The sequence below is a fragment of the Mycobacterium sp. ST-F2 genome (assembly GCF_001905655.1).
Classification (GTDB): Bacteria; Actinomycetota; Actinomycetes; order Mycobacteriales; family Mycobacteriaceae; genus Mycobacterium.
This window is the reverse complement of record NZ_JMHT01000013.1, coordinates 1-57,671: the sequence shown is the minus strand read 5'-3', so window position 1 is coordinate 57,671 and position 57,671 is coordinate 1. Positions and strand designations below refer to the sequence as shown.

The window sequence follows — 57,671 nt, the reverse complement described above, 5'->3', positions numbered from 1 at the left end:
CACCACCAGCACCACGTCGGCGAGGAAAGCCTGTGTGGCGCTGCGGGTTCCGGTGTCCTGCTCAGTTGTCATACGTCATCACGTCCAGGTTCAGTGGGCTGACATTGTCTTCGTCGCGCGCGGTGAAGCCTGGTTGCATCCGGGCCGGGCCACCGGTGTCGAGCGCGTCGGCCGCGGCCAGGTTGGCCAGTCGGCCGGTGAGCTTGAACGACCGGAAGACGAACGGCAGGCCGTCCGCGCGCAGCGGGTCAGCTGTGCTCATCACATGGAAATGCAGGTGCGGCGCAGTGGAATTGCCGGTGTTGCCGACGTTGCCCAGCACCTGTCCGGTACTCAGTTGGTCACCCGGCTTGACCTTGACGGTGCCGGTCTTCAGGTGCGCATAGAACGCGAAGTTGCCGTTCCCGATGTCCTGGACGACGTGGTTGCCGCCGTACTGCGCCAGCGTCAGACCGGTCGGGTCGACGCCGGGAACCTGCTCGGGCAGCCCGTCGAGGACCGCCACCACCGGGCCGTCGGCCACCGCGTGCACGTCGGACCCGAAGTAGGCATAGCTGTCGATCTTCGCGCGGTCCCCGCTGAACAGCTGCCCGTCGGCCAGTAGCTGCTCGTAGTCGATGGCGAATCGCTCTGCGCCCCAGAGCTTTCCGTCGATCGGGTTGAGTGCCATCCGGTGCGGCGTCATGTCACAGCAGCTGTTGGCGTCGACCCAGCCGGAGCCACGCAGCGGCGGTTCGATGACAACGGGCTTGCGGTCGGACACCGTCACCGGTGCGACGGTCTCGGTCACCACCGGCGGCACGAGCGGCGGTATGGGCTTGGGGACCTTGACCGCCACGCGGTGCGAAAGCTGCTGGGGGACAGCGCTTCCGGAGTTCAGGCTGACGTCCAGCCACACGATGGACCGCTGGCCGGGGCCCAGGTCGTTGGTGCTGATCCGGGTACCCATGGTCCGGGTCCAGTAGGCGAGGCCGGCCCCGGACAGTTGCAGCAGTGGCCCGGCCGGGCCCATGACCGCGATCGAGTCGACCGTCACGGGTTCGGGTGAGGTGTTGGTGAGCAGCAGCTCGTAGGCCAGTTGCACGCGGCCGTCCGTGGTGGGAACCGGGACGGGTGCGGCGACGACGTCGGCCAGTACGGGGGTGACGATCGGCGCGGCGGCATCCGCGGAAGTGGCTGGGGGAGTGGAAGATTGTCCAGTTTTTGGTACTGCGGTACAGGAAGTGAGTGCGGCGGCGAGCAGCACCACCGCCGCCAGCCGGCTACCCCTGGTCATGTGACGAATCCGGGGCGTCGGGATCGAAGTCCTTCTCGGTGCGGAACAGGAAGAAGAACACCACCCAGCCGATGGCCGAGATGAAGATCCAGCTGACCAGCCGATAGATCAGCATGGTCGAGATGGCCGCCGCCAACGTCATGCCACTCGACACCAGGCCGGGCACCAGCACCGCCTCGACCACCAGCAGCCCGCCGGGCATCAGCGGAATGGCCCCGACCGCGCGGGCCGCGGCGTACGCGACCGTCAGCCCGGCCAGCGACGGGTGCCCGCCGGTGGCATAGGCCGCGCAGGCCAGGCACGCGACGTCGGCGACCCAGTTGAACAGTGACCAGCTGAACGCCACGGTCAGGGTCCGGCGACTCAGGCTCACCGACTCGAGCTGGCGCAGCGTTCGGCGCCAGCCCTCGAGCCCGGTTTCGGCGGGCTTGCCGCGCAGCGAGTTGACCCACGACAGCAGCCGCACCCCGATGCCGTCGATCTGCTGCGGGTTGGCGGCGACGGTCTGGGCCAGCAGCAGCAGCGCCACGAAGCCACCGATGGTGAAGATCAGCGACAGCGGGTTCTTGCTGGCGCCGAGCATGAACGCGCCGCCCAGGCCCAACAGCGCCAGCCCGACCACCTGCAGGGCCCCGGACATCACCAGCTGCCACGACGCCACCAGCGGCGAGGCGCCCCACAGCCGCTGCTGGCGGTAGACGAAAGTCGCCGAGAGCACGGGGCCGCCGGGCAGCGTGGTGGACAGCGCGTTGCCGGCGTAGAACGCGGCCTCGGACCGCCACTGTTTGACCTGGACGCCGGCCGATCGGAGCAGGGTGCGCTGAATCTGCGCGAAGCTGTGCATGGAGGCGAGGGCCGCGATGGCCGCCGCGGCGACCCACCACCACGTCGCCGACAGCAGGCTGCGCCACGCCTTGGCGAGCTGTTCCCACACCATGACGATCTCGATGGTCAGCACGGCGACGGCGATGCCGATGAGGACCCAGCGCAGCCACCAGTACTTACCGCGCGTCCGGCCCGGGTGCGCGCGGCCGTCACGAGCCGTCAGCAGGCCGCGACGGCGAGCCGTCACCGGTCCCTGCGTAGCCTCGTTCGACATCCGCTTAGCGTATCCGGCGTGTCGCCGTCGGCGCGCCGTGTGCGGCACGCAACGCGCAACGACCCCGCGGGCTCATACGCGATCCGCCTCCGGCTTCTCGCCGGGCGGCATCCCGCGGCGCTACGCTGGCGCCCATGTCACACGCCGACGAAGCGGTCGATCCGGTAGTACGTAAGGCCGCGGCCTGGTCATGGCGGTTGCTGGCGATCTTCGGCGCGGTGCTCGCCCTGCTGTGGCTGGTCATCAAGCTCGAGGTCATCGTCGTGCCGGTGCTGCTGGCCACGCTGGCCGCGGCGTTCCTGCTGCCGGCCGTCGACCTGCTGACGCGGTGGGGTCTGCCGCGCGGTGCGGCGGTCGCGGCGATGCTGTTGAGCTCCATCGTGGTGATGGGCGGCATCCTGACGTTCGTCGTCTCCCAGTTCATCGAGGGCGCGCCGGCGCTGGTGGAACAGGTCACCAGGAGCATCGACGGCGCCCGCAAATGGCTGACCGAAGGCCCGGTCCTGCATCTGAGCGCCGATCAGATCAACAGCGTCGGCCAGACCGCCATCGATGCGCTGAAGAACAATCAGGCCAAGCTGACCAGCGGCGTCTTCTCCACCGCCGGCGCCCTGACCGAGATCATCACCGGCATGCTGCTGGTCCTGTTCACCCTGATCTTCCTGCTGCACGGCGGCCGCGACATCTACGCATTCGTCACCAAGATCTTCCCGGCCACGGTGCGGGACCGGGTGCGCGACGCCGGCCGGGCCGGCTTCGGCTCACTGATCGGCTACGTCCGCGCGACGTTCGTGGTGGCGCTCGTCGACGCCGTCGGTATCGGCACCGGGCTGGCGATCATGGGGATTCCGCTGGCGCTGCCACTGGCCTCGCTGGTGTTCCTGGGTGCGTTCGTCCCGCTCGTCGGTGCGGTGGTGACCGGTTTCGTGGCCGTGGTGGTGGCGTTGATCGCGAAGGGCTGGATCTACGCGCTGATCGCCCTCGGCCTGATCATCGCGGTGCAGCAGCTGGAGGCCCACGTGCTGCAGCCCATCGTCATGGGCCGCGCGGTATCGGTGCACCCGCTCGCCGTCGTCCTCGCGATCGCCGGCGGCAGTGTCACCGCCGGCATCATCGGCGCGCTGATCGCGGTGCCGATCGTCGCTTTCCTCAACAGCGCCATCCGCGTGCTGATCGCCGACGATCCGGCGGCCGTGGAAGCAGACCTGCTGGCGAAGGCCGGGTCGGTCGCCGCAGCCGCGGTGACGCCCGACTCGCCAGCTACAGACGGCCCTCCCGGCGCAGCAGATCCTGGGCGCTGACGCCGCCGCCGCTACCGCGGCGCTGGGTTTCCGCGGTGTCGATCTTCTCGGTGGCATCGGGCGTCTCGGCCGGCTGCGCGCGGAACGCGGTGGTCGGCTCGTTGCCCTGATCACCCGGTGCGTCTGACGGGGTCTGGATCTGCGGCCCGGAGGCGCTGAGGTTGCCCCGCAGCTGGCCGAGCCACGATTCGATCTCCCGGTTGCCGCTGGCGCCCTGGCCCGGGCTCGGGTCGGCGGGCCGAGCAGCACCTGGCGCGCGCAACGCGGTGGTGGCGGGATCAGAGGTCTGACCCATCGCGGTGGTCGCCGGGTCGTTCTGCGGGGTGACGGCGCGGGTCACGTTCGACACCACGTTGCGGAACGCCTTGGCGGCGCTGAACCGCGTGGTCGCGGGCTCGGACTCGGGTGCCTGGACCGGCGGCGCCGGCGGTGCGGGTGGCGCCTGCGGGGCCGGAGCCGGCGCCTGCGGGGCCGACGGCATCCGGTTGGTCGGGGCCTGGCTCGGCGGCTGCGGCTGACCGGGGTTGATCCGGGTCGGGACGGCGCGCTGGCCGGCGGCCGGATGGGTCGGATCGTGCGGGGCGCGCGCGGGCGCACCGGAACCGACGAGGGCACGCGGCTCCTCGGGGTCGCGGACCGCGGGACGCTTGCGCTCGTCGGGCAGCTCGGTCTCGCCGAGGCCGAGCTTCTGCTGGATGCGCTTCATCCACAGCGGCGCCCACCAGCAGTCGTCGCCCAGGAGCTTCATGACGGCCGGCACCAGGAACATCCGGATGACGGTGGCGTCGAGCAGCAGCGCCATCAGCAGACCGAACGCCAGGTACTTCATCATCACCAGGTCTGAGAACGCGAACGCGCCGACGACGACGGCCAGCACCAGCGCCGCGCCGGTGATCAGGCGTCCGGTGGTCGCGGTACCGATCCGGATGGCCTCGGCGGTGGACATGCCGCGTTCGCGGGCCTCCACCATGCGGGACACCAGGAAGACCTCGTAGTCGGTCGACAGACCCCAGATCACCGCGATGATCAGGCCGATCATCGGGGCCATCAGCGGCTGCGCGGTGTAGTTCATCAGTCCGGACCCGTGCCCGTTCTCGACGAACATCCAGGTCAGGATGCCCATGGTCGAGCCAAGGGTGAGCGCGCTCATCAGCGCGGCCTTGATGGGCAGCACCAGCGAACCGAACGCCAGGAACATCAGGATGGTCGTGGTGATGACCAGGATCACGCCCATCAGCGGGAGCTTCTCGTACAGCGTGCTGATGCTGTCCTGCTCCAGCGCCGGGGTGCCGCCGACCATGACCTTGACGCCGTGCGGTTCCTGCAGGGCGCGCAGTTCGTTGATCTTCTCGGACGCGTCACCACTGTTGACCAGACCGTTGGACAGCACCCGGACCGACGGGGTCTTGGTGCCACCCTCCTGGTAGGTCCGCTCGGCCCACATCTTCGACTTGTCGTTGTCGTCCGGCATCACGAACCCGCTGATGGTGGCGGCGTTGGCCCGCACCTGAGCGATCTGCTGGTCGGTGACGGGCTGGCCGTTGTCGCTCTTGATCACCAGGGTCAGGGCGTTGGTGCGGAAGCCGGGGAAGATCTTGTCGAACTCTTCCTGCGCCACGCGAACCGAGTTGTCCGGCGGCAGGTACTTCTCGCTCATGCCGGCCAGGGCCAGCTGACCCAGCGGGATCACCAGCAGGATCATCCCGATGGTGATCGGCACGGCAAAGGCCAGCGGCCGCTTCATGACGACGTTGACCAACTTGCCCCAGAAGCCCTTCTCGACCTCTTCGCGGGTCTTGGTCTTCTGTGTCTTCTCGGCGAACCAGTCGATGATCTTGCGCGAGAACGGCCAGTTGGCCAGGAACGGCACCTTCAGCAGGGTGCGGACACCGAGCGCGTCGACGTTGGTACCCAGGATGCCGAGGACGGCGGGCAGCACCGTATTCGACAGGAAGGCGGCCAGCAGCACCGACGCGATGATGGCGTAGGTGATGGACCGCAAGAAGCCCAGCGGGATCAGCAGCAGCGGCAGGGACGACGCGACGATGATCACCGCGGAGAACGCGACGGTGCGGCCCGAGGTCATGACGGATCTTCGAACCGCGGCCTCGACGTCGTAGCCCTCGGCCAGTTCTTCTCGGAACCGGCTCACGATGAACAGGCCGTAGTCGATGGCGATACCGAAGCCCATCATGGTCACGACGGGCTGGGCGAAGAAGTGCACCGGACCGAATTCGGCGGTGAACCGCAGGATGCCGAGTGCGCCACCGATGGTCAGGCCGCCGATGATCGCGGGGAGTGCGGCGGCGACCGCTCCGCCGAACACGAAGAACAGCACGACCGCGACGAGCGGCACGATGGCGAGCTCGGCGCGCTTCTGGTCGGTGCCGATGGTGCCGGTCAGCTCGCTGGCCAGCGGTTCCAGGCCGGCCAGTTTGATGTTGCCGCCGTTGACCTTGTACAGGTCGGGGGCGACGGCCTGGTAGTTCTTCAGGATCGCGTCGTCGTTGTCGCCCTTGAGCGGGACGGTGATGAAGGTGTGCCGCAGGTCCTGCGTCGTCATCTTCTTCAGGCCGTCGCTGGGCGCCTTGAGCCAGCCGACCCAGGCCACGACCTTGTCCTTGTGGTCGCTCACGAAGGTGTCCAGCTCGGCGCTGACCTTCTTCTGCCACGCCGGATCGGTGATCTTCTTGTTGTCGGGCGGGGTCAGGATCGCCACGACCAGGCTGGTCCGGTCGCGGCCGTACACCTCATCACCGAGGACCGACGCGGCGACGGACTCGCTGCCTTCGTTGTAGAAGCCACTTTGTGTGACATGCTCGCCAAGGCTGGACCCGTATACGGCGCCACCAAGGCACAGTGCGACCATGACACCGATCACTATGTATCGGAATCGGTACACCGTTCGACCCCACCAGGCGAACACGTCAGCTCCTCACGATTATCTGCATAAAGTCCTGCTCAAAGGCACTCTCTAAGAGGTTGCCATTTTTGGCCACCGCACACGTCATCTGTAGTTATTCCTAAGCGCGCGAGCTCAGCAGCGCGGACAACGGCCGGAACGGCTGCAGCCACGCGCCCTGATCAGGCAGCGAATCCAGGCCGATTCGCGGCAGCGGCTCCCTGAAGACACCAGGGATGTCTTCCAGGTCGACGAAGTCCAAGGTATCCGACGCTAACGCCCAACTGGCATGTTCGCGAAATCCGACCACGGTCGCGGGGGTGCCGTCGTGGGCGATCTCTTCGAGCGGCTGACGGAACGCCTGACCGTCGGCCGAAGCCACATAGATGCCGGCCAGGCCCTCGCTGCGGCGCAGCGCGATGTGGGCCAGCATGTCGCTGTCCACGTCGCTGTCTTCGTCGAGTTTCGGCTTGGCGAACACCGCGAAACCGACGTTCCGCAGTGCCTCGACCCACGGCCGCACGACGTCGGCGCTGCCAGGGGCGATGTTGGTGAAGACGGTCGCCTCGGGCTCGAGGGACACCGGTGCCTGGTCCGGCCTGCGGCCGTTGGCGATCTCATTCGTGCGCGCCAGCAGCCAGCGGCCCAGCGCATCGAATCGGGGCCGGTGCGCGGCCGTCGGCCGTCCGCCGAGGATCGACCCGAGGCCCATGTCCAGGTTCGGCGCGTCCCACACCAGCAGCACCCGGTGTGGCCGGGGCCCCGGCGGCGGGGTCGGCGGGTAGGGCTTGACCTGTGGGATGGCCTGCGGAAAGGCCTCAGTGGTGGTCGTCACCTAGAGCCTTTCCCAGATGAGCTCGGTGATGGGGCTGCCCATCCGCATGCCCCGCGCCTCGTATTTGGTCGTGGGCCGCTGCACCGAGATCGGCAGGTCGGCGTCGACCGAGGTGCGCTTCAGCGTCGGCTCGGCGTCGCCCACTTCGGCGATCTGCACCGCGTAGTCGGCGTGGTCGGTGGCCGCGTGCAGGATGCCGCCGGGCTTGAGGCGGCTGGAGATCAGCGCGACCGTCTCGGCCTGCAGCAGCCGGCGCTTGTGGTGGCGGGCCTTGGGCCACGGGTCCGGGAAGAACACCCGCACGGCGGTCAAGGTGCCCGGGGCGATCATGTGTTCCAGCACATCGACGCCGTCGCCGCGGACAAATCTCACATTCGTCAGGCCGGCCCGGTCGACGCCGCCGAGCAGCTGGGCCAGGCCCTTGCGGTAGACCTCGACCGCGATGACGTCGAGGTGCGGTTCCTCCTGCGCCATGGCCAGCGTCGAGATGCCGGTGCCGCTGCCGATCTCCAGCACGACGGGCGCGGTGCGGCCGAACCAGGCCGCGGTGTCGATCAGCGGGGCCGGTTCGCCGTCATCCGAGCGGGCGACTTTGCCCAGCTCAGGCCACCGTCGGTCCCAGGTGCTCTGCTGTTTGGTGGACAGGCTCGACCGGCGGGACCGGAAGCTGGTGACGCGGCGGTGCTGATGGGTGGGCGCGGCGGTGGTTTCGGCGGCAGGCTCGATTTCGGCCGACGGGGCGCCGGCCGACGAGGCAGCGTCGTCTTCCCCCGTCGCTTCGCTCGCCCCGGTGTCCTCGCGCTGGGCATACATCCGTCCATCGTCTCTCATCAGGCGGTGAGAGCCCGCATCGTGGTGCAGATTGATACCCAACAGTTGCCTGGAAAACGGCGTCGGCCACACCTGCCCGGAGGTGCGACGATGGCATCCGGGGGGCGTGGTGTCGGAGGAGAATTGGCAGCGGTTCACCGCTGCGCTGGACGCGTTGGCGGCGGAGGTTCCGGGCCTGGCTCACGTCGTCGCCGGACCTGATGCCGGTGACGCTGCGGGCCGATACCGCGCGATGCGTGCAGCGCTGAGTGAAATTGCCTGGGCAGCAACAGAATTGGATGACGACCGGGTGCAGCGCTGGTTGGTGTCCGATGCGACGGCCGCTCTGGTGACAGCAGCCGCCACTGCCGTGCTGGAAGCCGACGGCCTCGTCGTCGACCGCGGTATGGACGCCGATGCGCATCTGCGGCGGGCCCTGCGCTGGCGCCGCCACGGCCGCCACACCACCGACGACGTGCGTCGCCGCTGTGCCGCAGACCTCAGTCGCGGCTCGCTGCGCTTGCTCGCGCAGTGCGGTACGGCGCCCACAATGTCCCGGCTGGAACTGCAGCGGATCAAGCTGGACCTGCTCCGGGACGCCCGCAGGCTGTTCGGTGACCTGCGTGCCGACCTGCTCGCCGAGGTGCCGTCGGGCCGGCATGCGGCCGCGCGTTTCGAGGTCGGCGCCCGCCACCGATTGGCCGAGGTGGCCGGGCGGGTTCGGGAAGCGACCGGTGTCGCGCTGGGCGTCTCAGGCCATGCCGCGCGTCGGCCGCCCGACCTGCCCGCCCCGGTGCTGACCCAACGGCCTGACGAGATGTGGTTGGGCGCTCTGCTGGGCGCCGGTTTCGGCCTCGGCGCGGCATTGGGGCTGGCCAGGGTGGCGACAGGGCTGGCCGGCGTGCCCGATCGGCTCGGTGGGGTTCTGGGACTGGCCCTGGGCCTGGCACTGACCTGGGCGGTCATCCGGACCCGGGCGCGGATGCACCGCCGGGCGGTGCTGGACCGGTGGGTCGGGACCGCGGTCACCGCGGTGCGGCAGGCGAGCGAGGAGGAACTCGCTTTTCGGCTACTTGAGGCGCAGGCAGCCCCGCGCAGATCACAAAACGGAAAATTGACCGATTTTGGAATTGCTCCGACCGAAGCTGCCGCGCTACCGACCGGTAACCGTCCGTCACCCGCCCCGAATCGGGTACCAGCGGATTCGCCGATCCGTGATCGTTCTTTCTGAATCGTTCTTGTGAGAGATCGGACACCATCCCGATTGCCCACTTGTATGTCACTCACGTTAACCTCTAATGAGGTATTGCTGGATTGCGACCAGGAGAATTTGATGACCTCAGCGACCATTCCAGGTCTGGACGCCGCTCCGACGAATCACGCCGGGCTGCTCGCCTGGGTTCGTGAAGTTGCGGAGCTGACTCAGCCCGACCGGGTGATGTTCGCCGACGGGTCGGACGAGGAGTTCAACCGCCTCACCGCGCACCTCGTCGAGGCCGGCACCTTCGAGAAGCTGAACGACGAGAAGCTGCCGAATTCGTACCTGGCACTTTCGGATCCGTCGGACGTCGCTCGCGTCGAGTCCCGCACCTTCATCTGCTCGCAGCGCGAAGAGGACGCCGGCCCCACCAACAACTGGATGGACCCGGCCGAGATGCGCGGCATCATGACCGACCTCTACCGCGGCTGCATGCGTGGCCGGACCCTATGGGTAGTGCCGTTCTGCATGGGCCCGCTGGACGCGGAGGACCCCAAGCTCGGTGTCGAGATCACCGACTCGGAGTACGTCGTCGTCTCGATGCGCACCATGACCCGCATGGGTGCCAAGGCGCTGGCCAAGCTCGGCGACGACGGCTTCTTCGTCAAGGCGCTGCACTCCATCGGCGCCCCGCTGGAGCCGGGCCAGAAGGACGTGCCGTGGCCCTGCAACGACACCAAGTACATCTCCCACTTCCCCGAGACCCGCGAGATCATGAGCTTCGGCTCGGGCTACGGCGGCAACGCGCTGCTGGGCAAGAAGTGCTACTCGCTGCGTATCGCCTCGGCCATGGCGCACGACGAGGGCTGGCTCGCCGAGCACATGCTGATCCTCAAGCTCATCTCCCCGGAGAACAAGGCGTACTACATCGCCGCGGCGTTCCCGTCGGCGTGCGGTAAGACCAACCTCGCGATGCTGCAGCCCACCATCCCGGGCTGGCGCGCCGAGACCGTCGGCGACGACATCGCCTGGATGCGGTTCGGCAAGGACGGCCGCCTGTACGCCGTCAACCCCGAGTTCGGCTTCTTCGGCGTCGCGCCGGGCACCAACTGGTCGTCGAACCCGAACGCCATGAAGACCATCGCCGCCGGCAACACCGTCTTCACCAACGTCGCCAAGACCGACGACGGTGACGTCTGGTGGGAGGGCCTGGAAGGCGACCCGCAGCACCTCATCGACTGGCAGGGCCGGGACTGGACGCCCGAGTCCGGCGAGAAGGCTGCGCACCCGAACTCGCGCTACACGACCCCGATCTCGCAGTGCCCGTCGGTTGCTCCCGAGTGGGACGACCCGCAGGGTGTGCCGATCTCGGCGATCCTGTTCGGTGGCCGCCGCAAGACGACGGTGCCGCTGATCACGCAGGCCCGCGACTGGCAGCACGGTGTGTTCATCGGCGCCACCCTGGGCTCCGAGCAGACCGCCGCTGCCGAGGGCAAGGTCGGCACCGTCCGCCGCGACCCGATGGCCATGCTGCCGTTCCTCGGCTACCACGTCGGTGACTACTTCCAGCACTGGATCAACATCGGCAAGAACGCCGACGAGTCCCAGATGCCGAAGATCTTCTTCGTCAACTGGTTCCGTCGTGGGGATGACGGCCGCTTCCTGTGGCCGGGCTTCGGCGAGAACAGCCGTGTGCTGAAGTGGGCCATCGAGCGCATCGAGCACAAGGCCGAGGGCAAGAGCACCCCGATCGGCATCGTCCCGACCGCCGCCGACCTGGACCTGGCCGGTCTGGACGTGGACGCCGCTGACGTCGATGAGGCGCTGGCCGTCAACGCCGACGAGTGGCGCAACGAGCTGCCGCTGATCGAAGAGTGGTTCGAGTTCGTCGGCGAGAAGCTGCCGACCGGCATCAAGGACGAGTTCGACGCCCTCAAGCACCGCTTGGCTGAAGAGGGCTAGTCCCCTCAAGCGCAAACACACAACCCCCGGTCTCCCAGGAGATCGGGGGTTGTGTGTTTTGCGGGTGACCACCGCGAATGTGCGTCCAGATCGCGGATCGGTTGGCGGACACGCGCTACGTACACACTCGTGGCGTGACGGGCGGATATCTGCCTGCGACCGATGACTGCCAGGTTCGGCGCGGTTCATGGCCCGCCCGGGGGTCCGACGGCTGCCCACCACAAATGATCTTGATTAGCCATACAATGAAGTTAGGGTAGCCAAACTCAAAAAGTTCACGACGCTGACCAGCAAATTCAGTGTCACAAGCCCAGGTAATTCGTAGCAACGCTAAGTTGCTGGAGCGATTTTCGATGGCTATGGTCGGCAATCGTGACCAGCATCCGATCCGCCGGCCCGACCACGCGTCGGCCGCTTGTGCGATCCCTCCTGCTGGCTGCCGTGTTCGTTCTCCCGGCGGTGACGCTGCGCCTGGCGGGCGTCCAGCCCAACCCTGTTGTGTCGCTGCTGGCCTTCGGCGCGGCCGTCGTCGCGGCCAGCTTCGTCCTGGCCTGGGCGGCCGAGGCGGCGCAGGTCGACGTGTCCGGTGGCCTCGCCATCGCCGTCCTGGCGCTGATCGCGGTGCTGCCCGAATATGCCGTCGATCTGTACTACGCCTATGTCGCCGGCCACAATGCCGACTACGTGCAGTACGCCGCCGCCAACATGACCGGCTCCAACCGGCTGCTGATGGGTATCGGCTGGCCGGTGGTGGTGATTCTCGGGTTGTACGTCGCGCAGAAGACGAACAAGTCCGGCAAACGGTTGTTGGCGCTCGAACCGGGTAACCGGGTCGAGCTGGGCTTCCTGCTGATCGCCGGCCTCGTCGCGTTCGTCATCCCGGCGACGGGGCGCATCCACCTGGTGCTGGGCGTCGCGATGCTGGCCTGGTTCGCCTTCTACCTCTACAAGCTGACCCGCGGTGAGGCCGAAGAGCCCGACCTCATCGGCACTGCCGCGGCCATCGGCGCGCTGCCGGACCGGGCCCGCCGGATCGCGGTTCTGACGCTGTTCGGGCTGGCCGGCGCCGTCATCCTGATGTGTGCCGAGCCGTTCGCGAACAGCCTGATCAATGCGGGTACCGAGCTGGGTGTCGACCGCTTCCTGCTGGTGCAGTGGCTGGCGCCGCTGGCCTCGGAGGCGCCGGAGTTCATCATCGCGACCATCTTCGCCTCGCGGGGCAAGAGCACCGCCGCCATCGCCATGCTCATCTCCTCCAAGGTCAACCAGTGGACGCTGCTGATGGGCTCGCTGCCCATCGCGTACCTGGCCGGCGGCGGCGGAACCGCGCTGGTCCTCGACGGTCGGCAGATCGAGGAAGTGCTGCTCACCGCCACCCAGACCATGATGGGCGTCGCGCTGATCCTGTCGCTGCGGTTCCATCGGTCGACGGCATGGCTGCTGCTGGCGCTGTTCGCGGTGCAGTTCCCCATCACGTCGACCACCGGCCGGCTGGCGTTGTGCGGCGGGTACGCCGCCCTGGCGGTCGTGGGCCTGATCATCAACCGCCGCCACCTCCTGGCGACGCTGCGGGCCCCGTTCGAGTGGGCCGACGACGATTCGGGCGAGCCGACGCGCGACGGCAGGGAACTGGTTCCGGCCGGTCGCTAGAACTACTTGACAGGTGTCAAGTTCCTTGTCGTAGAGTGCCGTCATGCAGATTCGCCAGCATGTGGGCAATGGAAAACCGGCCGTCATCCTGCACCCCTCCGGCACGGTGGTGACGTTCGACGAGTTGGAGGCCCGGGCGAACCTGCTGGCGCATCATTTCCGGGCCAACGGGCTGGTCGAAGGTGACGTCGTGGCCATCCTGATGGAGAACAACGAGCACATGCACGCCGTGATGTGGGCGGCGCGGCGCAGCGGGCTGTACTACGTGCCGATCAACATCCACCTGACGCCGGCCGAAGCGGCGTACATCATCGAGAACAGCGGAGCTGCCGCGGTGATCGGCTCGGCGGCCCTGGCGGACACCTGCGCGGGACTGGCCGAGCACCTCGAAGCCGGCCTGCCCGAACTGCTGCTGATTGCCGACGGCGACCTGCCGGGCTGGGATCGCTACCCGGAATGTGTTGCCGCCCATCCTGATACGCCCATCGCCGACGAGATCGAGGGCGATCTGCTGCAGTATTCATCGGGGACGACGGGCCGCCCGAAAGGCATCAAGCGCGAGCTGACGCACCTGCCACCGGCTGAGGTGCCCGGGCTGATGAAGATGCTGTTGACCGTCTGGCTCCCCGGCGACGCCGTCTATCTGAGCCCGGCGCCGCTCTATCACACCGCGCCATCGGTGTGGTCGATGCAGGTTCAAGCCGCGGGCGTTACGACCGTCGTGATGGAGAAGTTCGACGCCGAGGGCTGTCTGGACGCCATCGCGCGCTACGGCATCACGCACGGCCAGTTCGTGCCGGTGATGTTCACCAGGATGCTGAAACTGCCTCAGTCCGTGCGGGATTCGTACGATCTATCGTCGCTCAAGCGCGTCATGCACGCGGCCGCACCGTGTCCGGTGGACATCAAGAAGCAGATGATCGACTGGTGGGGGCCCATCGTCGACGAGTACTACGCATCCTCCGAGGCCATCGGCTCCACCCTCATCACCGCCGAGGAGTGGCTGACGCATCCCGGTTCGGTCGGCAAGCCGATGCTTGGCGCCCTGCACATCCTCGACGAGGAGGGCAACGAGCAGCCGCCCGGTGTGCCCGGCGAAATCTACTTCGAGGGCGGCAACACGTTCGAGTACCTGGGCGACGCGGAAAAGACTGCGGCATCACGGGATAAGCACGGCTGGGCGACCGTCGGCGACATCGGTTACCTCGACGATGACGGCTACCTCTACCTCACCGACCGCCGGCACCACATGATCATCAGCGGCGGCGTGAACATCTATCCGCAGGAAGCGGAGAACGTCCTGGTCACCCATCCCAAGGTGATGGATGCCGCGGTGTTCGGCATCCCGGATGCCGAGATGGGCCAGAGCGTGAAAGCGGTTGTGCAGACCGTGGATCCGGCCGACGGCACCCGGGAATTCGGCGGCGAACTGCTGGCCTGGCTGCGCGACCGGCTGGCGCACTACAAATGCCCGCGGTCCATCTCGTTCGAGGAGCAATTGCCGCGGACCGACACGGGCAAGCTGTACAAGCAATCGCTGATCGAGAAGTACTCTGTGTGACGTGCCCTCTGGCGGACCGTTTTTCGAGGACCTCAAGATAGGTCAGGTCTTCGACTGGGCGCCCGGCATGACCTTCACCGACGGGGCCGCGGCGGTGCACCAGGCCATCCTCGGCGACCGCATGCGGCTGCCGTTGGATGCTGCGCTGGCTGCCTCGGTCACCGGATCGCCGCGGGCGTTGGTGCATCCGGCGCTCGTGTGTGACGTCGCGATCGGTCAGTCGACCCTGGTGACTCGACGGGTCAAGGCGAATCTGTTCTACCGCGGGTTGCGGTTTCACCGCTTTCCGCACATCGGTGACACCATCACCACCCGCACCGAAGTGGTTGGGCTCAAACAGAATTCGGCCAAGCCCGGCAGGCCGCGCACTGGGCTGGCGGCGCTGCGCATGATCACCATCGACCAGGACGGCCGCACGGTGCTCGATTTCCACCGGTGCGCCATGCTGCCGCTGCGCGACGATGCCGACGATACGGGCCACGCCGACGACCTCAGCACCATAGGCACCGCCGCGCCGAGCCTGCCGGACCCGGCCGCGGGATGGAGCGTCGATGCGTGGCGCTCTGCGGTGCCCGGCGAGAATTTCGATCCGGAGCTCGCCGGCCAGGCGTTCACCAGCACAGCCGACGTCGTCAGCAGCGCGCCGGAGCTGGCCCGCCTGACCCTCAATATTGCTGCTACCCATCATGATTCGCGAGTGGCCGGCAGGCGCCTGGTGTACGGCGGACACACCATCGGGCTGGCGCTGGCCCAGGCCACCCGGCTGCTGCCGAACATCGTCGTCGTCCTCGGCTGGCAGTCCTGTGACCACACCGGCCCCGTGCACGAGGGCGACACGCTCTACAGCGAACTGCGCATCGAGGCGGCCCACGCGTCGCCGTCGGGCCGCGGCGGCACGCTGGATCTGCGGTCGCTGGTGTTCGCGGCAGCAGCCGACGGACCGGACCGGCAGGTACTGGACTGGCGGTTCAGCGTCCTGCAATTTTGAAGCATTGCCGCGATTCATTGTCAGAATGGCGGCGTGAGCACGTTGCGGTTGTCCGAGCTGGGCAGTGACCCGGAGTCGGTGCTGCGGCTGGTGCGGTACTTCGACGACCTGGACGTCACGGGCGTCGACGCCGTGCTGGAGGCGGCCCGGGCGGTGGCCGGCTGCCCCGTGCACGTGCGCTGGGATGGCGTGGCGCCGGAGGTCTGGCTCGAGCGCGACGCCGCGTCCCACCCGCTCGACGGCGTGCTGCTCGATCGGGTGCGGCACACGTTGGTTGCCATCAGTGCGCGGGTGCCACCGAGCTTCGGCGACCCGGCGCTGGTCGAGGTCGTGCTCTCGAGCCGGGAACGTCCGGAGGACCGGGCCCGGGCGATTCGGCTGCTCGGGCTCGACGAGAGCCGCGAGGTCCGGGTGCTCGCGGTGTCGGCGCAGTCGTCGCCCGAAGCGCTGCGGGTCATCACATCGGCTCTGACGTCGGTGTCGGTGCGGACCGCGGACCTCGGCACCGCGACGGCCGTCGTCTGCCAGGGCCGCACCAACACCCGCGCGCTGTCCGATGAGCTGGACCAGGCGATCGTCACCACGTTCCCCGCGCCACTGCCGGTCGGCGCCGACCGCGGGCCGTGGGTCGGCCTGGGAGCGGCCGGCGGCGTGTTCGCGGCGCCGACGTCGTGGGGTCAGGCGCTGCGGGCATTGCGGTTCGCATCGTCGACCGGCTTCGGGCGGCGCGCCGTCGCCTATGAGCGGTTGAGCGCACTGGAGTTGCTGGCCGAACTGCCGCCCGAAGCCACGCGGGGCAATCACGCGCTGACCCGGATCAACGAGATCGCGGCGACGCCCACCGGCAAGCTGCAGGTCGAGACCGCCGAGGCGTTCTGTGTGTTCGGCTCGCTGCGGCGGACGGCCGAGGAACTGCACGTGCACCACAGCACGGTGGCCGCGCGGCTGGCGCACGTCGAATCGCAGTTGGGCTGGGACATGGACGATCCGCTGGACCGCTTCTCGGCGACGTTGGTGCTGATGATCCGGCGGATCGCGTTGTCGTCGGCGGAGCTGACGGAGTGAACCTCAGCCCGGGAAGGGGACGATCATAAAGCTGGCCGTGGACCTGGCCAGCACCCGTTCTCCGGCATCGACGATCGAGCATTCGCAAGTCAGTAGTCGGCTGCCGAGGTTCACCACCTGCGCTTCCGCGACGAGCGGTCCGCCGTGGGGCTGTCGGTAATAGCGGATGTGCATATCGGTCGTCACGGGGATCTCCGAGCCGAGCTCGAAGAAGCCTTCGAGGCAAAAGCCGGAGGCGGCGTCGGCCAGCGTTGCCAGCATCCCACCGTGGATGCTGCCGGGCGCGAGCCCTTCGAGATCCGGCGCGAGTGGCATCGACAGGATCGCGACGCCCTGCTCCTGCCACACCACGCTGAGCTGCATGTGCCGGTGGACGGGCGATCGCCGCAGGTTGTCGGTCGCCTCGAGTGGATCGCGGAACGTGTGCGCCATGGCCGGCACCTCCTGTCGCGACGGGAGATCCGCATGGTATCGCCTCCAGCAACGCCCAGGAAGGTTTAGTCGCACCCGACGACCGTCGGACAATTTGTGCAGATAATCCGACGTATGTCGGATGACCCGGGGTGGTCGGGTTCGTGATGATTGCCACACAAGCTGAACAGTCACGCTCAGTCACAGACCCGAGGAGTACCCACATGGCCATCATCGATCCCACCAAGACTTGGGAACTCGTCGAAGAACGCCTGTCGCGCACCACCAACGAGCGCCACCGCCAGGTGCTGGGCATCGTGCTCGAGCACATGAAGGCCGAGGCCGAGCCCGACATGGACCGCCTGATGGCCACGTTGTCCCCGAACCCGGACTACCACTTCTGGTACGCCAATACCGACATGGGCCCCAAGACCACCGAGGGCGTGCGCGCCTACTACGAGGCCTTCGTCGCCAGTGGCGCCAACCATCTCGTCTTCGAGATCGATCGCCTCGCCGTCGACGATGATCTGGTCATGACCGAAGGCTGGATGAAGATGATCTACCCGGGCGCCGCCGCACAGGCCATCGGCGTCGAGGTGGAGGACCCGGCCGGCGATTACCTGCTGGTGTTCCGTCAGCTCATCAACTGGCCGATCGACGCCGACGGCTTGATCATCGGCGAGGACGCCTACCAGACCGGCCCGGTCAGCGTCACCAAGCTGAGCGTCGAGGATCTGCCGCAGAAGTACATCGACCAGAAAAACGCCGCTGCCGCGCAGGCCAATGCCTGAGGTTCGCGACGACATCGCGTCCCTGCTGCTCGACCGCGTCGGCGACGAGCGGCTGGGACTGCGCACCAGGGACCAGGACTGGACCTGGGACGAAGTGGTCCGCGAATCCGCCGCCCGCGGCGCACTGGCGGCCGAGCTACGCAACGACAGCCCCTTCCACATCGGTGTGCTGCTGGACAACGTGCCCGACTTCCTCTTCTGGCTGGGCGCTGCCGCCCTGTCGGGGGCGACGATCGTCGGCATCAACCCGACGCGCGGCAACGACGAGTTGGCGGGCGAGGTCCGGCATGCGGACTGTCAGCTGATCGTCACGGATTCGGCTGGGCGGGAACGGCTTTCGGGCCTGGACCTCGGCCTGACGCCGGATCGCCTCCTGGTTGTCGACGACCCGGCCTACCAAGACGCGATTTGTGCACGAAAATCCGCGGCAAGCGCGGAAAATCGTGCACAAATCGCTCCTGCGGCGGGCGTCGGGGCCGAGTCGCTGATGCTGCTGCTGTTCACCTCCGGCACCACCGGTGCGTCGAAGGCCGTCAAGTGCAGCCAGGGCCGGCTGGCGTGGATCGCCTACTCGGCGGTGGAGAAGTTCAACCACGTCCGTGACGACGTCGACTACTGCTGCATGCCGCTGTTCCACGGCAACGCCATCATGGCGCTGTGGGCCCCGGCGCTGGCCGTCGGTGCGACGGTCTGCCTGACGCCGAGCTTCTCGGCGTCGGGATTCCTGCCTGATGTGCGGTTTTTCGGTGCGACGTTCTTCACCTACGTGGGCAAGGCGCTCGGGTACCTGCTGGCCACGCCGGAACAGCCGGACGACGCCGACAATCAGCTCAACCGGGGGTTCGGCACCGAGGCCTCACCGGAGGACCAGGCCTACTTCAAGCGCCGCTTCGGAGCGGAGTTGTTCGAGGGGTACGGATCCAGCGAGGGCGGCGGGGCCGTCGTGCTCGATCCGAACCAGCCCGAGGGCGCACTCGGGCGGCCCGCCCATCCCGGCGTCGCGATCGTCAACCCCGAAACGATGATCGAGTGTGTCCCAGCGGTTTTGGATCAGCACGGCCGCCTGCTCAACCCGGACGACGCCGTCGGCGAGATCATCGACAAGCTCGGCACCAAGAAGTTCGAGGGCTACTACAAGAACGACGCCGCGGACTCCGACCGGATTCGCAACGGCTGGTACTGGACGGGCGATCTGGGCTACCTCGACGAGAACGGCTTCATTTACTTCGCCGGGCGGCGCGGGGACTGGATCCGGGTCGACGGCGAGAACACCTCGGCCCTGTCCATCGAGCGCGTCCTGCGTCGGTACCCCGAGGTGATCGCCGCCGGCGTGTACGCGGTGCCCGATCCCCGTTCGGGCGATCAGGTGATGGCGGCCATCGAGGTGGCCGATCCGATTCTGTTCGACGTCGACACGTTCGTGAAATTCCTGAACGACCAGGACGACCTGGGCAAGAAGGGCATGCCACGATTCCTGCGGGTTTCGGAGTCGCTGCCGGTCACGGGCTCGAACAAGGTGCTCAAGCGCGAGCTGCAGGCGGACAAGTGGCACACCGACGAACTGGTGTACCGCTGGGTGGGTCGGGGCGTACCCGTCTACGGGCTCATGTCCGAGGATGCCAAGCGCGCGTTGGACGATGAGTTCACGCAGTACGGACGGCAGAGATACCTCTAGGAGCTGGGCATGACGGACTGGACCGCGACGGTTGACGTACTGGTGGCGGGCTCGGGTGGCGGTGGCGTCACCGGCGCCTACACCGCCGCGCGCGAGGGACTCGAGGTGCTGCTGGTCGAGGCCACCGACAAGTTCGGTGGCACCACCGCCTACTCGGGCGGCGGTGGGGTGTGGTTCCCGTGCAACCCGGTGCTGCAGCGGGCCGGCACCGACGACACCATCGAGGACGCGCTGGAGTACTACCACGCCGTCGTCGGAGACCGGACGCCGCGCGAGTTGCAGGACACCTACGTCCGCAGCGGCGCTCCGCTGATCGAGTACCTGGAGACCGATCCCAACATCAAGTTCGACATGCTGCCCTGGCCGGACTACTTCGGGAAGATGCCGAAGGCCCGGGCCGATGGCCAGCGGCACGTCGCGGCTCGCCCGCTGAAGATCGAAAAGGCGCCTGAATTCAAGGAATTGGTACGCGGCCCGCTCGACAATGATCGTCTGGGCGTGCCGCAGCCCGACGACTACTTCATCGGCGGCCGGGCGCTGATCGCCCGCTTCCTGGTGGCGCTGAAGCAATATCCTTCGGCCACAACGCAACTCAATACGGCGCTGGTCGAGCTGGTCACCGAGGACGGCGCCGTGGTGGGTGCCGTCGTCGAGACCGACGGCGTGCGCAAGGCGATCAGGACGCGCAAGGGCGTGCTGCTCGCGGCCGGTGGCTTCGAGGGCAACGACGAGCTGCGGCACAAGTACGGCGTGCCCGGTGAGGCGCGAGACACCATGGGGCCCTGGGGAAATCTGGGCCAGGCGCATGAGGCGGGCATTGCCGTCGGCGCCGACACCGATCTGATGGAGCAGGCCTGGTGGTCGCCCGGCCTGACCCACCCGGACGGCCGCAGCGCGTTCGCGCTGTGGTTCACCGGCGGCATCTTCGTCGACCAGGACGGCAGGCGTTTCGTCAACGAGTCCGCGGCGTACGACCGCATCGGCCGCGTCATCGTCGACCGGCTGGCCAAGGGCGAGATGACGTTGCCGTTCTGGATGATCTACGACGACACCGATCAGGGCGTGCCCCCGATCAAGGCCACCAACGTGTCCATGGTCGAGACCGAGAAGTACGTCGACGCCGGGCTGTGGCACACCGCCGACACCCTGGAGGAGCTGGCTGCAAAGATCGGCGTGCCCGCGGATCAACTCGCCCAGACCGTGGCCACGTTCAACGAATACGCCGACGCCGGCTCCGACCCGGACTTCGGCCGCGGCGACGAGCCCTACGACTGCGCCTTCTCCGGCGGCGCCAACCCGATGGTCCGCATCGACAAGGCGCCGTTCCACGCCGCCAAGTTCGGCATCTCGGACCTGGGCACCAAGGGCGGGCTGCGCACCGACACCACCGGTCAGGTGCTCGACACCGCCGGCAACCCGATTCCCGGGCTGTATGCGGCGGGCAACACCATGGCCGCGCCCAGCGGCTACGCCTACCCGGGCGGCGGCAACCCGATCGGCACCAGCATGGTGTTCTCCCACCTGGCCGTGCTCGACATGCTCGGGCAGGCGAAGGGGTAGACGATGATCACCGAGAGGCGGGTTACCGGAAGTTCCGCCTACACCCGGGCCGATTTCCGTACCGTTGTCGACATGATCGCCGACGGCCGGCTGGACCCCGTGCCGCTGATCACCAGCCGCATCCCGTTGGCCGACGCACTGGAAAAAGGCATTCACGCTCTGCAATCGGCGGGCCGGGAGACCGAAGTGAAAATCCTGGTCACCCAGGGTTTGGAAGGGACACAACATGACTGAGGCTGAAGTCAGGCACATCGACGCCGGCGTCGAGATGACGCGGTTCGCGCGCGGCTGGCACTGCATCGGCTTGGCCGAGTCGTTCCGCGACGGCGAGCCCCATGCCATCCAGGCGTTCGGCACCAAGCTGGTGGTGTTCGCCGACTCCACCGGCGCCATCAAGGTGCTGGACGGCTACTGCCGGCACATGGGTGGCGATCTGTCGCAGGGCACCGTCAAGGGCGACGCCGTCGCGTGCCCGTTCCACGACTGGCGCTGGGGCGGCGACGGCAAGTGTCAGCTGGTGCCCTACGCCAAGCGCACCCCGCGCCTGGCCCGGACCCGCGCCTGGCAGACCACCGAGGTCAACGGACAGCTGTTGATCTGGCACGACCCCGAGGGCTCGACGCCGGGACCGGAGCTGACCCCGCCGACCATCGAGGGGTACGAGGAAGGCCAGTGGTCGCAGTGGCAGTGGAACTCGCTGCTGATCGAGGGCTCGCACTGCCGCGAGATCGTCGACAACAACGTCGACATGGCGCACTTCTTCTACATCCACCACGCCTACCCGACGTACTTCAAGAACGTCATCGAAGGCCACACCGCGAGCCAGTTCATGGAGTCCAAGCCGCGGCCGGACTACGCGACCCGCGAACTGTGGGACGGCACCTACCTGCGCTCGGAGGCCACCTATTTCGGGCCGGCGTACATGATCAACTGGCTGCACAACGACCTCGCCCCGGACTTCACGGTCGAGATCGCGTTGATCAACTGCCACTACCCGGTGACGCACGATTCGTTCGTGCTGCAGTGGGGCGTCGCGGTGCAGAACAACCCGGCGCTGCCGCCGGAGAAGACGGCGAAGCTGGCCGCCACGCTGAGCCGCAGCTTCGGGGACGGCTTCATGGAGGACGTCGAGATCTGGAAGAACAAGACCCGGATCGAGAACCCGCTGCTGACCGAGGAGGACGGCCCCGTCTACCAGCACCGGCGCTGGTACGAGCAGTTCTATGTCGACGTCGCGGACGTGAAGCCGGACATGGTCGCCCGCTTCGAGCAGGAAGTCGACACCACCCACGCCAACGATCTGTGGCATGAGGAAGTCGCCAAGAACCTGGCCAACCGGACGCCGGTCGGTAACGCGCACGCCACGCCGTAGCCCCGAACAGCACTGAGCCGCCCTCGTTTTCGAGGGCGGCTCAGGCTCGTTCTGGGGACTTAGCGGCTCGGGGGAGTCTGCGGCGCCTGCACGATGGCGGCGAGCTGGCCCAGGTTCTGCAGCTTGTCCAGGTCCGGGGCGGACGGGACGGGGACCGCGGAGAACGTCGGCAGCACCGGGTCGGCAGGCTTGTCCTGCAACATGCCGAGGGACAGGTACCCGGCCACGCCCAGACCTGCCGCCGTCAGCACCACCGCAGCGGTGGAACGCCGGAACAGCTGCCGCAGGGGGCCGATGTTTTCGGTCGTCTGATGGGTCAGGGTGGTCATTGCCGTGCCTCTTCTCGGTGAAGATCACGACCGAGGTGGTCGTTGGTCTGTTCAACAACCATGCGCCCCCGAATGCTTCCCCGCAAGCGTTTATTTGATCGGCTAATTTCTTGAAAACATATTCTGACCTGCGTAAACATCAATTAGATAGCATAAGCTAAGTAACGAAGATCACGCCGGCGCGACGGCGCCGACGCGGGATCGGCAGTGCCGCAGGGCGGTTGCGGCAGCCGTGAATCGGCCTGCGTGGCCGATGAGTTAGCCGACCGGGTCAGCCGACGACGGCGGGGTTCAGCATCGGCCGCAGGAATTCCACCTGGCTGGCAAAGAACGCGCGCGCCACCTCGCTCTTGGCCGCGACGCCGTCGAACCCGTGGTAGGCGCCCGGCACCACCTCGAGCTCGCACGGTACGCCCGCCGCGCGCAACCGCTCGGCGTAGTCGACGTCCTCGTCGTGGAAGACGTCGAACGTCCCCACACCGACCCAGGCCGGCGGCAGTCCGGACAGGTCGCTCCGGCGGGCGGGGACGGCCACCGCGGGATCGGCGCCGCCGAGGTACGCGCGCCAGCCGAAGCGGTTGGACTTCTGGGTCCACAATCGGTGCCCCGGATGGTCCAGGCCAGGCCGGCTGCCCGACCGGTCGTCGATCATCGGATACACCAAAAGCTGTGCCGCCAAGGGAATTTCACCACGGTCGTAGGCCAGCTGGGCCAACGCCGCGCTCAGACCGCCACCGGCGCTCGAGCCGCCGATGGCCACCCGGGCCGGGTCCACCGCCGGCAGGTCGACCAACCAGCGCAGCGCCGTGTAGCAGTCCTCCAGCCCGGCCGGATACGGATGGTCGGGCGCCAGCCGGTACTTGACCGCCGCCACGGTGATGCCCAGTTCTTTCGCGAACCGCCGGCACAGCGCGTCGTCCTGTGCCGGGCTGCCGATGAGGTAGCCGCCGCCGTGGATCCACAGCAGTGCGCCGCCGCGGTCGGCTCCGGCCGGTGGCCGGTGCAAGCGGATCCCGACGCCCGACGGCAGGGTCAGTACCTCGGTGCCCGCGGGCGTGCGGCGTTCCTGCAGGTAGGACAGCAGACGAACGATGCGGATGTTCCACGGGGTGATCGAGCTGCGCGGCATGAACCGCGCGGCGCGCGCCAGCTCGGGGTGGAACTCGACTGGTTGGGAGAGGCCCGACATCCGAACGACACTACTTATCGAAGCGCGGCGTGAACACGCCGGAGTTCACACACAGGAAACCGGTTCGGCTGCGCTCGGTCGCAAGGGGGTGTTCACTGAATCGCTGTGACTTCCACGCCGCATACGCATGTAGAGCCACCCGGACTGACCGCCGAAGACGCGGGTTACCACAAGACCCTCAAACGGCGACAACTACAGATGATCGCCATCGGCGGCGCCATCGGCACCGGCCTGTTCCTGGGCGCCGGTGGGCGCCTGCACAACGCCGGCCCCGGGTTGTTCCTGGCGTACGCCGTGTGCGGCATATTCGTGTTCTTCATTCTGCGGGCGCTCGGCGAACTGGTGCTGCACCGTCCGTCGTCGGGCTCGTTCGTCTCCTATGCGCGCGAATTCTTCGGTGAGAAGGCCGCTTACGTCGCCGGCTGGATGTACTTCCTGAACTGGGCCATGACGTCGATCGTCGACTCGACGGCCATCGCCACCTACTTCCACTACTGGTCGGCGTTCGGTGCCGTCCCGCAGTGGCTGATCGCCCTCATCGCGCTGGCCATCGTCATGGGCATGAACCTGATCTCGGTGACGCTGTTCGGCGAGCTCGAATTCTGGGCCGCCCTCATCAAAGTCGTTGCGCTGGTGACGTTCCTGGTCGTCGGCACCGTGTTCCTGGCCGGACGGTTCAAGATCGAAGGGCAGACGACGGGCGTGTCCGTCATCGAGCACAGCGGCGGGCTGTTCCCGACCGGGTTGCTGCCGCTGGTCGTGGTCATGTCGGGCGTGGTTTTCGCCTACGCGTCAGTCGAACTCGTCGGCACCGCGGCCGGTGAGACGGCCGAGCCGGAGAAGGTCATGCCGCGGGCCATCAACACGGTGATCTTCCGTATCGCGCTGTTCTACGTCGGCTCGCTGGTGCTGCTCGGGCTGCTGCTGCCGTACACCGCCTACAAGGCCGGCGAGAGCCCGTTCGTCACGTTCTTCTCCAAGATCGGTTTCGAGGGCGCCGGCACCGTCATGAACGTCGTCGTGCTCACCGCAGCGTTCTCCAGCTTGAACGCGGGCCTGTACTCCACCGGCCGCATCCTGCGCTCCATGTCGATGAACGGCAGTGCGCCGAAGTTCACCGGAGTCATGTCCAATCGCGGTGTGCCCTATGGCGGTATCTGTCTGACCGCGAGCATCGGGTTGCTCGGCGTCATCCTCAACGGCGTAGTGCCCGCGCAGGCGTTCGAGATCGTGCTCAACATGGCGGCCCTCGGCATCATCGCATCGTGGGCCACCATCGTGATCTGCCAGCTGCGGCTGTTCAGCTGGTCGCAGCGAGGCGAGATCGAGAGGCCGTCGTTCCGGATGTGGGGCGCGCCCTACACGGGCTACCTGACGCTGGTCTTCCTGGCCGGCGTGCTGGTGCTGATGGCATTCGACAAGCCGGTCGGTACCTGGACCGTCGCGTCGTTGGTGATCATCATCCCGATGCTCATCGCCGGCTGGTTCGCGGTGCGCGGCCGGGTGCACGAGATCGCCAAGCAACGGCAGGGCTTCACCGGGCAGTTCCCGGTGGTCGCCAATCCGCCGCCGCCGGGAGAACGTCAACCCTGACGCGTTGACCTGGTCACTGCCCGCCGAATCGCGGTTTACTTGGCGGGTGGAGATCATGTCGCCAACCGATGCCATGTTCCTGCTCGGTGAATCGCGCGAGCATCCGATGCATGTCGGCGGCCTGCAACTGTTCACCCCGCCCGACGGCGCCGGGCCGGAGTTCGTCTCCGACCTCTATCGGGACATGTTGGCGCACACCAACTTCAACCCCACCTACCGCAAGCGCCCGGCGCGGATCCTCGGCGGCATCGCCAGCTTCGGCTGGGCCTATGACGACGAGATCGACGTCGACTACCACCTCCGCCGCTCGGCGCTGCCCACGCCGGGACGCGTTCGTGAACTGCTCGACCTCTGCGGGCGGCTGCACACCAGCCTGCTGGACCGGCACCGCCCGCTCTGGGAGACCTACTTGGTCGAGGGGCTGGAGGACGGCCGGTTCGCCGTCTACTCGAAGGTGCACCACGCGCTGCTCGACGGAGTGTCCGCGCTGCGGATGACGATGCGCACGCTGTCCGCCGATCCGGCCGAGACGGACGTCCGGGTGCCGTGGGACCTGCCGTCGCGCAAGCGCGCGCCGAAGCAGAGTCCGTCGTTGGTGGGCTCGGCGTTGGAGACGGTCGGCGCCGCGGCCGGTCTGGCGCCGTCCGCGTTCAAGGTGGCGCGCGCAGTGCTGTTGGAGGAGAACCTGACCCGGACTTTCAGCGCACCGAAGACCATGTTCAACGTCAAGATCGGCGGTGCCCGACGGGTGGCGGCGCAGTCCTGGTCCATCGACCGCATCAAGGCCGTCAAGCAGGCCGCGGGCGGCGTCACTGTCAACGACGTCGTGCTCGCCATGTGCTCGGGAGCGTTGCGCGGCTACCTGCTCGAACAGAGCGCCCTGCCCGACGCACCGCTGATCGCCATGGTCCCGGTGAGCCTGCGCTCGGAGGCCGACGCCGATGCCGGCGGCAACCAGGTGGGCGCCATCCTGTGCAACCTGGCCACCGATATCAAGGACCCGGCGGCCCGGCTGCAGGCCATCTCCGACTCGATGCGCGGCAACAAGCAGGTGTTCGCCGGGCTGTCGAAGACGGAGTCCATGGCCCTGTCGGCGCTGCTGCTGTCCCCGATCGCGCTGTCCACCGTGCCCGGTTTCATCGACGCGACGCCGCCGCCGTTCAACCTCGTCATCTCGAACGTGCCGGGGCCACGCCAGCCGATGTACTGGAAGGGCGCCCGGCTGGACGGCAACTACCCGCTGTCGATCGCCCTGGATGGCCAGGCGCTGAACATCACGCTCGTCAACAACGGCGGGAACCTCGACTTCGGGCTGGTCGGTTGCCGGCACAGCGTGCCGCATCTGCAGCGGCTGCTCGGCCACCTCGAGGATTCCCTGGCGGACCTGGAGGCTGCGGTCCGGTAGCCGCCGCGAGCGCTACAGCGGCGGCGGCGCCCAGGGCAGGGTGATCGGGGCCATGCCGGGGAGCTCGAGGACGTGTGAGGGCGCCGGGGGCTCGGCGGGGGCTGCGGGTTCGACCGGGGGAGCCTGCGGCGGGTGCGCGGGATTGTCGACGGGTGAGGCCGGGGCGGCCGGCGGCGCCGTGGTTTCGGTGACGGCCGCGGCCGGCACCTCGGCGGCCTGAGACGCCACCGACGACGGTGCCGTCGACGAGGGTGCCACCGGGCTGGGGGCGACGGCCGCGACAGTGGCCGGGGCGTCGGTCGTCGGGGCGACGGTGGTGGCCGTCGTGACGGGCGGCGGTGGCGCCACCGGGCGCGGGGCCACCGGAATCGGTGCGGGTGTCGGCACGACGCCAGGAGCCTTGATGCTGCCGGTCATGGGGCCCGGCGTCCGAGGAGCCAACGAACACAGCACCTGGCGGCTGCCGGCGATCCAGCTGGCCGGGCCGATCGGGCGGTGGTTCAGCGTCAAGTCGGTGGCGGACAGCGTCTTCGGCGCCAGGTACGCGGCGGCCATCGTGACACAGGCAGGGCCCAGGATCGCCTCCTGCTCGGCGTCCGACGGCGTTGCGCCGTCGTGGAAGTGCGCGCCGAGGTCGATGTGGCCGACAACCTCGACGGAGTGCGCCTCAGCGCAGTCCACGGGCACCAGGCCCGTCTGCCCGCCCTTCATGTCGGCACCGAGGCAGGTGCCCGGTTCCCACACCCGGGACTGGTCCTGTTCGGCGACCAGACCGCGGAACGGCAGCTGCTGGCCGTTGGGCCCGGGGAGCTGCAAGCCGCACAGGGAGACGCGGCCGCCGGGATTCTGCGAGCCGACCGAGCGCAGCAGTCCGTAAGCGAACCGGCCGTTCGGGTCGTAGTGCGTGCCGAGGTACCGGCGGCCCGACACCGCGCACGATTCCTGATCGCCTTCGCCATCGACGGAGGTGACGACCTCGAACAAGTGCGGGGTGCTGCACTGCACGAATGCGGGACGTTGCGGTGGCTCAGGTTGCCAGGTCAGGCAGCTGCCGGCATGTGCGCTGCGGAAGACAGCGTCGGTGTGGTCATCGTCGGTCGTGGCGCCGGAGGAGGAGCCGACGGCGACCACCGTCACCACCCCGGCGATCAATTGAGCGCACAGCAAAGCCGCCAGCAAAGCGCGACGTGACGCCCAAGACTTGACCGATTGCAGACTCATCGGTCTAGATCGTGACACATTTGGCCGATTGGCGCAGCTTGGCGGGTCGATCTCTACCGAGTCGGGGCCGTCTCGTGATGTGTCGCGACCTACTTGAGCAAAGGGTCTCGGGGCAGTCCGAGAATCCGCTCGGCGATGGTGTTCCGGGTGATCTCCGAGGTACCGCCGGCGATGGTCATGGCGCGGTAGCCCAGGTAGGCCTGGGTGAGCGCCGGAGTTTGCCCGGTGACGGCCGCGGGGCCGGCCAGCTTCATGCCCAGCTCGGTCTGGCGCTGTCCCTGCTCGGCGACCACCAGTTTCGTGACATTGCCCTCGGGGCCCGGGCCGGTGCCCGCGATGGCCCGGCTGATCCGCCGCAGATTCAACAGGCGCAGGGTGTGTCCCTCGGCGATCACCGCACCGGCCCGGTCGCGCAGCCCGTCGGCCAGGTGTGGCGGGGCAGCGTCGAGCAGGGCGATCAGGTCGTCGGCGCTGAAGCCGGATTGCGCACCGGATCCGCCGCCGATGGACAGCCGCTCGTTGCCCAGCGTCGCGCGGGCCACCAGCCAGCCCTTGTTGACGTCACCGATCACGTCGGTGTCCGGCACGAACACCTCGTCGAAGAACACCTCGTTGAAGTGAGCATTGCCGGTCAGCCCCTTGAGGGGGTTGACGGTCACGCCGGGGGCTTTCATGTCGACCGCCATCATCGTGACACCGGCGTGCTTCGGTGCGTCGGGATCGGTGCGCACGGTGGCCAGGCCCCACTGGCAGTACTGGGCCAGGCTGGTCCACACCTTCTGGCCGGTCACGAGCCAGCCACCGTCGACCTTCTTGGCGCTGGTGCGCACGGCCGCGGCGTCGGAGCCGGCTTCGGGTTCCGAGAACAACTGGCACCACATGATCTCGCCGCGCAGCACCGGGTAGACCCACCGCTCGCGCTGGTCGTCGGTGCCGGCCTGGGCGATGGTCAGCGTCACCCAGCCGGTGATGCCCATATCGGGGCGTTCGACGTCGCGGAACTCCTCCTCGATGGCCAACTGCTCCAGGACCCCCGCGTCGCGCCCCCACGGCTTGGGCCAGTGCGGCACCAAATAGCCGGAGTCGACGAGAAAGTCCCGTTGCTTCTCGTCAGCCAATGACTGCAGGGTGGTGACGGCATCGCGGGCGGCAGCGCGGTATTCGGCCGCCTCCTCGGGGAGCGCGAACGACGCACCGTGGGCCCGGCCGGTGCGCTGCCCTTCGACCACATCGGCCGGCGGGTCGGCGCCGTCCGCGGTCAGAGCAGCCAGCGTGAGGGCCCGGCGCAGGTACAGATGCGCGTCGTGCTCCCAGGTGAAGCCGATGCCGCCGTGCAGTTGAATGTTGTTCTCGGCGTTGAAGACCTGGCTGTGGATGGCCTGCGTCGCGGCCACCGCCGCGCCGAACCAGGCGTCGTCCAGATCATCGGCGCGCGCCGCGTCCCACGCCGCGGCGGTCGTGAGTTCGGCCGCCACCAACATGTTCGCGGCGTGGTGCTTGACGGCCTGGAAGGTGCCGATGGTGCGGCCGAACTGCTCGCGCACCTTGGCGTACTCGACCGCCATCTCCAGTGCCGCCCAGCTGATCCCGACCGCCTCGGCCGCGGCGAGAATACGAAAAGCGGTGTGCGCCTTGGTGGCAGCGCCACGCAGCACGGCGATGGTCTCGGCCTGGTCGAGGTTTACGGAGCCGACGCTGCGGGTGGTGTCCGCCGAGTCCAACGCGGTGACGGTGACGCCGGTGGCGTTCGCATCGACGATCACGACGTCGTCACCGGCGACGAGGACCAGCAGTGCGGCATCCGGGGCGCCGAGGACCGTCGGGCTGACCCCGAACGCCATGTGGCCGCTGATGTGAATGTGGCCCGACAAGCCCAGGGCGGCAACGGTGCTGCCGTCGGCCAGGCCGGGCAGCAGCGCGGCGCGCGTCGGTTCGGTTCCGCATCGGTCGATGACGACGGCGGCGGCGACGGTCGGCAGGAACGGCCCGGGGCACAGGTCGCGGCCCTGAGCCTCCAGCACCACCGCCAGCTCGGGCAGGCCGAAACCCGATCCGCCGTAGGCCTCGGGGATGGCCAGGCCCTGCCACCCCAGATCGGCCGCGGCCGTCCAGAATTCGGCCGGATGCGACGGCCCGCCCTCCAGCGTGGCGCGGGCGGCGGCCCGGCTGCCGAGGCGGTGCAGCAGTCCGGTCGCCGAGTGCGCGAGGTCGTTGTGGTCGTCGGTGATCGCCAGCGCTGAGGTACCCATCGCTCGACTGTAAGCACGACGGGATGGCTCCGAATAGGCCCTGATCAGCTGTGATGGAGTTCACAAACGAACAGTCGCCGAACCGTGACCGTGAATGTGCCGTGGCCCCGAAATCACGTGGTCAGCCCGGTGTACGCTCGCGAAATGACGGCTCGACCGAACAATGATGTTCACAGCCCTTCGCTCGCGACCAGGCTGCGCTGGTTCATGGCAGCCAAGCCCTCCGATCACCTGTTGGCCATGGCCACGGCCGCCGCGTCGTTGCCGGTGATCGGCAAGAGTCTCGAGCCGCTCGGCGGCGCCACCGCGATGACCCTCTGGGGCATGCGGCACGTGCCCAGCTTCTGGGCGTCGACCTCCAAGGCCCTCTTCACCCCCAGCGTCGCCGAGATCCGCCGGGCCGAGCGGGACTGCACCAACGAGGTCGTCCGGGCCGCGCTGACGGGCGTCGTGCCGCCCAAGGAACTCGACATCGAATGGCCCGCGCCGGAGCGCACGCCGCCGTTCTGGCGGGCGCGCGAACACCGTCGCCAGGTGCACCGCACCTCGGTGCGCTACGGCGACAGCCCGTCGCAGCTGCTGGACGTCTGGCGCGCCGACGATCTGCCCAATGCGCCTGCGCCCGTGCTGATCTACCTGCCCGGCGGCGCCTGGGTGCACGGCAGCCGGCTGCTGCAGGGCTACGCCCTGATGAGCCACCTGGCCCAGCAGGGCTGGGTCTGTCTGTCCATCGACTACCGCGTGGCCCCGAATCACCGTTGGCCGCAACACATCACCGACGTCAAGACCGCGATCGCCTGGGCCCGCGCCAACGTCGACAAGTTCGGTGGCGACCGCAATTTCATCGCGATCTCCGGCGGTTCGGCCGGCGGGCACCTCGCCGCGCTGGCCGGCCTGACCGCCAACGACCCTGAGTTGCAGGCCGATCTTCCCGAGGGTGCCGACACGTCGGTCGACGCCGTCGTGGGCATCTACGGGCGCTACGACTGGGAGGACCGGTCCACCAAGGAGCGCGAGGAGTTCGTTGACTTCCTGGAGCGCGTCGTGGTCAGGCGCCGCATCGACAAGCACCCGGAGATCTACCGGCAGGCCTCGCCCATCGCGCGCGTGCACCGGGATGCGCCGCCGTTCCTGGTCATTCACGGCAGCGGCGACAGTGTCATCCCGGTGGCGCAGGCGCGGGACTTCGTGCACGAGCTGCGCGCGGTGTCGGCGTCGACGGTCAGTTACATCGAATTGCCCGGCGCCGGACATGGTTTCGACATGACGGACGGTGCCCGCACGGGCTCGATGTCCACTGCCATAGGGTTGTTCCTCGATGAGGTTCGCCGGAACCAGAACCAGCACTGTGTCGAAGAGGTCGTCTAGACCGATCGACCGGCCGCGGTTCTGACCCGAAGCGCAGGAGAGGTCGAGTGAAACGACTGAGTGGGTGGGACGCGTTCCTGCTGTATTCGGAAACGCCCAACGTGCACATGCACACCCTCAAGATCGCCGTCATCGACCTTGCCGGCCTGGGTGATCGCACCTTCGGGATCGACGAGTTCCGGCGCGTGCTCCGGGAACGTCTGCACAAGCTGGACCCGTTCGGCTACCAGCTGGTCGACATCCCGTTCAAGTTCCACCACCCGATGTGGCGCGAGCACGCCGAAGTCGACCTCGAGTACCACGTCCGGCCGTGGCGGGTGGCCGCCCCCGGTGGCCGCCGCGAACTGGACGAGGCGATCGGCGAAATCGCCAGTACCCCACTGGATCGCAGCCGGCCGCTATGGGAGATGTACCTCGTCGAAGGCCTGGCCAACGGGCGGGTCGCCGTGGTCGGCAAGATCCACCACGCGCTGGCCGACGGGGTCGCCTCGGCCAACCTCCTCGCTCTCGGTATGGACATCACCGAGAGTCCGCAGCGGGACCACGATCTGTACGTGACCGATCCGGCGCCGTCGCGCGGTCAGCTCGTCCGGTCGGCGTTCGCGGACCACCTCCGGCAGATCGCGCGGTTTCCCGGCGTCGTGAAGTACACCGCCGACGGCATGGCGCGGGTACGCAAGAGCAGCCGCAAGCTGTCGCCCGAACTGACCCGGCCGTTCACGCCGCCCCCGAGCTTCATGAACCACGTGATCACACCGGAGCGGCGTTTCGCCACAGCCACTTTGGCGCTCGCCGACGTCAAGGAGACCAGCAAGAAGCTCGGTGTCACCATCAACGACCTGGTGCTTGCCATGTCGTCGGGCGCGTTGCGCGAGCTGCTGCTGAAGTACGACGGCAAGGCAGACCACCCGCTGCTGGCGTCGGTGCCGATGAGCTACGACTTCTCGCCGGATCGCATCTCCGGCAACCGATTCAGTGGCGTGCTGATCGCGCTGCCGGTCGACGTGGACGACGCCGCGCAGCGCGTCCAGCAGGCCCGTGAGGCTGCCCTACTGGCCAAGGAGAGCCACCAGTTGGTGGGCCCCGAGTTGGTGGCCCGGTGGGCTGCCTACATGCCGCCGGCGCCGATGGAGTCCATGTTCCGCCGGCTGTCCAACAAGGACGGCCAGAACAAGGTGTTGAACCTCAACATCTCCAACGTCCCCGGGCCGCGGGAACGCGGCAAGGTGGGCGGCGCGACGGTCACCGAGATCTACTCGGTCGGCCCGCTCACCGCTGGCAGCGGCCTGAACATCACCGTGTGGAGCTACGTCGACCAGCTCAACATCTCGGTGCTCGCCGACGGTGTCACCACCGACGACCCCCACGAGGTGACCGCCGGCATGGTCGCGGACTTCAAGAAAATCCGCAGGGCCGCAGGGCTTTCCGAGGAGCTGACGGTCGTCGAGACCGCCATGGCGCAGTAGCAGGACGGCGCCTTCCGGGCACCTCTGTCTGCTCACCATCGCGCTGGTAAGCGGTCACCATGGGCGGCTCTTCTGACCAATATGTGGGTCCTGGGCGGCGGGTAGGCGCTATGCCAACGAGCAGTGCTGAACACAACGTGAGTCTGACAGCGCCGTCATGGACGCATTTCACATGACCACGCTCTCAGCGTCACATTGTGATCAAGCATCATCCCGAAGCGGTATCCACCGATGGCAATACAGTGGCGGCATCCACCCTCCGAGACACCACATGGCATCCGGCGTTCGCCTGCGTCTGGCGTAGGAGCTGCTAGCCGACTTCCTCGGTGGCAACGGCCTTGGCCTTCTCGGCCCGGACCCACTCCAGGAACCGGGTGATGGCCTCGGCGGTGTAGCGGCCGTGCGCCGAGCCGAACACGTCGAATGCGTGCTGGGCGTAGGGGATTTCGGCGTACGCCACCGGTGCCGGCGAGCGCTCGCGCAGCGCGGCCACGAAATCCCGTCCCTCCTGGACGTCGATCAGCGTGTCGTTGGCGCCGTGCAGCACGAAAAACGGTGGGGCGTCAGGGCCGATCCGCGTGATGGGGGAGGCGTCCAGGAACTCCTGGGTGTTGGTCGCGAACGGCTTCTTGATGATCATCTGCTCGAGGGCCTGCATCATCTCCGGGCGGCCGGGGCCGTCGAAGCTGAACCAGTCGTAGCGGCCGTACACCGGGACCGCGGCCACGACCGAGGTGTCGGCATCCTCAAAACCGGGCTGCCACTGGGGATCTCCAGGGGTCAGAGCGGCCAGCGAGGACAGGTGACCGCCCGCCGAACCACCGCTGATCGCGACGAAGTCGGGGTCGCCGCCGTAGTCGGCGATGTTCTCCTTGATCCAGGCGAGGGCCTGCTTCACGTCGATGATGTGCGCCGGCCACTGGTGCTTCGGGCTGACGCGGTAGCCGATGGACACGCAGATCCAGCCGCGGTCGGCCAGGGTGCCCATCAACGGGTACGCCTGTGGCCGACGGTCGCCGAGCATCCAGCCACCACCCGGAACCTGCAGCAGCACAGGGGCTTTGCCGTCGAGCGGCAGGTCGGGGCGGCGCCAGATGTCGGCGAGGTTGGCGCTGTGCGGACCGTACTTCACGGTCTTCTTGTTGTACTTGCGGCGCGACAGGAAGGTGCGCGCGATGCCGGGCAGGCGCGGGAGACCCGGATCGGCCGGGTTGCCCGGGCCGATCACGTCGCGCAGCGGCTCTTCGAACGCCGGCCGGGAACTCCGGCTGCGACCCACGATGAATCCCAGGATGGCCCAGGTGATCACGGTGATGCCCAATGCGATTCGGCCGGTGGTGCCCGAGAAATCGCCGCGGCGGCCACGGCGGATCGCGGACAGCACCGAGGAACTGAGCACGAAGCCGGCGGCCTCGCTGGACGGCCAGCCGTAGGCGAACGTGACCATGCCGGGGTTCCCGGCGCGCATGAGGGGGCTGGCGGCGTTGGTGGCGTTGACGAGTCCGATGACGGACCGCACCAGGGTCAGCGCTTTACGCGCCATTGGACAGCTCCTTCAGCTCGCGGCGGTCGATCTTGCCGGTACTGTTTCGCGGCAATTCAGCGAGGACCGTAATCGACCGCGGCACTTTGTAATTGGCCAGGTTGTCCCGCACATGCTGCTTGAGGACGTCCTCGGTGGCGGCAGCCCCGTCGGCCAGCACGACGAACGCGGCCAGGCGCTGGCCGTACTGTTCGTCGTCGACACCCAGCACCGTGGCCTCGGCGACCTCTGGGTGCGTCAGCAGCGTCTTCTCCACCTCGATTGGGTAGACGTTCTCGCCGCCCGACACGATCATCTCGTCATCGCGGCCCACGACGAACAGGCGGCCGGCGGCATCCAGATAGCCGACGTCCCCCGACGACATGTAGTCCTCGTGGAAATCCTTTGTGGTACCGGAGGTGTAGCCGTCGAACTGCGTCGAGTTGCGCACGTAGATGGTGCCCACCTCGCCCGTCGGCAACTCCTTGAAGTCGGCGTCGAGGATCTTGATCTCGGTGCCCTCGGCCGGACGGCCGGCGGTGTCGGGGGCGGCGCGCAGGTCGGCGGGCGTCGCGGTGGCGATCATGCCGGCTTCGGTGGCGTTGTAGTTGTTGTAGATGACGTCGCCGAACTGATCCATGAACGAGATGACGACGTCGGGCCGCATCCGCGAGCCGGAGGCCGCGGCGAATCGCAGCGACCGGCCGCTGTAGCGATTGCGGATGTGGTCCGGCAATTCCATGATGCGGTCCAACATCACTGGGACAACACACAATCCGGTTGCCTGGTATTTGTCGACGAGCGCCAGGGTGGCCTGTGGGTCGAACTTGCGGCGCGTGACGACGGTGCATGCCATCGACGCCGCGAACACCAATTGCGAGAAGCCCCAGGCGTGGAACATCGGCGCCACGACCACCGTCGTCTCCTCGGTACGCCACGGTGTGCGGTCGAGGATCGCCTTCAGTGCGTCCAGGCCACCGCCGGAATGCTTGGCGCCCTTGGGAGTTCCGGTGGTCCCGGAGGTCAGCAGGATCACCCGGCTCTTCTCGCCGCTGCGCCGCGGCTGCAGCCCCATGTGATCGATGATCAGCGACTCGACGGTCAGCGGGTGGTCCTCGGTGTCGGTCCACGCCACGATTCGTGTGGTGCCGGTTCGGCCTTCGAGCGCGCGATCGACCGTAGCCGTGAATTCTTCGTCGTAAATGATGACGTCGACGTTCTCGCGGTCCACCACCTCGGCCATGGCCGGTCCGGCAAAGGAAGTGTTCAGCAGCAACACATCTGCGCCGATGCGGTTGGCTCCGATGAGCGCGTCGACGAAGCCGCGGTGGTTGCGCGCCATGATGCCCACGACCTTGGCCGAGGGCAGCATCTGCAGGGCGGCCGCGAACGCGTCGCCGCGCCGGTCGAGTTCGCCGAAAGTCAGGGTGCCGAGCTCGTCGATCAAGCCCGGCCGGTTGCCGCAGCGCTGCGCGGAACTGGCGAAACCCGAAGTGACATTCATGTTTTCGCGCGCCATGGCGCTGGCGATCCGGAGATACTTGTCGGGACGGAGCGGGGCGATGACACCGGCCCGCACCATGGTGTTGACCAGGCCGGCGGTGGCGGTCAGCTTGTCGGTGATACCCACGGGCGGTCAGCCTAGTACCGGGAAGCGGCGCTCTTCGGCGAGTTCGTCGAGGGCGTCCTGCATGACCTTACGGACGCGCGCGTCGACCGCGTCGATGTCGGGCTCTTCCCCGAATTCGGCGTGGATGTCGATGGGCGGCAGCACCTGCATGACGATCTTCGACGGCAGCGGCAGGTTGAGCGGCAGCACGGCGGACAGTCCGAACGGCAGGCCGATGGACAGCGGCACCACCTTGGCGCGGGCGGCGCGGGCGATGGGGCCGAGGGCCTTGGCGATCTTCTCGCCGCGGGTCAGGAAGAGTTGCGTCTCCTGGCCGCCGATGCCGACCATCGGCACGATCGGGACGCCGGCGTTGATCGCGGCCTTCACGTAACCCTTGCGGCCGTCGAAGTCGATCTTGTTGGCGTCGGTCGACGGCCGGTAGACGTCGTAGTCACCGCCGGGGAAGACGACGACGAGGCCGCCGGAGCGCAGCGCCTCGTCGGCGTTCTCGTGGCTGGCCAGGATGTAGCCGGTCTTCTTGAAGAAGTCGGCGGTCGGCCCGACCATCAGCATGGCGTGGCTGAGCGTGTAGACGGGACGGTCGTAGCCGAACTTGTCGTAGAAGTGCGAGGTGAAGATCGGCACATCCATGGGCAGCATGCCGCCGGAGTGGTTGCTCACCACGAGTGCGCCACCCAGCGGAATGTTCTCCAATCCGCGGACCTCGGATCGGTGATAGACCTTCAGCAGCGGTCGGAGAATCCCCATGACCTTCTCGGTCAGCTCCGGGTCGAACTTGGTGATTTCGGGCAGCTTGGCCACGGTTTCTCCTCTGGCTGCGACAAAAACTAGAACGCGTTCTAATTTTCGATTATTCACTGGTTGACCGCCGGACGCCAATCCCCTGTGGCTAGCATCACCGTCGTGACCGAAGAAGCCCCCAGCGAAGATGCCGTCCTCGTCGAACAGCGCGACCGCATACTGATCATCACCATCAATCGGCCCCAAGCCAAGAACGCTGTCAACTCAGCGGTCAGTAATGGCTTGGCCGCTGCCGCGGACCGTCTCGATGAGGACCCGGGACTGTCTGTCGGCGTGCTGACCGGCGCCGGCGGCTCGTTCTGTGCCGGCATGGATCTGAAGGCCTTCGCCAAGGGCGAGAACATCATCTCGAGCCGTGGCTTCGGTCTGACCCAGCGCCCGCCGGCCAAGCCGCTGATCGCGGCCGTCGAGGGTTACGCGCTGGCGGGTGGCACCGAGCTGGCGCTGTCGGCCGACCTGATCGTCGCCTCCAACGCGTCGGCGTTCGGGATTCCCGAGGTCAAGCGCGGTCTGGTCGCCGCCGGCGGCGGACTGCTGCGGCTGCCGCAGCGCATCCCGTACGCCATCGCCATGGAACTCGCGCTCACCGGCGACAACCTCACCGCGACGCGGGCGCACGAATTGGGCCTGGTCAACGAGCTGACCGAGCCCGGCGGCGCACTGGATGCCGCGCTCGCGCTGGCCGAGCGCATCACCGCCAACGGCCCGCTCGCGGTCGCCGCGACCAAGCGCATCATCGTCGAGTCGCCCGACTGGTCCGACGCGGAGAAGTGGGAGAAGCAGGGCGCCATCCTGGGCCCGATCTTCATGTCGAAGGACGCGCGCGAAGGCGCGGTGGCCTTCGCGGAGAAGCGCGCCCCGCAGTGGACCGGTAGCTGACCGCTACTTGGGTTTCTTCTCCGACCGCTGCACCGGGCACTGCTGCTCAACCCAGTTGTTGAGCGTGCGGCTGAATTGGCTGCGGTCGGGATCGCTGCTGTGCAGGCCGTTGGTCTTGACGAAGTGCGTCACGGCGGCCTGCACATCGGCCGGCGGGTGGAAATCGTTGATGGTGTCCCCGGCTGCCTTCGTGTCCTCGGGGGACGCGCCGGACATCAGGTTCACCACCGCGCCGGTGAGTTGCAGGCAGGTCCCGCCGTCGAGCTGACGGCTGGTGGGCGACGGCGGCGCACCGGCTTCAGGCGTGCTGGGGGCAGCCGACGTGCTCTGCGCCGCGGTACTCGTTGGCGAGGTGGTCGGCTGCGCCGGCTGCTTGTCGCCTGAGCAACCGGCCAGTAGCAGGGCGGCGGCCAGCACTGCGGCCTGGCGGCTCTTGAGTCGACGCGACGTCACGATCTCCCGGTAGGACATGTATTTGTTCTACCGGGAGACGGCTGCCGTCGGCTAACGGGGTCAGACCGACGCGACGAAATCGCTGCTGTAGAACTCGGCCGGGCTCTGCGAATGCGGCGCCGGCAGTTCGACCGCAACCCATACGCCGGAGGTGCCGGGGGCGACCGAGAGCTGGACTGTCGAGTTGCCGTTGCCGAAGCCATCGGTGCTGAGCGTCCCGGTGCCGATGCTCGGGTCGCCGGGCAGGCAGCCGAGGGTGGCATGTGGGGCCGGGATCAGCCGAACCACGTACTGCGCGTTGCGGGCGCCGTCGAGCATGTCGACATGGGCGACGGCAGTGCGCCCGTCCGAACTGATCTCGGCGGTCGGCACTGCGGGGAAGCGGAACTTCATGTAGTTGATCGGCTGCCGGTCGCAGGTGTACGTCCGCGACATCAGGGTCTGGCGGGACGTGCCGGCGGCCTGCGCGGGCGCGGCGACGACGGTCGCGACGGGCAAGGCGGAGACGGTCAGCGCAGCAACCAGGGCGCCGCTCAATTTCGACATCTGTCGAGTTTTTACCGGGACCGCGGGTAGCGCTATGGCGGTCGTCACAAGCGGACCGAACGCACTTTCGGTACGGACAATGACTTAGCTCACAAGCGCTTTCAGATTCGGCCCACCGTCACATCCCACGGGTCCGTCGTCGCGGTGAGGGTTGCGAGCCTGCGGGCGTGCCAGCTGGTGCTGCCGAATTCGTCGGCCCAACTGCGGGCCCGCATCGTTGCACGCCACAGTGGATGTTCCGCGGTCGTGCCGATGGCGCCGTGTAGCTGGTGGGCGATGGTCGTCACCGGAGCGACGGCGCGACCCACCGCGACCTTGGCCACTGTGGTGGCGTAGCTCGTGCGGGCGTCGGCGAAGCCGTATTGGGCTGCGGCGGTGACTGCCAGGGCGGTTGCGGCCTTGGCCCGTTCGATCTCTCCGAGCATCGAGGCCAGTGAGTGTTGAACCGCCTGGAAGGTGGCGAGCGGGCGGCCGAACTGCACTCGCGTTTCGGTGTGCGCGACGGTGAGTTCGGCGGCGGCGTCGAACGCGCCGACGATCTGTACGCAGCGGCACCAGGCGCCGCGGATGGTCAACTCGTCGGCGACGGCAAGCGGCAGCTGGACGACATCGGTTGCTGCCGTGTCGAACTCGATGGTGGCCCGCGGCTCCCCGGCGAGATTGTGCCCACTCGCGGTGCCCACCGGCGAATCCAGTAGTGCGACGTACAGGGCATCCGGCCCGCGGGTGGCTGCCAGTACCGGCCCGCACTGCGGCCAGGTGGCGACGCGCTCCGTCGCCAGCGTCAGTGGCCCGGACTCAGGCACCGTCAGGCCGGCCTCGGCGGCCAACCATGTTGCCAGGACATCGGTTTCGGCGATCGGCACCGCGGCGGCATGGCGCGCGAACGCCCCCAGCACGACGGCGGCCGCGGCCGGACCGGCGTCTTCGTCGCTGCTCAACCGGGTCAGTCCGGAACTTTCCGCGGTGCGCCACAGGGCGTCGTCGAAGGTCAAGGGCAGGGTGCGGGCGGGCTGTGCGGACCGGCCGATCTGGCCGGACAGTTCGCGCAGTTCCGCGAATTCGTCCGAATCCTGTTTTACCGCAGCCTGTTTGGTCCAGTTCTTGGCGACGATGCCGCGCAGCACCTCATTGGTGCCCCCGCGCAGCGTGAACAGCGGGGCGTGCACCCGTGCGGTGTCCAGCATTGCCTGCAGCCGCGGGCGGTCGGGGCCGTCGTACCGGTCCAGGAGCTCCGCGGCGCTCTCCGCGGAGTCCTGCTCGAAGCGGGTGCCCAGGTCTTTCACCAGCGCGGCAGGCACGGCGGCGTCCTGGCCGGCGGTCAGTGCCCGGGCGACCGAGATCGAGAGCTGACGCAGCGAGATCAGCCGCGCCACGAGGTCGCCGACGTCGGCGCGGGGATCGTCCCGCAGCGCCTCGATGAGTGCGAAAAGCAGTGTGGCCGTAGAGAGGAAGCGCTCGGGTCCGCTGCGCTCGAAGCCAAGCTCGGAGGTCACCTGGTGCCAGCCGGCACCGACGGTGCCGAGCAGGTCGGCGTCGGTCAAAGCGACGTCGTCGAACAGCACCTCGTTGAAATGGTGTTCGCCGTTCATCTGGACGATCGGCTCGATGGTGATGCCCTGGGCGTCGGTGGGCACGATGAACTGACTGAATCCGGCGTGCCGATGCTTCGGGTCCAGTGGGCTGGTGCGGGCCAGCACCACGATCTGGTGTGCAAGGTGCGCGCCGCTGGTCCACACCTTGCTGCCATTGAGCAACCAGCCGTCCTCGGTGCGGGTGGCCTTGGTGGCGACGGCGGCCAGATCAGAGCCGGCCTCGTGTTCGCTCATGCCGATCGCGGAATACAAAGTGCCGGAGGCGATTCGGGGCAGCAGTCGACGACGCTGCTCCTCGCTGCCGTAGGTGAGGAGGGCGGGGGCGACCTGCCGGTCGGCGATCCAGTGTGCGGCCACCGGCGCGCCGTGGGCCAGCAGTTCCTCGGTGACCACGTACCGGTGCATGTGGCTGCGGCCGCGCCCGCCGTACTCGACCGGGATGGTCAGCCCGACGAAGCCGGCCTGCGCCAACCGCACGCTGAAGTCGGCGTCCCACTTCGACAACCAGCAGTCGACGCCGGGTCGCCAGCCGAACTGGGCCGCGTCCTCGGCCAGGAACCGGCGCACGTCCGCACGCAGTTCCGCCAGGTCACCGTCGTCGGCGCGGAGGGCGTCGAAATCGTCCATCCGGCAACAGTAATCGCGGCGCATCGGATTGTCGGTGGGTCGCGGCATACTCGGTGCGATGGCGACCATCTACTTCACCGCGTCGAGCCTGGACGGCTTCATCGTCGATTCCGCAGGCAGCCTCGACTGGCTGCTCACGCGCGACATCGACGTCGACGGGCCGTTCGGCTACAAAGCCTTCGAGAAGTCGGTGGGTGCCCTGGTCATGGGGTCGACGACGTACCGCTGGGTCGTCGAACATGAGCCGGGCGACTGGCCGTACCCGCAACCGACGTGGGTGCTCACGTCCCGCTCGGACGTCGTCGTCGACGGCCATCCCGTGCATGCGGTCAGTGGTGATGTCACGCAATTGCATCCGACGTTGGTCGAGGCTGCGGGCGGGCGTGACGTCTGGGTCGTCGGGGGCGGGGACGTCGCGGCACAGTTCGTGACGGCCGGTCTGGTCGACGAACTCGTGGTGTCCTACGCGCCGTGCTCGTTGGGCGAGGGCGCGCCCGTGCTTCCGGTGCGCTCGGAGTGGAAGCTCCTGGAGTCCGCGGTCAACGGGGACTTCGTGTGTGCGCGCTGGGCTCGCGCCGAGGGCTAGTTGCCGGCAGTCGGCAGGCCGTTGCTCTTGACGAAAGCCTTTGCCTTGATGAGGAATTCGAGCTGGGTGGCGACGTCGTGCAACGGCTCGACGCTTTGCGACGAGCGGCTCAGCACCACCGCGCCTTCCAGTGCGGCCAGGCAGGTGACTGCCAGGGCTGACGCGTCGGCGTCGCTGAATCCTTCGGCGGTGAAGGCGTGCCCGAGGGCGGTACGCCAGCGGCCGAAGATCTCGGCGGCGATGGGAGTGAGGGTTGGTGCTTCGTCGCCCGACCCGACTGCGGCGGCGACCACAGGGCAGCCGGCGGTGAAGTCGCTGTCGGCCAGAATCTGGTCCCAGAACGTGACGAATCCGCGCACGAGTGCGATGCCGCCGTACGCGGCGGAGCCATCGATGTGGGCGGCGATCGCGTCGCCGGCGAACTGCAGCGCTTCGATCAGCAGCTGGCTGCGGCCCTCGGGAAAGTGGTGGTAGACCGATCCGCGCGGAGCCCCGCTGCGAATCAGCACCTCGTCGATGGTCAGTCCGGCGGCGCCGCGCTCACGTAGCACGGCGGCGGCACTGCGCACCATCCGTTCCCGGGTGGCGCCGCGCTTGTTGACCGTCTTGGGGGCGGGCCCTGCTGCGGTCAATGCGCGACCCGGTTCCGAAGCTGCGTCATCCGGTCCTGCACACCACGCGCTGCTTCACGCAGCCGCTCGTTGGCGCCCAGGACGGTGTGCGTGAAGCGATGGCCTTTCACGTTGACTTCGACCACCCACATGGCGCCCTCCTTGGTATGGGACTGAGCATAAAACGACTAACACATTGGGCCAAAGAATGTATTCCGCGTCACACATGGACGAGGTTTTCGGCATCTCGCGATGGGTAGGAGCTCAAAACTATGGTGTCTTGCATAATTTTGTGATCAGGAGTTCACTTCAGGCATGACGACCGAACTTCATCTGCAGACCGTCACCCTCGAACGTGACGGGCATGTTCTGGTGATGGGCCTGGGCCGGCCCGAGAAGCGCAACGCGTTCGACCGCGCGATGCTGGCCGACCTCTCCCGCGCCTATGGCCTGCTCGAGCGCGACGACACCCTGCGCGCCGGCGTGCTCATCGCCCACGGCGACCACTTCACCGCGGGTCTGGACCTGGTCGACGTCGCCCCGGCCATCGCCGCCGGGGAGAGTCCGTTCCCCGCCGACGGCCGCGATCCCTGGCGGCTCGACGGGCCGTGGACCAAGCCCGTCGTCGCGGCGGTTCAGGGCCGGTGTCTGACGCTGGGCATCGAACTGCTGCTCGCGGCCGACATCCGGGTGGCTGCCGCGGACGCCCGCTTCGCCCAGATCGAGGTGCTGCGCGGCATCTACCCGTTCGGCGGTGCCAGCGTGCGGTTGCCGCGCGACGCGGGTTGGGGCAACGCCATGCGCTGGCTACTCACCGGCGACGAGTTCGACGCGGCCGAGGCGCACCGCATCGGCCTGGTGCAAGAGGTCGCGGGTAGCGCCGCGGATGCCCGCCGTCGCGCGCTCGAGATCGCGCACACCATCGCCGACCGCGCCGCCCCGCTCGGTGTCCAGGCCACCTTGGCGTCGGCGCAACTGGCCCGCAGTGGGGGCGAAGCCGCGGCGTTCGAGAGGCTGCAACCCGAGGTGGCCCGGTTGTTCACCACCCAGGACGCCGCCGAGGGCGTGCAGTCGTTCGTCGAACGCCGTGCTGCCCAGTTTCAGGGGGCATGAGGTCGGGTGTTCAGGCTCGCGAATGTGCGCTCAGATCGTGGATCCGGCCCGCGGGACTGCCGGATTGCACATTCGCGGCGAGCGTCTGCGCGAAAACTGCCGGGGAAGTACATAGCGTCAACGGCCCTGCGCCCGTAGCTGCCGCGATTGAACACAGGGACCTTTCGCGGGCTGCAGCGGTCCCTGAGTGCAAAACCACCGGCAGATCCCAACCCCGATTGCATCCACGCACTTTTCCGCTGGCATCCGATACCCAAGCCGAGCCGACGCTGAGGACAGCGCTCAGCCTGGGCCGGTGAGCGTCCACACCAGTGACGAACCGGGGCGCCGCCCACTTGCGGGAAACGCAAAACTGTCCCTCTTCCAAGGAAAAAGGGACAGTTTTGCGACTGCTCGCGGTGAGAACCCGCGCAGAAAAACTAGCCGGCGTTCTCCAGCGCGACGAGCGCGGCAGCGACGGCGAAGTACTTGTTGGAGCCGAGCTGGCGCACGGTCTTGATGTTGAATGCCGCGGCGAGGTGCTCGGCGTCGGAGTCACTGACCCCGGCCAGCGCGGCGGGCGATGCGTCGAGGATGTCCTTGAGGGACTTGTCCTCGTATGCCTTGTCGAGCGACTTCTCGAGATCCACAGAGACAGCCATACGTTTCCTCCCAGATTGTTTGCCGGACCTTCAGACGGTCGCGACGCTATCAGCGATTGCTGGGGGTCGCCTGGGATAAAAAACCGGTGCTGAAAAGCCGAATGGCCACCCGGCCGAGTCCCCCGAGGGGCGAAGGACAAGGCGGATGGCCATTCGGACGAAGGCGGTATTACTCCATTACTCCGGGGTGTAGCCGAACGGCATCAGGACGCTCTTGGCCTGGCAGTAGGCCTCGATGCCCTCGGGGCCGTTCTCGCGGCCGATGCCCGAGTTCTTGTAGCCGCCGAACGGAGCGCCCGGATCGAACGCGTACATGTTGACGGCGTACGTGCCGGTCCGGATCTGCGCGGCGATCTTCATGGCCTTGGGCACGTCGGTGGTGTAGACGCTGCCGGCCAGCCCGTAGTCCGAGTCGTTGGCGATCCGGATGGCGTCCTCTTCGGTGTCGAAGGGGATGATCGCCAGCACGGGTCCGAAGATCTCTTCCTGGGCGATGGTCATCGAGTTGTCGACGTCCGCGAAGACCGTCGGCTGCACGAACCAGCCGGAGTCCAGACCCTCGGGGCGGCCGCCGCCGGTGGCGATGCGGGCACCTTCTTCGACGCCCTTCTTGATGTAGCCCTCGACGCGCTCGCGCTGCTTCTCGCTGATCAGCGGGCCGATCATGGCCGCCGGGTTGTCGGGCAGGCCGACCTGCATGGCGGCTGCGCCTGCGGCGACCTTCTCGACGACCTCTTCGTACCGCGATCGCGGCGCCAGGATGCGGGTCTGGCCGACGCAGGCCTGGCCGGTGTTCATCAGGCCCGAGAACAGCAGCATCGGGAGGGTGGAATCCAGGTCGGCGTCCTCGAGGATGATGGCCGCGGACTTGCCGCCGAGTTCCAGCGTGCAGGGCTTGAGCCGCTCGGCGGCGACCTTGCCGATCTCCTTGCCGACGGCCGAGCTACCGGTGAAGGTGAACTTGTCGATCTCCGGGTTCGCGGTCAGGGCGCGGCCGGTGTCGGGGCCACCCGGCACGATCGACAGCACGCCCTCGGGCAGGCCGGCCTCGGCGAAGGCCTGGGCCATGGCGAACACCGACAGCGGCGTCTCGGCGGCGGGCTTGAGCACGACGGTGCAGCCGGCCAGCAGTGCCGGGCCCAGCTTGTTGGCGGCCAGGAAGAACGGCACGTTCCACGCGGCGACGGCGGCGACGACGCCGATGGGTTCGCGGGTCACCAGCGTCTGGCCGTAGATGCCGTCCCGGATGTCGCTCCACTGGAACTTGTCCGCGGCGCCGGCGTAGTAGTTGAACGACGACATCGCGGCGCCGTACTGCATCATGTCGACGATGCTCGGCGGCTGGCCGGTCTCGGCGGAGAGCAGGAACTTGATCTCGTCGGCGCGCTCGGTCATGAGGCGCGACGCCTCGGCGATCACGGCGGCACGCTCGGCCGGCGTCATCTTGGGCCACGGGCCCTCATCGAACGCCTTGCGGGCGGCGGCGCATGCGGCGTCCACGTCAGCCTTGGCGGCCAGCGGCACCTTGCCGACGAGCTCGCCGGTGGCCGGGGAATGCACCTCGATGACGTCCGACGTCGAGGGTGCGGTCCACTGACCGCCGATGAAGAGCTGGTCCCACTCGGTTTTGAAAGCCGTGCTTTGTGTCATGGGCGTCACACTACCCAGTTTTCGCCGAAACGAGAACATGTTCCAATTAGGTCGCTCAGCTGGGCTGGAGCACCAACACCAGGTTGCTCGTCAAGAACTCCTGTAACACCGGTACAGAAGTCGCACGCCAGGCCCATCGCGGGTGGTAGCGGGGGAATGCGGCGACCAGGTCCCCGGTGCTGCGGGCCCACTCCAGTCCAGCTGCGGCAGAGACCGCGAACAACGACGATCCGTAGTCGTTCTTCGGTCGGTGGCCGTGTTTGCGGGTGTACATCTCGGCGGCGCGCCTGCCGCCGAGGTAGTGCGTCAGCCCCATCTCGTGGCCGCCGAACGGACCGAGCCACACCGTGTAGGACAGGATCACCAGCCCGCCCGGCCGGGTGACCCGCAGCATCTCCCGGCCCATCAGCCATGGCTCGCGGACGTGTTCGGCGACGTTCGACGACAAACAGACGTCGACGCTGTCGTCGGCGAACGGCAGTGCCATGCCCGAGGCGCGGACGAAGACGCCCGCGCCATCGGGTTGGCTGGCCGGGCCGGCATGCATCTCGCGCGGGTCGGGCTCGACACCGACGTACGTCATCCCGGCGCCGGAGAACTCGGTGGCGAAGTAGCCGGGGCCGCCGCCGACGTCGAGCACCGTCGTGCCGGCGGGTGCGGTGCCGTTCAGGTCGCGCCACAGACCGTCCACGAGCGCGACGGTGTCTCGGGCGAGCGCGCCGTAGAAGCGGGCCGGGTCGGTCTGCTCGAAACGGAACTCGCCGAGCAGTCGGATCGAGCGGGCGAGGGTGGCCCGCTCCCGCGTGATGACCAGTCGTTTGGCTGCCCAGCGATTCACTCCGCAACCCTACTGACCGGTACCCTTCATTCGATGCCAGACCACCCCCAGCTGCCTGCTGGATCTCCTGACGAGATCCGGTCGGTGCTGCTGCTCTGCTGGCGCGACACCGGCCACCCGCAGGGCGGCGGCAGTGAGACGTATCTGCAGCGCATCGGCGCGCAGCTCGCGGAGGCCGGCGTGCGGGTCACGTTGCGGACGGCCCGGTATCGCGGGGCCGCGCGGACCGAGGTCGTCGACGGCATCCGGATCAGCCGCGGCGGCGGTCGCCATTCCGTCTATATCTGGGCGGGGCTGGCCATGGTGCTGGCCCGCATCGGGCTGGGTCCGCTGCGCGGCACGCGCCCGGACGTGGTGATCGATGCGCAGAACGGCATCCCGTTCCTGGCCCGGCTGGCGTACGGCCGGCGGGCCATGGTGCTGGTGCACCACTGCCACCGCGACCAGTGGCCGGTAGCTGGCCGATTGATGAGCAAGTTCGGTTGGTTCGTGGAATCACGGCTGTCGCCACGCGTGCACCGGAAAAACCAGTACGTGACGGTGTCGCTGCCGTCGGCCCGGGATCTGGTCGACCTCGGCGTCGACGCCTCCCGGATCGCCGTCGTGCGCAACGGCGTCGATCTCGCTCCGCCGGCGTCCCTGTCGCTGCCGCGGGCGGCCGCGCCGCGCATCGTGGTGCTGTCACGGTTGGTGCCGCACAAGCAGATCGAAGACGTGCTCGACGCGGTCGCGCTGCTCGCGCCGGTGGTGCCCGGGCTGCGCCTCGACGTCGTCGGTGGCGGTTGGTGGGACGAGCGGTTGGTCGCGCACGCTCGGCGATTGGGAATTGGTGCCGTCGTAACCTTTCATGGCCACGTCGATGAGGACATCAAACACGAAGTGCTGCAACAGGCTTGGGTGCACGCGCTGCCGTCGCGCAAGGAAGGCTGGGCGCTGGCCGTCATCGAGGCCGCGCAGCACGGCGTGCCCACCGTCGGCTACCGGTCCTCGGGCGGTCTGACCGACTCCATCGTCGACGGCGTGACGGGCCTGCTGGTCGATGATCACCGGGGTCTGGTGACCGCGCTGGAGACCCTGCTGACGGACGATGTCCTGCGGGACCAGCTGGGCACCAAGGCCCAGCTTCGGGCGGCCGAATTCTCTTGGCAGCAAAGTGCTTCCGCGATGCTGACCGTCGCCGAGGCGGTCCGGGACGGGCGGTTCGTCACCGGGATCGTCTGAGCGGCGCCGTTCCCCGCCACCGCCCGATGCCCATCGCGGCCAACCCGCCGATCAGCATGGCCAGCCACACCAGGTGCGCGGCGATCAGCAGCGGGCGTCCTGACGCCGCGGGCGCCGTCCCGCCCACGCGGTACAGCGCAATCTCGTTGTCCCGGTAGGCAATCGGCAATGACAGCGCAGGTGCCGGACCTTCGACCACCACCCAGCCGACCCCGGCCGCGGCCAACTGGTGCACGTCGGCGCCGCGCAGCAGCAGGTCCTGCACCTTCCGTGCGCGCACACCCTCGCCGGGCACCGTCCGCCCCCCGATCACCAGGTCCCCGGTGGCCAGCACATCGGCCGACACCCAGCGGGGCAGCGGGTCCAGAACGGGAGAAGGCCCGGCCCACGGGAACTGCCGGATGACGTCGGGCGGCAGCACCGCGACGGGCTTCGGGTCCGAGTTGATCTGCGCCGCAACCGAATACCAGCCCGCCGGATACCGCACGGACCGTAGCTGGGCGCCGACGCCCCATGCCAGGTCAGGCAGCGCAGCGAGTATCACGACGCAGCAGACCGCAGCAGCGAAAGCCGTTGGTAGCCACCGCCGGAGCACCGCCACCGCCGCGGCGCCGGCCAGGGCATAGCCGGGCATGGCCAGGGCCACCCATTTCTGCCCGTCCCGCAGGACACCGGTGCTGGGGATGGTGCGGATCAACCAGTCGAGGAACGCCGACCCGGCGCCTGTCGCCAACAGCGCGGGTACCACCACCGCGATGACGGCGAGCACCAGCAGCGGCCGGGCCGCCGCCACAGACCAGGCGCGGCGCGCACCGACAGCCACCACGGCCAGCAGTGCGACCGTCCCGGCCACGGCGAACCACGTCGTCCGGGACACCGGCACCGCGGACGCGTTCCAGATACCACCGAGCCCGGCCAGGCTGCCCAGCGTCCCGAGTCCCGGCTCTGCCCGCGCCGCGAACGCCGGCACCCCGGCACTGGACAGCGGCAACACGGAGCGTGCCACGACCGTCGCCACCAGCCAGGGCAGCGCGGCGCCGACCGATGCCACCAGCGCCACCCACACGCCGCGCCACGTCCGCGAACACACCAGCGCCACGACCAACGCCAGCAGCAGTCCCGTCGGCGTCAGCCCGGCCAGGGCCACCCAGAAGATGAGATTTGTGCACGATTTTCCGCGCTCACCGCGGAAGATCGTGCACAAATCGCTCGAGAGGGCGACCCAGGGCAGGCAGCCGTAGCCGACCAGCAGGCTCCAGTGCCCCTGCAGCAGCCGCTCGGCGACATAGGGGTTCCACACCGCGATCGTGACGGCCACCAGCTGGCCGCCGAGACCGGCATCGAGGACCGACGCCGCCAGCCGCGCCGCACCCCAGCCGGCGAACCACAGCCCGAGGATCGTCAGCGCTTTTACCAGTACCCCGCCGTCAACAACGGGGGAGAACACCGCGAGGAAGAAGTCCTGCGGCAGGGCCCGGGGCGCGGCTTCGGACAAGCCCAAGGCCGCGTCGGACAGATAGGACCGCGGCGTCGAGACCGCGTCACGGAGAAGCAGGTAACCGGGCGCCAGCAGCGGCGCCGTGACAGCGAGCGTCAGCCCCAGCGCGTACAGCGCCGGTAGGGCACGACGAAGAGCGATCAGACCCGGTCCGGTGGCAGATCGGTCGGCCGCTGCGTGGGCAGTTTCTCGGTCATGGCCTCGGCGGCGGGCATCGGACCGGAATCGGTGTCACGCCGGCCGAAGAAGCCGTGGCCGGCAGCGTCCAGACCCGGATCGATCAGCGCGGCCTGCGACCGCAGGCTGTACGCGGCCAGCAGCCCACCACCGACCAGGAAGACCAGTCCCAGGCCACCGAAGGTGAAGGGCAGGATGCGGTCCCACAGGGCCAGCTTGTCGCGCTCGTCGTGGGCGGCGGCGACCTGCGACTCGACCGTCTGCTCATTGGAGGTGACGGTGAAGTCCGCGAACGTCACCTCGGGCTTGAGGGCGTCACGCGAGTAGTAGTGGAAGCCGCGGTCCTTCTCCTTGACGATGGTGCCCGAGACCGGGTCCACCCAGAAGGTGCGCGCCGCGGCGTAGTAGCGCTGCATGGTGATCGGATCGGTGGGCTCGGCGGACGGCACACCCCACAGTTCGGCGCGCGCGGTCACCGACCCGTCTTCGTCCTTGTCGTACAGCGACGCGTACTTGATCGGCTCGACCAGCTTGCCGTCGGCGTCGAAGCCGACGTTCTGCGTGAACTTGTAGACCGACAGCCCGTTGACATCCTCTTCGCCCTCGTAGTTGGCGTCGTAGGCCTTCTGCGCGATGGGGTCGAACACCTGGTACGTCTTCTTCTCCGTGCTGAACGGGAAGCGGTAGCTCAGCCCGGTGTGGGGCAGCGCGATGTTGGTCGGCGGGTTCTGGTCTTCGATGGTGCGCGGCCGCTGCACCGAGCCGGCCGCACCCGTCACCGCGGCGGCAGTGGTGCGGTTGAGGGTCACGGTGTCGACGAGGGCCAGCAGCAGGCCGTTGTCCTGCTGCTTGTCGGTGCGGCGCACGGTGTTACCGACCTGCAGCGTCACCACGTCGGCGTTCGCCGGGTTCTCGACGCTGATCTGCCGCTGCAACACCAGCGGCACGTTCTTGTTGACGACGAACTTCTCGCCCAGGAGCGATGCCGGGTCCAGCGCGGTGCCGGTGCCGTTGCTGACCAAGGTGGTGTCGATGTCGAGCGGGATCTTCTTGATCTTGCCCGAGGTATAGGTAGTCAACAGCAGAGCGGCGATCAGCAGGGCGGCGCCGAGCCCCATCAAGACGCATGCCGCGATTCGCAACCCCACAGCGCGGTTCAACCCGTGCTCCTTACTTTGTCTGCCAGCCACACAGCAACCCGACTGACCCTAACAGCCCTTACTAAGGCACACCCTCATAGTGCTGCCGGGGCGGAAGTGAGATTCGCCGCCGGGCACGTACACCCGGCACACTGGGGTCGTGGGCGACCCGGGAGACGACGCGATCAGCGGCGAACAGGTGAGCGGCACCCGCAGCTTCCTGCCTGCTGTCGAGGGCATGCGTGCCTGCGCTGCCATGGGCGTCGTGCTTACTCACGTGGCGTTCCAGACCGCCAACAGCAGCGGCTGGTACGGCCGGTTGTTCACCCGTTTCGACCTGGCGGTCGCGGTGTTCTTCGCACTGTCGGGGTTCCTGCTGTGGCGGGGTCACGCGGCCGCCGCGCGGGGACTGCGGCATCGGCCGCCGACGGGCCACTATCTGCGGTCCCGGGTGGTCCGGATCATGCCGGGCTATGTGGTGGCCGTCGTGGTGATCCTGGCGCTGCTGCCCGACGCGCATGCCGATCTCACGGTGTGGCTGTCCAATCTCACGCTGACCCAGGTCTACGTGCCCCTGACGCTGACGGCCGGGCTGACCCAGATGTGGAGCCTGGCCGTGGAGGTCAGCTTCTATCTGGTGCTGCCGCTGCTGGCGCTGCTGGCCCGGCGGCTGCCGGTGGACTGGCGCGTGCCGGCGATCGCGACGCTGGCGGTGGCGAGCTTCGCGTGGCCCGCGCTGCCGTGGCACCTGCCGTTCGGCGTCAACCAGATGAACTGGCTGCCGGCGCTGTTCTCGTGGTTCGCCGCCGGCATGCTGCTGGCCGAGCTGACGGTCATGCCCGTCGGCCGGATGCATCAGCTGGCCCGGCGCCGGTGGGTGATGGCCGCGATCGCCGGGGTGGCGTTCGTCATCGCGGCGACGCCGCTGGCCGGCAACATCGGGCTGGCGCCGGGCACCGTCGGCCAGGTCGTGGTGAAGACGGCGATGGGTGCCGTGGTCGCCGGAGCCCTACTGGCTCCGCTGGTGCTGGACGCCCCCGGCACCCCGCACCGGATTCTCGGCAGCACCGTCATGGTGACGCTGGGCCGGTGGTCCTACGGCCTGTTCATCTGGCACCTCGCGGCGCTGGCCATGGTGTTCCCGGTCATCGGCGAGTTTCCGTTCAACGGCCACATGCCGATCGTGCTGATCCTGACCTGGGTTTTCGGGTTCGCGATCGCCGCTGTCAGCTACGCGTTGATCGAGTCGCCCTGCCGGGAGCTGCTGCGCCGCTGGGAGTCCCGGCACGCGCCGTCGCCGCGGGACAGCGCGATCACGGATGTTCCGGAGCCTGCTTCTGTTGGATAGCCGCGCTCCTCATCGCGGCTCGTCCCTCGCCGCTTGATCGTCGCCCGGCCGAAGTCGGTTAGCCCGCGCGTCCCACAGCGACGCCGCCAGCGCGGCCACCGAGATGAGCGCCAGGAACTGCACCCACGGCGAATGCCCGACATAGCCGTCCACCGACCGCCACGGGTAGGCGCTGAGCACCGCGCCCGCGGCGATCAGGCCGCTCGCCGAGGCGATGACGGTCCACCCGTCCAGCCACTGCGGCCGCGACCTCAGCAGGTACCGGATGCCGATCGCCGCCGCGACGGTCACCAGGCCCGCCAATCCGGCCACCAGGAACCCGAACCCGGCCACTGCGACGCCGACGACCGCCGGACGCGGCTGCCAGGGGCGGGTCGGTGCGTCGTCGACCCGCCGCCGCACCGGCCACAACGCCAGGAGCGCCAGCAGGGGGAGTAGTGCCAGCCCGCCGAACAGCCCGATCCGGTAGGGGGTGTTGAGCGCGAACGTCAGCGTGACGATGCCGCCGGTGCCGGCGGGAAGTACCCAGCCCTGCTGCCATCCGTTGATGGTCACCGGGGTGAGGACGCCGCCGTTGGCGGTGTGGGCGGTCCAGCCGGGGTTGACGCTTTCGGGGACGACGAGGACGCGCTGCACGGGCGCCGGGGCTACCTGCACCTCGCGGTGGTCGGACGTCCACGTCTTCAGCTGCGCGGGAGTCGTTGGGGCGCTGTGGATGTGGGCCGCCAGCGGACCCGTCAGCCGGGCGCCGATGACGGTGAAGTCCGGTCCGGGGCTGATCAGGAGTTCCTGCTGCCCGGCGGGCAGTTGCAGCGGCGCGGTCTGGCACGGCTGTGCCGCGATGGGCTCGCCGTCCAGCAGCGCGCCGACCGTGGTGTGCACCGAGGTTTGCAGGAACTGGCCGGCGATCGCGACGATGGGCCCGCGGCCGCAGGGCATCGTGATGGCGCGGCGCCGGTTCGCGGCGGCGTCGGTCGGGGCGATCGGGGCGCCGCGGTCGTCGAGGGCTACGACCTCGGCCAGGCCGGGCGGCTTCACCTGATCGAATCCCAGTGCGGTGCGGTCGATCAGGTCGTGCCAGTCGAGGATCGACAGCTTGATGGTGTCGGTCTTTGCGGGGTTCAGCTTCACCGTCTGAGGTCCGTCACCGATCCGGCGGACCTGCGGTCCGTTGCCCAGGTCGACGGCGACGACGGTCGGGTGGGCCGGCAGCTCGGAGGCGCTCGGGGTGAGGCGCAGGGCGCTGACGGTCGTCGGCGCGGGCAGGCGCAGGGTCAGGTTGGCGCCGTTTCGGAACTGGACGATGCCCTGCGGCGCCACCCAGGCGGTGCGCGGGTCGCCGTCGGTGGCGGCGTAGGCCGAGCCCGCGACGTCGATGACGTCGGAGTCGCCGGCGGCGCGGGTGGTGCCCGGCTGGCTGACCAGGTCAGCCAGGTGCGGACCCTGCCGGGCCTGCACCCACACCGTCGGGACGACGGCCGTCGGCGTGGGCACGGTGAGGGTGCGGCTCATGTTGACGGGCTCTTCGGGTGACTGGGCCATGGTGGCGGCGCACCGCACCCCGTTCGGCCCGTCGGCGCAGCCGGGCCGGCCCAGCTGGTCGTTGCCCAGATCCCATTGCGCCACAGCCGATCCCGCCGGCGGCGCGGGCACGTCGACGGTGTGCCGCAGGCTCACCGCGTGGGCGAAGCCGGACGCGTCGTACTGCGTCACGGAGAAGTCGGTGATGCCGAACTGCACGCCGGGTGAGCCGTCGTCGGTGCCGGTCGCGGTGAACCGGACCCACGAGGTCTCGCCGTAGGGCAGGGCCGCGGTAAGGGGCTTGCCGGGCTGGTCGAAGCGAATTGTGCTGGTGCCGTTGGCCGTTGCCACCTCGATGCGGCGTACCTGAGCGCCGACTGCGGTGGCGCTGGGCGTCAGGGTGATGGTCGCATTGGTCACCGGATGGTCGAAGTCGACCTGAAGCCACTGCCCCACAGCGGTTTGCAGTGAACTGGACACCCAGCTGGTCGAGGTGTCGCCGTCGATCGCGGCGGCCGGCCCGGCCGCCGTCGCCACGTTGGGCAGCGCGGTCGAATCGGACGACGAACTCGATGTCGTGATCCGTCCGCCCGGCCACTGGCCGTAGGCAGTCGTGGCGCCCGGGCTCGGGTAGTCCATGACCCGGTTGAAGGTGCGCCGTGGATCGTCGGGGGCCCGCACCGCCGATGAGTGGTCGTCGACGCGGCCGTAGTCGGTTTCGCGGGCCAGCGGGGTATCGGTGACGGTGACCTCGGGCACCGGGAGGCCGGCCCGCTGCGCGTCCTGCGTCAAGACCATGGGGCCCAAGGGGTTTCGGCCCATCAGGTGGCGGCGCTCATCGAGGCGCAGCAGCGATTCGGGCCCGCCGTCGATGCGCGGCATGGTGTCGGCGTCGGCCAGGTACGGCACGGTGGTGGCGGCACCCGTCACGCGGTAGATCTCGACGGCGGGGTAGCGCGGCCGCAGGCCACTGTCGGAGACGAAGCCCTCCAGCGTGCCCGGCCCGACGGCGTCACCGAACTGGGCGACTTTTGTGATCCCCCTGGAACCCTCCAAGGCCCGGTGCACCAGCAGCGGCCGCGCTGACCGCGAGTTGTCGGGGTCCAGGTCGTTGCGCACCACGACGAACGAAATGCCTTGGCGGGCCAGGGTATCGGCCAACCCGGCGGACGGCCGCCCGGTCGCAAACAGGCGTTGCACGGAGTCCAGGGCGCGGATGGTCTCGGGCGGGGTCAATGGAATCGAATCGCGCACACCCCAGGCGCCGCGCTCGAGCACCTGCAGCGGCTCGTCGTGCGTGTTGCCCCAGACCTGGTTGGCGAACGGCGCACCCGGCGCGACGAGTACCCGGCCCGGCGTCTCGGCGTTGTGTGCGTCGAGCCAGTCCGCGGTCTGGTGCCAGTACTGGGGGATGGCGCGGTACGCGCCGGGCGCGGCCAGGCGGCCCGTCCACGCCAGCGACGTCCCGGCGGCCAGTGCCGTCAGCAGCACCACGGCGACGGCCATCCGCTTGTCCCGCTCGAGGTGCGCGAACGCGTTGATCCATTCCCGGCGCGGCGCGCTGCCCGGCAGGGGAATCCGGCCCAGTGCGTGGGCCAGGCCCAGTGCCAGCGGCAGCCGCAGCACGGGTTCGAGTTTGTGCACGTTGCGCAGCGGGGTGCCGGCGGCGTCCAGGAACGTCTGCACCTGGTGGGCGATCGGGGACCCCAGGCCGCCCGAGTACGCGACCGCGAGCAGCAGCAGGCCGAGCAGCAGCATCGAGATGAGCCGCCCGCGGGCCGGCATGCTGCGCATCGCGAGGCCGGCCATCCCGCCGGCGGCCACCAGCGTCGTGGCGAGCACCGCCACCGAGCCGGTGACCAGTGACGACCCGGCCGTCGCGTTGGTCGCGACGAACGCCGTCCAGCCGTAGGTGCCGCGGAGCACCTCGATCAGCGACAGCCATTGCGTCGTGACGCCCGACGATTCGATGAAGTCCAGGAACGGCGGGCTGATCCGGCCGAGCAGCAGCAGCGCCACCGCCCACCACAGAATGGCGAGCAGCGTGCAGCCGAACCACCACGCGGTGAAGCGCCACCAGCGCCGGTTGGGCCGGTGCGCGGCCCACCAGATGATCGCGGCCAGACAGCCCGTCAGCGTCGCGACGGCGTTGACCGCGCCCATCAGCGCGACCGCAACAGCCGAGCGGGCCGCCAGCTGCCGGATTCCAGGCGTGATTTGTGCACGATTTTCCGCGCCCGCCGCGGGAAATCGTGCACAAATCCCCGAGTCTCCGAGCGCCAGGATCACCGGCAGCAGCACCCACGGCGCCAGCATCATCGGCAGCGTCTCGGACGAGATGGCTCCCAGCGTCGTCAGCGCGCGTGGGGACAGGGCGAACGCGACGGCGGCGAGGACGCGCGAGGACCGGCTGCCGATGCCCAGGGCCTCGGCGACCCTGATGACGCCCCAGAAGCCGACGACCAGCAGCAACGCCCACCACAGCCGTTGGATGACCCACCCGGGCAGGCCGATGACGTCACCGGCGAGGAAGAACGCGCCGTGCGGGAAGAGGTAGCCGTAGGCCTGGTTCTGCGACTGGCCGAAGGGCAGGTCGCTGCTCCACAGATTGGCCGCCCGCGCCAGGAAACGCGCGGGGTCGGCGGTGAGATCGAGTTTGGTGTCGGGCGAGACCCGGCCCGGTGACTGGGCGAACGTCAGGACCAGAGCGGCCGCGCTGACGACCCATAGGCAGCGCCGGGAGAGTGGCGCCGCGGGATCAGCTGCGGTTGCCGTATTCGACCCGGTTGAGCACCGATGACGCTGGATCGCCCGATTGCAGCGTCGGCTTGGTGTCCTGCTCCAGCATCAGCGTGGTGCCGAAGACCGCTGCAGCGCCGAGCAACAGACCGACCACGATGCTGGCTCCGGCGGGCACGAGGAAGCGGTCCATGGCGCCCAAACTAGCATGACGACCTGCTCGCATCCGTGTTCGCCGGCCCGCTCCCAGGTCATTGCGGGGCCCGGGGACGTCTGCTGCGACAGCTAAGCTCGGTGCCCATGTCCCTGCCCCGAACCCTCGGAGTGCTGGCACTGGTGTCCGGACTGGTGGCTGGTTGCTCGTCGTCGTCCGACCATCCTGCCGCGTCCAGCACGTCCAGCCAGGCCAAGACCACGTCGTCGTCGAGTAAGCCGATGGACGCGCCCGCCCCCACGGCTCCGCCGTGCGATCCGCACGCGCTGCTGAGCACGCTGACGCTGCGGCAGAAGCTGGCCCAGTTGCTCATGGTGGGCGTCAAGGACGCCGCCGACGCCCGTGCCGCGGTGACACAGCAGCAGGTCGGCGGCATCTTCATCGGCAGCTGGACGGACCTGTCCATGCTGTCGGACGGTTCGATCCCTGAGCTGCAGGCGGCATCCGGCGCGTTGCCGCTGGCGGTCAGCATCGATGAAGAAGGTGGCCGGGTGTCCCGGCTGAAGAAGCTGATCGGCAAGCAGGAGTCGGCGCGGGTGCTGGCGACGACGAAGACGCCGGCCGAGGTCCAGGCCATCGCCAAGGACCGCGGTCAGCAGATGAAGGACAAGTTCGGCATCACCATCGACTTCGCGCCCGACGCCGACGTCACCGAAGAGTCCGACGACGAGGTGATCGGCGACCGCTCGTTCGGTGCGACGCCGGACAAGGTCACCGAGTACGCCGGTGCGTACGCCGCGGGCCTGCGCGAGGCGGGGCTGGTTCCGGTGCTCAAGCACTTTCCGGGACACGGGCACGGCTCGGGTGACTCGCACACCGGTGGCGTGAAGACCCCGCCGCTCGAGGCGCTCAAGGACAGCGACCTCGTGCCGTACCGGACGCTGACGACGCAGCAGCCCGTCGCAGTGATGGTCGGTCACCTGCAGGTGCCGGGACTGACTCTGGGCGACGACCCCGCCAGCCTCAGCAAGCCGGCCTATGACCTGCTGCGCAGCGGCGAGTACGGCGGGCCGCCGTTCGACGGCGGCGTGTTCCCCGCGGAC

The 57,671-nt window shown here is 68.4% G+C and carries 47 protein-coding genes and 2 pseudogenes (1 of these 49 running past the window's edge); 22 read left to right on the top strand and 27 right to left on the bottom strand.

Going from position 1 to position 57,671, the window contains the following annotated elements:
* The 3 genes in view from EB75_RS06430 to EB75_RS06420 are tightly spaced (each overlapping or abutting the next) and all read right to left on the bottom strand, a layout consistent with a single transcriptional unit that may run on beyond the window.
* On the bottom strand, positions 1–72 hold the beginning of the coding sequence (locus EB75_RS06430) for a DUF3054 domain-containing protein (RefSeq protein ID WP_073694629.1). 309 nt of this gene lie to the left of the window's left edge; 72 of the gene's 381 nt are visible here — the first part of the coding sequence; the start codon lies at positions 70–72; its stop codon lies beyond the left edge, outside the window.
* A complete protein-coding gene (locus EB75_RS06425) occupies positions 62–1,276 on the bottom strand; it encodes a M23 family metallopeptidase (protein ID WP_073694628.1) in 1,215 nt (404 codons plus the stop codon). Before EB75_RS06425 ends, EB75_RS06430 begins: the two co-directional genes overlap by 11 nt.
* Positions 1,263–2,375, bottom strand: coding sequence for a lysylphosphatidylglycerol synthase transmembrane domain-containing protein (locus tag EB75_RS06420; protein WP_073694627.1), 1,113 nt, complete (start codon positions 2,373–2,375; stop codon positions 1,263–1,265). Before EB75_RS06420 ends, EB75_RS06425 begins: the two co-directional genes overlap by 14 nt.
* A 134-nt stretch (positions 2,376–2,509) precedes the next feature.
* Between EB75_RS06420 and EB75_RS06415 the strand changes: the two genes are divergently transcribed.
* The gene (locus tag EB75_RS06415; RefSeq protein ID WP_073694626.1) at positions 2,510–3,676 is read left to right on the top strand and encodes an AI-2E family transporter; all 1,167 of its coding nucleotides are present in this window, start codon (positions 2,510–2,512) and stop codon (positions 3,674–3,676) included.
* Here EB75_RS06415 and mmpL3 read toward each other — a convergent pair.
* The 3 genes from mmpL3 to trmB form a co-directional block, all read right to left on the bottom strand.
* Positions 3,636–6,602, bottom strand: coding sequence for a trehalose monomycolate exporter MmpL3 (gene mmpL3, locus EB75_RS06410; protein WP_073694625.1), 2,967 nt, complete (start codon positions 6,600–6,602; stop codon positions 3,636–3,638). The two genes, EB75_RS06415 and mmpL3, sit on opposite strands and share 41 nt — an antisense overlap.
* Before the next feature lie 97 nt (positions 6,603–6,699).
* Positions 6,700–7,380, bottom strand: a complete 681-nt coding sequence (locus EB75_RS06405) for a PIN domain-containing protein (protein ID WP_073694660.1) — start codon at positions 7,378–7,380, stop codon at positions 6,700–6,702.
* Positions 7,381–7,413: 33 nt separating this feature from the next.
* Positions 7,414–8,244: a tRNA (guanosine(46)-N7)-methyltransferase TrmB gene (gene trmB, locus EB75_RS06400; RefSeq protein WP_073694659.1), complete on the bottom strand. Its 831-nt coding sequence runs from the start codon at positions 8,242–8,244 to the stop codon at positions 7,414–7,416.
* A gap of 109 nt (positions 8,245–8,353) precedes the next feature.
* On the opposite strand from trmB, the gene EB75_RS06395 reads away from it, so the two are divergent.
* The 6 genes from EB75_RS06395 to EB75_RS06370 all read left to right on the top strand — a co-directional run bounded on the left by EB75_RS06395 (position 8,354) and on the right by EB75_RS06370 (position 16,647).
* Positions 8,354–9,454 carry a hypothetical protein gene (locus EB75_RS06395; RefSeq protein ID WP_142239460.1) on the top strand — a complete coding sequence of 367 codons (1,101 nt, stop codon included), beginning with the start codon at positions 8,354–8,356 and terminating at the stop codon, positions 9,452–9,454.
* A 102-nt stretch (positions 9,455–9,556) separates the two neighbouring features.
* Positions 9,557–11,383 (top strand): phosphoenolpyruvate carboxykinase (GTP), encoded by a 1,827-nt coding sequence (locus EB75_RS06390; protein WP_073694623.1) that lies wholly within the window; start codon positions 9,557–9,559, stop codon positions 11,381–11,383.
* A gap of 372 nt (positions 11,384–11,755) precedes the next feature.
* The gene (locus EB75_RS06385) at positions 11,756–13,033 is read left to right on the top strand and encodes a calcium:cation antiporter family protein (protein WP_502689342.1); all 1,278 of its coding nucleotides are present in this window, start codon (positions 11,756–11,758) and stop codon (positions 13,031–13,033) included.
* Between the two features lie 43 nt (positions 13,034–13,076).
* Positions 13,077–14,594 carry a fatty-acid--CoA ligase FadD4 gene (gene fadD4, locus EB75_RS06380; RefSeq protein ID WP_073694622.1) on the top strand — a complete coding sequence of 506 codons (1,518 nt, stop codon included), beginning with the start codon at positions 13,077–13,079 and terminating at the stop codon, positions 14,592–14,594.
* A gap of 1 nt (position 14,595) precedes the next feature.
* Positions 14,596–15,582 carry a MaoC family dehydratase gene (locus EB75_RS06375; RefSeq protein WP_174557633.1) on the top strand — a complete coding sequence of 329 codons (987 nt, stop codon included), beginning with the start codon at positions 14,596–14,598 and terminating at the stop codon, positions 15,580–15,582.
* Positions 15,583–15,615: 33 nt separating this feature from the next.
* On the top strand, positions 15,616–16,647 hold the full coding sequence (locus EB75_RS06370) for a PucR family transcriptional regulator (protein ID WP_073694620.1): 1,032 nt from the start codon (positions 15,616–15,618) through the stop codon (positions 16,645–16,647).
* Between the two features lie 3 nt (positions 16,648–16,650).
* On the opposite strand, the gene EB75_RS06365 is transcribed toward EB75_RS06370, so the two are convergent.
* Positions 16,651–17,079 carry a PaaI family thioesterase gene (locus tag EB75_RS06365; RefSeq protein ID WP_142239459.1) on the bottom strand — a complete coding sequence of 143 codons (429 nt, stop codon included), beginning with the start codon at positions 17,077–17,079 and terminating at the stop codon, positions 16,651–16,653.
* A gap of 203 nt (positions 17,080–17,282) precedes the next feature.
* Between EB75_RS06365 and EB75_RS06360 the strand changes: the two genes are divergently transcribed.
* The 5 genes from EB75_RS06360 to EB75_RS06340 are packed head-to-tail and all read left to right on the top strand — an operon-like array spanning position 17,283 to position 22,456.
* Positions 17,283–17,849, top strand: coding sequence for a nuclear transport factor 2 family protein (locus tag EB75_RS06360; protein ID WP_073694618.1), 567 nt, complete (start codon positions 17,283–17,285; stop codon positions 17,847–17,849).
* On the top strand, positions 17,842–19,524 hold the full coding sequence (gene casI / locus EB75_RS06355; protein ID WP_073694617.1) for a steroid-22-oyl-CoA synthetase: 1,683 nt from the start codon (positions 17,842–17,844) through the stop codon (positions 19,522–19,524). Before EB75_RS06360 ends, casI begins: the two co-directional genes overlap by 8 nt.
* A 9-nt stretch (positions 19,525–19,533) precedes the next feature.
* A complete protein-coding gene (locus EB75_RS06350) occupies positions 19,534–21,084 on the top strand; it encodes an FAD-binding protein (RefSeq protein ID WP_073694616.1) in 1,551 nt (516 codons plus the stop codon).
* Between the two features lie 3 nt (positions 21,085–21,087).
* Positions 21,088–21,318 carry a hypothetical protein gene (locus EB75_RS06345; RefSeq protein ID WP_073694615.1) on the top strand — a complete coding sequence of 77 codons (231 nt, stop codon included), beginning with the start codon at positions 21,088–21,090 and terminating at the stop codon, positions 21,316–21,318.
* On the top strand, positions 21,311–22,456 hold the full coding sequence (locus EB75_RS06340) for a 3-ketosteroid-9-alpha-monooxygenase, oxygenase component (RefSeq protein WP_073694614.1): 1,146 nt from the start codon (positions 21,311–21,313) through the stop codon (positions 22,454–22,456). Before EB75_RS06345 ends, EB75_RS06340 begins: the two co-directional genes overlap by 8 nt.
* A gap of 59 nt (positions 22,457–22,515) precedes the next feature.
* Here the strand turns inward: EB75_RS06340 and EB75_RS06335 are convergent, their stop codons facing one another.
* Both EB75_RS06335 and EB75_RS06330 read right to left on the bottom strand, forming a co-directional pair.
* Entirely contained in the window at positions 22,516–22,785 is a 270-nt protein-coding gene (locus EB75_RS06335; protein ID WP_073694613.1) for a hypothetical protein, read from the bottom strand.
* Positions 22,786–23,056: 271 nt separating this feature from the next.
* Positions 23,057–23,974, bottom strand: coding sequence for an alpha/beta hydrolase (locus EB75_RS06330; protein WP_073694612.1), 918 nt, complete (start codon positions 23,972–23,974; stop codon positions 23,057–23,059).
* A gap of 105 nt (positions 23,975–24,079) precedes the next feature.
* Between EB75_RS06330 and EB75_RS06325 the strand changes: the two genes are divergently transcribed.
* On the top strand, positions 24,080–25,567 hold the full coding sequence (locus EB75_RS06325; RefSeq protein ID WP_073694611.1) for an amino acid permease: 1,488 nt from the start codon (positions 24,080–24,082) through the stop codon (positions 25,565–25,567).
* A gap of 46 nt (positions 25,568–25,613) precedes the next feature.
* Complete coding sequence (locus EB75_RS06320) at positions 25,614–26,972, top strand: WS/DGAT/MGAT family O-acyltransferase (protein ID WP_073694610.1); 1,359 nt, start codon at positions 25,614–25,616, stop codon at positions 26,970–26,972.
* A 12-nt stretch (positions 26,973–26,984) separates the two neighbouring features.
* Here the strand turns inward: EB75_RS06320 and EB75_RS06315 are convergent, their stop codons facing one another.
* Positions 26,985–28,193, bottom strand: a complete 1,209-nt coding sequence (locus tag EB75_RS06315; RefSeq protein WP_083612022.1) for a septum formation family protein — start codon at positions 28,191–28,193, stop codon at positions 26,985–26,987.
* Between the two features lie 89 nt (positions 28,194–28,282).
* On the bottom strand, positions 28,283–30,442 hold the full coding sequence (locus tag EB75_RS06310; protein ID WP_073694608.1) for an acyl-CoA dehydrogenase family protein: 2,160 nt from the start codon (positions 30,440–30,442) through the stop codon (positions 28,283–28,285).
* Between the two features lie 144 nt (positions 30,443–30,586).
* On the opposite strand from EB75_RS06310, the gene EB75_RS06305 reads away from it, so the two are divergent.
* Together EB75_RS06305 and EB75_RS06300 are read left to right on the top strand one after the other, a co-directional pair.
* Positions 30,587–31,810, top strand: coding sequence for an alpha/beta hydrolase (locus EB75_RS06305; protein WP_073694657.1), 1,224 nt, complete (start codon positions 30,587–30,589; stop codon positions 31,808–31,810).
* A 47-nt stretch (positions 31,811–31,857) separates the two neighbouring features.
* The gene (locus EB75_RS06300; RefSeq protein WP_073694607.1) at positions 31,858–33,276 is read left to right on the top strand and encodes a WS/DGAT/MGAT family O-acyltransferase; all 1,419 of its coding nucleotides are present in this window, start codon (positions 31,858–31,860) and stop codon (positions 33,274–33,276) included.
* Between the two features lie 310 nt (positions 33,277–33,586).
* On the opposite strand, the gene EB75_RS06295 is transcribed toward EB75_RS06300, so the two are convergent.
* From EB75_RS06295 to EB75_RS06285, 3 genes are read right to left on the bottom strand one after another with little or no spacing between them, the layout of a single operon-like run.
* Positions 33,587–34,819, bottom strand: a complete 1,233-nt coding sequence (locus tag EB75_RS06295) for an alpha/beta hydrolase (RefSeq protein WP_073694606.1) — start codon at positions 34,817–34,819, stop codon at positions 33,587–33,589.
* Positions 34,809–36,410 carry an acyl-CoA ligase FadD12 gene (fadD12, locus tag EB75_RS06290; protein ID WP_286150101.1) on the bottom strand — a complete coding sequence of 534 codons (1,602 nt, stop codon included), beginning with the start codon at positions 36,408–36,410 and terminating at the stop codon, positions 34,809–34,811. The genes EB75_RS06295 and fadD12 overlap by 11 nt, the downstream gene beginning before the upstream one ends.
* 24 nt (positions 36,411–36,434) lie before the next feature.
* Positions 36,435–37,178, bottom strand: a complete 744-nt coding sequence (locus EB75_RS06285) for a lysophospholipid acyltransferase family protein (RefSeq protein ID WP_286150100.1) — start codon at positions 37,176–37,178, stop codon at positions 36,435–36,437.
* 156 nt (positions 37,179–37,334) lie between these two features.
* On the opposite strand from EB75_RS06285, the gene EB75_RS06280 reads away from it, so the two are divergent.
* Entirely contained in the window at positions 37,335–38,111 is a 777-nt protein-coding gene (locus EB75_RS06280; protein WP_073694656.1) for a crotonase/enoyl-CoA hydratase family protein, read from the top strand.
* A gap of 3 nt (positions 38,112–38,114) precedes the next feature.
* On the opposite strand, the gene EB75_RS06275 is transcribed toward EB75_RS06280, so the two are convergent.
* The 4 genes and pseudogenes from EB75_RS06275 to EB75_RS29855 form a co-directional block, all read right to left on the bottom strand.
* Complete coding sequence (locus EB75_RS06275; protein ID WP_073694603.1) at positions 38,115–38,582, bottom strand: hypothetical protein; 468 nt, start codon at positions 38,580–38,582, stop codon at positions 38,115–38,117.
* 42 nt (positions 38,583–38,624) lie between these two features.
* Positions 38,625–39,110, bottom strand: coding sequence for a hypothetical protein (locus tag EB75_RS06270; RefSeq protein WP_073694602.1), 486 nt, complete (start codon positions 39,108–39,110; stop codon positions 38,625–38,627).
* A gap of 101 nt (positions 39,111–39,211) precedes the next feature.
* A pseudogene (locus tag EB75_RS29860) lies at positions 39,212–39,661 on the bottom strand (acyl-CoA dehydrogenase family protein); the annotation flags it as partial.
* Positions 39,662–40,213: 552 nt separating this feature from the next.
* Positions 40,214–41,332, bottom strand: a pseudogene (locus EB75_RS29855) (acyl-CoA dehydrogenase family protein); the annotation flags it as partial.
* 58 nt (positions 41,333–41,390) lie between these two features.
* Between EB75_RS29855 and EB75_RS06255 the strand changes: the two are divergent.
* The gene (locus EB75_RS06255; protein WP_073694601.1) at positions 41,391–41,918 is read left to right on the top strand and encodes a dihydrofolate reductase family protein; all 528 of its coding nucleotides are present in this window, start codon (positions 41,391–41,393) and stop codon (positions 41,916–41,918) included.
* Here the strand turns inward: EB75_RS06255 and EB75_RS06250 are convergent.
* Both EB75_RS06250 and EB75_RS29850 read right to left on the bottom strand, forming a co-directional pair.
* The gene (locus EB75_RS06250) at positions 41,915–42,550 is read right to left on the bottom strand and encodes a TetR/AcrR family transcriptional regulator (protein ID WP_083612020.1); all 636 of its coding nucleotides are present in this window, start codon (positions 42,548–42,550) and stop codon (positions 41,915–41,917) included. The two genes, EB75_RS06255 and EB75_RS06250, sit on opposite strands and share 4 nt — an antisense overlap.
* Complete coding sequence (locus EB75_RS29850; protein ID WP_286150097.1) at positions 42,547–42,681, bottom strand: hypothetical protein; 135 nt, start codon at positions 42,679–42,681, stop codon at positions 42,547–42,549. Before EB75_RS29850 ends, EB75_RS06250 begins: the two co-directional genes overlap by 4 nt.
* Positions 42,682–42,844: 163 nt before the next feature.
* On the opposite strand from EB75_RS29850, the gene EB75_RS06245 reads away from it, so the two are divergent.
* Positions 42,845–43,642 carry a crotonase/enoyl-CoA hydratase family protein gene (locus EB75_RS06245; RefSeq protein ID WP_073694600.1) on the top strand — a complete coding sequence of 266 codons (798 nt, stop codon included), beginning with the start codon at positions 42,845–42,847 and terminating at the stop codon, positions 43,640–43,642.
* Positions 43,643–44,061: 419 nt separating this feature from the next.
* On the opposite strand, the gene EB75_RS06240 is transcribed toward EB75_RS06245, so the two are convergent.
* From EB75_RS06240 to EB75_RS06230, 3 genes are all read right to left on the bottom strand, one after another.
* Positions 44,062–44,283, bottom strand: a complete 222-nt coding sequence (locus EB75_RS06240; protein ID WP_073694599.1) for a hypothetical protein — start codon at positions 44,281–44,283, stop codon at positions 44,062–44,064.
* Positions 44,284–44,460: 177 nt separating this feature from the next.
* The gene (locus tag EB75_RS06235) at positions 44,461–45,933 is read right to left on the bottom strand and encodes an aldehyde dehydrogenase (protein ID WP_073694598.1); all 1,473 of its coding nucleotides are present in this window, start codon (positions 45,931–45,933) and stop codon (positions 44,461–44,463) included.
* Between the two features lie 55 nt (positions 45,934–45,988).
* Positions 45,989–46,771: a class I SAM-dependent methyltransferase gene (locus EB75_RS06230; RefSeq protein WP_174557632.1), complete on the bottom strand. Its 783-nt coding sequence runs from the start codon at positions 46,769–46,771 to the stop codon at positions 45,989–45,991.
* A gap of 33 nt (positions 46,772–46,804) precedes the next feature.
* On the opposite strand from EB75_RS06230, the gene EB75_RS06225 reads away from it, so the two are divergent.
* The gene (locus EB75_RS06225) at positions 46,805–47,992 is read left to right on the top strand and encodes a glycosyltransferase family 4 protein (RefSeq protein ID WP_073694597.1); all 1,188 of its coding nucleotides are present in this window, start codon (positions 46,805–46,807) and stop codon (positions 47,990–47,992) included.
* Here the strand turns inward: EB75_RS06225 and EB75_RS06220 are convergent.
* Both EB75_RS06220 and pgfA read right to left on the bottom strand, forming a co-directional pair.
* Positions 47,976–49,634, bottom strand: a complete 1,659-nt coding sequence (locus EB75_RS06220) for an MmpA family trehalose lipid delivery protein (RefSeq protein WP_502689343.1) — start codon at positions 49,632–49,634, stop codon at positions 47,976–47,978. The genes EB75_RS06225 and EB75_RS06220 overlap by 17 nt on opposite strands.
* Positions 49,631–50,827: a cell envelope lipid trafficking protein PgfA gene (gene pgfA / locus EB75_RS06215; RefSeq protein ID WP_073694595.1), complete on the bottom strand. Its 1,197-nt coding sequence runs from the start codon at positions 50,825–50,827 to the stop codon at positions 49,631–49,633. The genes EB75_RS06220 and pgfA overlap by 4 nt, the downstream gene beginning before the upstream one ends.
* A 217-nt stretch (positions 50,828–51,044) precedes the next feature.
* Here pgfA and EB75_RS06210 point away from each other — a divergent pair, with 217 nt between their 5' ends.
* A complete protein-coding gene (locus tag EB75_RS06210; protein ID WP_073694653.1) occupies positions 51,045–52,154 on the top strand; it encodes an acyltransferase family protein in 1,110 nt (369 codons plus the stop codon).
* 9 nt (positions 52,155–52,163) lie between these two features.
* On the opposite strand, the gene EB75_RS06205 is transcribed toward EB75_RS06210, so the two are convergent.
* Together EB75_RS06205 and EB75_RS06200 are read right to left on the bottom strand one after the other, a co-directional pair.
* A complete protein-coding gene (locus EB75_RS06205) occupies positions 52,164–56,483 on the bottom strand; it encodes an alpha-(1->3)-arabinofuranosyltransferase (protein ID WP_174557634.1) in 4,320 nt (1,439 codons plus the stop codon).
* Positions 56,434–56,607, bottom strand: a complete 174-nt coding sequence (locus tag EB75_RS06200; protein WP_020103457.1) for a DUF2613 domain-containing protein — start codon at positions 56,605–56,607, stop codon at positions 56,434–56,436. The genes EB75_RS06205 and EB75_RS06200 overlap by 50 nt, the downstream gene beginning before the upstream one ends.
* Before the next feature lie 107 nt (positions 56,608–56,714).
* On the opposite strand from EB75_RS06200, the gene EB75_RS06195 reads away from it, so the two are divergent.
* A partial coding sequence (locus EB75_RS06195; RefSeq protein ID WP_073694652.1) for a glycoside hydrolase family 3 N-terminal domain-containing protein occupies positions 56,715–57,671 on the top strand: 957 nt, incomplete at its 3' end.

What these genes read in the sequence shown, in the direction of transcription:
- EB75_RS06365 (WP_142239459.1), bottom strand. Translation starts at nt 17,079, where the DNA reads ATGGCGCACACGTTCCGCGATCCACTCGAGGCGACCGACAACCTGCGG.
- EB75_RS06415 (WP_073694626.1), top strand. Translation starts at nt 2,510, where the DNA reads ATGTCACACGCCGACGAAGCGGTCGATCCGGTAGTACGTAAGGCCGCG.
- EB75_RS06225 (WP_073694597.1), top strand. Translation starts at nt 46,805, where the DNA reads ATGCCAGACCACCCCCAGCTGCCTGCTGGATCTCCTGACGAGATCCGG.
- fadD4 (WP_073694622.1), top strand. Translation starts at nt 13,077, where the DNA reads ATGCAGATTCGCCAGCATGTGGGCAATGGAAAACCGGCCGTCATCCTG.
- EB75_RS06240 (WP_073694599.1), bottom strand. Translation starts at nt 44,283, where the DNA reads ATGGCTGTCTCTGTGGATCTCGAGAAGTCGCTCGACAAGGCATACGAG.
- EB75_RS06345 (WP_073694615.1), top strand. Translation starts at nt 21,088, where the DNA reads ATGATCACCGAGAGGCGGGTTACCGGAAGTTCCGCCTACACCCGGGCC.
- EB75_RS06200 (WP_020103457.1), bottom strand. Translation starts at nt 56,607, where the DNA reads ATGGACCGCTTCCTCGTGCCCGCCGGAGCCAGCATCGTGGTCGGTCTG.
- EB75_RS06295 (WP_073694606.1), bottom strand. Translation starts at nt 34,819, where the DNA reads ATGGCGCGTAAAGCGCTGACCCTGGTGCGGTCCGTCATCGGACTCGTC.
- EB75_RS29850 (WP_286150097.1), bottom strand. Translation starts at nt 42,681, where the DNA reads ATGTGGGTGGTCGAAGTCAACGTGAAAGGCCATCGCTTCACGCACACC.
- trmB (WP_073694659.1), bottom strand. Translation starts at nt 8,244, where the DNA reads ATGAGAGACGATGGACGGATGTATGCCCAGCGCGAGGACACCGGGGCG.
- EB75_RS06305 (WP_073694657.1), top strand. Translation starts at nt 30,587, where the DNA reads ATGACGGCTCGACCGAACAATGATGTTCACAGCCCTTCGCTCGCGACC.
- EB75_RS06235 (WP_073694598.1), bottom strand. Translation starts at nt 45,933, where the DNA reads ATGACACAAAGCACGGCTTTCAAAACCGAGTGGGACCAGCTCTTCATC.
- EB75_RS06315 (WP_083612022.1), bottom strand. Translation starts at nt 28,193, where the DNA reads ATGAGTCTGCAATCGGTCAAGTCTTGGGCGTCACGTCGCGCTTTGCTG.
- EB75_RS06335 (WP_073694613.1), bottom strand. Translation starts at nt 22,785, where the DNA reads ATGACCACCCTGACCCATCAGACGACCGAAAACATCGGCCCCCTGCGG.
- EB75_RS06270 (WP_073694602.1), bottom strand. Translation starts at nt 39,110, where the DNA reads ATGTCGAAATTGAGCGGCGCCCTGGTTGCTGCGCTGACCGTCTCCGCC.
- EB75_RS06255 (WP_073694601.1), top strand. Translation starts at nt 41,391, where the DNA reads ATGGCGACCATCTACTTCACCGCGTCGAGCCTGGACGGCTTCATCGTC.
- EB75_RS06360 (WP_073694618.1), top strand. Translation starts at nt 17,283, where the DNA reads ATGGCCATCATCGATCCCACCAAGACTTGGGAACTCGTCGAAGAACGC.
- EB75_RS06425 (WP_073694628.1), bottom strand. Translation starts at nt 1,276, where the DNA reads ATGACCAGGGGTAGCCGGCTGGCGGCGGTGGTGCTGCTCGCCGCCGCA.
- EB75_RS06350 (WP_073694616.1), top strand. Translation starts at nt 19,534, where the DNA reads ATGACGGACTGGACCGCGACGGTTGACGTACTGGTGGCGGGCTCGGGT.
- EB75_RS06330 (WP_073694612.1), bottom strand. Translation starts at nt 23,974, where the DNA reads ATGTCGGGCCTCTCCCAACCAGTCGAGTTCCACCCCGAGCTGGCGCGC.
- EB75_RS06210 (WP_073694653.1), top strand. Translation starts at nt 51,045, where the DNA reads ATGCGTGCCTGCGCTGCCATGGGCGTCGTGCTTACTCACGTGGCGTTC.
- EB75_RS06420 (WP_073694627.1), bottom strand. Translation starts at nt 2,375, where the DNA reads ATGTCGAACGAGGCTACGCAGGGACCGGTGACGGCTCGCCGTCGCGGC.
- EB75_RS06340 (WP_073694614.1), top strand. Translation starts at nt 21,311, where the DNA reads ATGACTGAGGCTGAAGTCAGGCACATCGACGCCGGCGTCGAGATGACG.
- EB75_RS06275 (WP_073694603.1), bottom strand. Translation starts at nt 38,582, where the DNA reads ATGTCCTACCGGGAGATCGTGACGTCGCGTCGACTCAAGAGCCGCCAG.
- EB75_RS06310 (WP_073694608.1), bottom strand. Translation starts at nt 30,442, where the DNA reads ATGGGTACCTCAGCGCTGGCGATCACCGACGACCACAACGACCTCGCG.
- casI (WP_073694617.1), top strand. Translation starts at nt 17,842, where the DNA reads ATGCCTGAGGTTCGCGACGACATCGCGTCCCTGCTGCTCGACCGCGTC.
- EB75_RS06285 (WP_286150100.1), bottom strand. Translation starts at nt 37,178, where the DNA reads ATGGGGATTCTCCGACCGCTGCTGAAGGTCTATCACCGATCCGAGGTC.
- EB75_RS06390 (WP_073694623.1), top strand. Translation starts at nt 9,557, where the DNA reads ATGACCTCAGCGACCATTCCAGGTCTGGACGCCGCTCCGACGAATCAC.
- EB75_RS06245 (WP_073694600.1), top strand. Translation starts at nt 42,845, where the DNA reads ATGACGACCGAACTTCATCTGCAGACCGTCACCCTCGAACGTGACGGG.